General features: G+C 33.9%; 42 protein-coding genes (1 of these 42 cut by a window edge). 19 read left to right on the top strand and 23 right to left on the bottom strand.

What is annotated here, in order from left to right:
• Window positions 1-161 precede the first annotated feature (161 nt).
• Entirely contained in the window at window positions 162-536 is a 375-nt protein-coding gene (locus tag IPZ78_RS05365) for a hypothetical protein (protein ID WP_225551965.1), read from the bottom strand.
• A gap of 162 nt (window positions 537-698) precedes the next feature.
• Here IPZ78_RS05365 and IPZ78_RS05360 point away from each other — a divergent pair, with 162 nt between their 5' ends.
• Both IPZ78_RS05360 and IPZ78_RS05355 read left to right on the top strand, forming a co-directional pair.
• Complete coding sequence (locus IPZ78_RS05360) at window positions 699-1,679, top strand: deoxyhypusine synthase family protein (protein ID WP_225551964.1); 981 nt, start codon at window positions 699-701, stop codon at window positions 1,677-1,679.
• Window positions 1,680-1,763: 84 nt separating this feature from the next.
• On the top strand, window positions 1,764-2,297 hold the full coding sequence (locus IPZ78_RS05355) for a hypothetical protein (RefSeq protein ID WP_225551963.1): 534 nt from the start codon (window positions 1,764-1,766) through the stop codon (window positions 2,295-2,297).
• Here the strand turns inward: IPZ78_RS05355 and IPZ78_RS05350 are convergent.
• Window positions 2,294-2,974 carry a hypothetical protein gene (locus IPZ78_RS05350; protein ID WP_225551962.1) on the bottom strand — a complete coding sequence of 227 codons (681 nt, stop codon included), beginning with the start codon at window positions 2,972-2,974 and terminating at the stop codon, window positions 2,294-2,296. The genes IPZ78_RS05355 and IPZ78_RS05350 overlap by 4 nt on opposite strands.
• A gap of 85 nt (window positions 2,975-3,059) precedes the next feature.
• On the opposite strand from IPZ78_RS05350, the gene IPZ78_RS05345 reads away from it, so the two are divergent.
• Window positions 3,060-3,635, top strand: coding sequence for a non-canonical purine NTP diphosphatase (locus tag IPZ78_RS05345; RefSeq protein WP_225551961.1), 576 nt, complete (start codon window positions 3,060-3,062; stop codon window positions 3,633-3,635).
• Between the two features lie 52 nt (window positions 3,636-3,687).
• On the opposite strand, the gene IPZ78_RS05340 is transcribed toward IPZ78_RS05345, so the two are convergent.
• Window positions 3,688-5,961: an OstA-like protein gene (locus IPZ78_RS05340; RefSeq protein ID WP_225551960.1), complete on the bottom strand. Its 2,274-nt coding sequence runs from the start codon at window positions 5,959-5,961 to the stop codon at window positions 3,688-3,690.
• A gap of 93 nt (window positions 5,962-6,054) precedes the next feature.
• On the opposite strand from IPZ78_RS05340, the gene tilS reads away from it, so the two are divergent.
• The 6 genes from tilS to IPZ78_RS05310 all read left to right on the top strand — a co-directional run bounded on the left by tilS (window position 6,055) and on the right by IPZ78_RS05310 (window position 10,680).
• Window positions 6,055-7,392 (top strand): tRNA lysidine(34) synthetase TilS, encoded by a 1,338-nt coding sequence (gene tilS / locus IPZ78_RS05335; RefSeq protein ID WP_225551959.1) that lies wholly within the window; start codon window positions 6,055-6,057, stop codon window positions 7,390-7,392.
• Window positions 7,389-7,868, top strand: a complete 480-nt coding sequence (locus tag IPZ78_RS05330) for a hypothetical protein (protein WP_225551958.1) — start codon at window positions 7,389-7,391, stop codon at window positions 7,866-7,868. The genes tilS and IPZ78_RS05330 overlap by 4 nt, the downstream gene beginning before the upstream one ends.
• A gap of 85 nt (window positions 7,869-7,953) precedes the next feature.
• Window positions 7,954-8,268: a DUF4834 family protein gene (locus tag IPZ78_RS05325; RefSeq protein ID WP_225551957.1), complete on the top strand. Its 315-nt coding sequence runs from the start codon at window positions 7,954-7,956 to the stop codon at window positions 8,266-8,268.
• Window positions 8,269-8,364: 96 nt separating this feature from the next.
• The gene (gene recF / locus IPZ78_RS05320) at window positions 8,365-9,471 is read left to right on the top strand and encodes a DNA replication/repair protein RecF (protein ID WP_225551956.1); all 1,107 of its coding nucleotides are present in this window, start codon (window positions 8,365-8,367) and stop codon (window positions 9,469-9,471) included.
• The gene (locus IPZ78_RS05315; protein ID WP_225551955.1) at window positions 9,461-9,778 is read left to right on the top strand and encodes a DUF721 domain-containing protein; all 318 of its coding nucleotides are present in this window, start codon (window positions 9,461-9,463) and stop codon (window positions 9,776-9,778) included. The genes recF and IPZ78_RS05315 overlap by 11 nt, the downstream gene beginning before the upstream one ends.
• Before the next feature lie 14 nt (window positions 9,779-9,792).
• On the top strand, window positions 9,793-10,680 hold the full coding sequence (locus IPZ78_RS05310; protein WP_225551954.1) for an EamA family transporter: 888 nt from the start codon (window positions 9,793-9,795) through the stop codon (window positions 10,678-10,680).
• Window positions 10,681-10,708: 28 nt separating this feature from the next.
• Here IPZ78_RS05310 and IPZ78_RS05305 read toward each other — a convergent pair whose 3' ends face one another.
• On the bottom strand, window positions 10,709-12,598 hold the full coding sequence (locus tag IPZ78_RS05305) for a hypothetical protein (protein ID WP_225551953.1): 1,890 nt from the start codon (window positions 12,596-12,598) through the stop codon (window positions 10,709-10,711).
• A 67-nt stretch (window positions 12,599-12,665) separates the two neighbouring features.
• On the bottom strand, window positions 12,666-12,833 hold the full coding sequence (locus IPZ78_RS05300) for a hypothetical protein (protein WP_225551952.1): 168 nt from the start codon (window positions 12,831-12,833) through the stop codon (window positions 12,666-12,668).
• Window positions 12,834-13,119: 286 nt separating this feature from the next.
• Here IPZ78_RS05300 and IPZ78_RS05295 point away from each other — a divergent pair, with 286 nt between their 5' ends.
• Window positions 13,120-14,241 carry a lipid II:glycine glycyltransferase FemX gene (locus IPZ78_RS05295; RefSeq protein ID WP_225551951.1) on the top strand — a complete coding sequence of 374 codons (1,122 nt, stop codon included), beginning with the start codon at window positions 13,120-13,122 and terminating at the stop codon, window positions 14,239-14,241.
• 36 nt (window positions 14,242-14,277) lie between these two features.
• Here the strand turns inward: IPZ78_RS05295 and IPZ78_RS05290 are convergent, their stop codons facing one another.
• From IPZ78_RS05290 to IPZ78_RS05275, 4 genes are all read right to left on the bottom strand, one after another.
• Entirely contained in the window at window positions 14,278-14,898 is a 621-nt protein-coding gene (locus tag IPZ78_RS05290; RefSeq protein ID WP_225551950.1) for an L-threonylcarbamoyladenylate synthase, read from the bottom strand.
• A gap of 97 nt (window positions 14,899-14,995) precedes the next feature.
• Window positions 14,996-16,441, bottom strand: a complete 1,446-nt coding sequence (asnS, locus tag IPZ78_RS05285; RefSeq protein ID WP_225551949.1) for an asparagine--tRNA ligase — start codon at window positions 16,439-16,441, stop codon at window positions 14,996-14,998.
• Window positions 16,442-16,709: 268 nt separating this feature from the next.
• Window positions 16,710-18,506, bottom strand: a complete 1,797-nt coding sequence (locus tag IPZ78_RS05280; RefSeq protein WP_225551948.1) for a hypothetical protein — start codon at window positions 18,504-18,506, stop codon at window positions 16,710-16,712.
• Between the two features lie 15 nt (window positions 18,507-18,521).
• Window positions 18,522-18,722 (bottom strand): hypothetical protein, encoded by a 201-nt coding sequence (locus IPZ78_RS05275; RefSeq protein WP_225551947.1) that lies wholly within the window; start codon window positions 18,720-18,722, stop codon window positions 18,522-18,524.
• Between the two features lie 492 nt (window positions 18,723-19,214).
• On the opposite strand from IPZ78_RS05275, the gene IPZ78_RS05270 reads away from it, so the two are divergent.
• Entirely contained in the window at window positions 19,215-19,997 is a 783-nt protein-coding gene (locus IPZ78_RS05270) for an endonuclease/exonuclease/phosphatase family protein (protein WP_225551946.1), read from the top strand.
• Between the two features lie 375 nt (window positions 19,998-20,372).
• On the opposite strand, the gene trpA is transcribed toward IPZ78_RS05270, so the two are convergent.
• The 12 genes from trpA to IPZ78_RS05210 form a co-directional block, all read right to left on the bottom strand.
• Window positions 20,373-21,128: a tryptophan synthase subunit alpha gene (gene trpA, locus IPZ78_RS05265; protein ID WP_225551945.1), complete on the bottom strand. Its 756-nt coding sequence runs from the start codon at window positions 21,126-21,128 to the stop codon at window positions 20,373-20,375.
• Between the two features lie 71 nt (window positions 21,129-21,199).
• A complete protein-coding gene (gene trpB, locus IPZ78_RS05260) occupies window positions 21,200-22,384 on the bottom strand; it encodes a tryptophan synthase subunit beta (RefSeq protein ID WP_225551944.1) in 1,185 nt (394 codons plus the stop codon).
• On the bottom strand, window positions 22,381-23,004 hold the full coding sequence (locus tag IPZ78_RS05255) for a phosphoribosylanthranilate isomerase (RefSeq protein WP_225551943.1): 624 nt from the start codon (window positions 23,002-23,004) through the stop codon (window positions 22,381-22,383). Before IPZ78_RS05255 ends, trpB begins: the two co-directional genes overlap by 4 nt.
• 255 nt (window positions 23,005-23,259) lie before the next feature.
• Window positions 23,260-23,418 carry a GIY-YIG nuclease family protein gene (locus IPZ78_RS05250; protein WP_225551942.1) on the bottom strand — a complete coding sequence of 53 codons (159 nt, stop codon included), beginning with the start codon at window positions 23,416-23,418 and terminating at the stop codon, window positions 23,260-23,262.
• A gap of 89 nt (window positions 23,419-23,507) precedes the next feature.
• Window positions 23,508-24,497, bottom strand: coding sequence for an anthranilate phosphoribosyltransferase (trpD, locus tag IPZ78_RS05245; RefSeq protein WP_225551941.1), 990 nt, complete (start codon window positions 24,495-24,497; stop codon window positions 23,508-23,510).
• A gap of 252 nt (window positions 24,498-24,749) precedes the next feature.
• Complete coding sequence (locus IPZ78_RS05240; protein ID WP_225551940.1) at window positions 24,750-26,213, bottom strand: FAD-binding oxidoreductase; 1,464 nt, start codon at window positions 26,211-26,213, stop codon at window positions 24,750-24,752.
• Between the two features lie 70 nt (window positions 26,214-26,283).
• On the bottom strand, window positions 26,284-26,865 hold the full coding sequence (locus IPZ78_RS05235) for a Crp/Fnr family transcriptional regulator (protein WP_225551939.1): 582 nt from the start codon (window positions 26,863-26,865) through the stop codon (window positions 26,284-26,286).
• 28 nt (window positions 26,866-26,893) lie between these two features.
• The gene (locus IPZ78_RS05230; RefSeq protein ID WP_225551938.1) at window positions 26,894-27,346 is read right to left on the bottom strand and encodes a hypothetical protein; all 453 of its coding nucleotides are present in this window, start codon (window positions 27,344-27,346) and stop codon (window positions 26,894-26,896) included.
• A gap of 65 nt (window positions 27,347-27,411) precedes the next feature.
• The gene (locus IPZ78_RS05225) at window positions 27,412-28,344 is read right to left on the bottom strand and encodes a hypothetical protein (protein ID WP_225551937.1); all 933 of its coding nucleotides are present in this window, start codon (window positions 28,342-28,344) and stop codon (window positions 27,412-27,414) included.
• 116 nt (window positions 28,345-28,460) lie between these two features.
• On the bottom strand, window positions 28,461-28,682 hold the full coding sequence (locus IPZ78_RS05220) for a DUF2795 domain-containing protein (RefSeq protein WP_002996718.1): 222 nt from the start codon (window positions 28,680-28,682) through the stop codon (window positions 28,461-28,463).
• Window positions 28,683-28,792: 110 nt separating this feature from the next.
• The gene (locus IPZ78_RS05215) at window positions 28,793-29,542 is read right to left on the bottom strand and encodes a lysophospholipid acyltransferase family protein (protein WP_225551936.1); all 750 of its coding nucleotides are present in this window, start codon (window positions 29,540-29,542) and stop codon (window positions 28,793-28,795) included.
• 93 nt (window positions 29,543-29,635) lie between these two features.
• Entirely contained in the window at window positions 29,636-31,006 is a 1,371-nt protein-coding gene (locus IPZ78_RS05210) for a dipeptidase (protein WP_225551935.1), read from the bottom strand.
• Window positions 31,007-31,297: 291 nt separating this feature from the next.
• Between IPZ78_RS05210 and IPZ78_RS05205 the strand changes: the two genes are divergently transcribed.
• Both IPZ78_RS05205 and IPZ78_RS05200 read left to right on the top strand, forming a co-directional pair.
• Complete coding sequence (locus tag IPZ78_RS05205; RefSeq protein WP_225551934.1) at window positions 31,298-34,003, top strand: outer membrane beta-barrel protein; 2,706 nt, start codon at window positions 31,298-31,300, stop codon at window positions 34,001-34,003.
• Between the two features lie 14 nt (window positions 34,004-34,017).
• The gene (locus tag IPZ78_RS05200) at window positions 34,018-34,806 is read left to right on the top strand and encodes a GLPGLI family protein (RefSeq protein ID WP_225551933.1); all 789 of its coding nucleotides are present in this window, start codon (window positions 34,018-34,020) and stop codon (window positions 34,804-34,806) included.
• Between the two features lie 74 nt (window positions 34,807-34,880).
• On the opposite strand, the gene IPZ78_RS05195 is transcribed toward IPZ78_RS05200, so the two are convergent.
• Together IPZ78_RS05195 and IPZ78_RS05190 are read right to left on the bottom strand one after the other, a co-directional pair.
• On the bottom strand, window positions 34,881-35,060 hold the full coding sequence (locus IPZ78_RS05195; RefSeq protein WP_225551932.1) for a histone H1: 180 nt from the start codon (window positions 35,058-35,060) through the stop codon (window positions 34,881-34,883).
• Window positions 35,061-35,183: 123 nt separating this feature from the next.
• Window positions 35,184-37,328: a S46 family peptidase gene (locus IPZ78_RS05190; protein ID WP_225551931.1), complete on the bottom strand. Its 2,145-nt coding sequence runs from the start codon at window positions 37,326-37,328 to the stop codon at window positions 35,184-35,186.
• Window positions 37,329-37,455: 127 nt separating this feature from the next.
• Between IPZ78_RS05190 and IPZ78_RS05185 the strand changes: the two genes are divergently transcribed.
• The 6 genes from IPZ78_RS05185 to IPZ78_RS05155 form a co-directional block, all read left to right on the top strand.
• Complete coding sequence (locus tag IPZ78_RS05185) at window positions 37,456-38,820, top strand: DEAD/DEAH box helicase (protein WP_225551930.1); 1,365 nt, start codon at window positions 37,456-37,458, stop codon at window positions 38,818-38,820.
• Window positions 38,821-38,822: 2 nt separating this feature from the next.
• Complete coding sequence (locus tag IPZ78_RS05180; RefSeq protein WP_225551929.1) at window positions 38,823-39,062, top strand: hypothetical protein; 240 nt, start codon at window positions 38,823-38,825, stop codon at window positions 39,060-39,062.
• Window positions 39,063-39,413, top strand: a complete 351-nt coding sequence (gene gldC / locus IPZ78_RS05175; RefSeq protein ID WP_225551928.1) for a gliding motility protein GldC — start codon at window positions 39,063-39,065, stop codon at window positions 39,411-39,413. It begins immediately after the preceding gene.
• Between the two features lie 20 nt (window positions 39,414-39,433).
• A complete protein-coding gene (locus IPZ78_RS05170; protein ID WP_225551927.1) occupies window positions 39,434-39,841 on the top strand; it encodes an EVE domain-containing protein in 408 nt (135 codons plus the stop codon).
• A 156-nt stretch (window positions 39,842-39,997) separates the two neighbouring features.
• Complete coding sequence (locus tag IPZ78_RS17300) at window positions 39,998-40,738, top strand: LytR/AlgR family response regulator transcription factor (protein ID WP_317197568.1); 741 nt, start codon at window positions 39,998-40,000, stop codon at window positions 40,736-40,738.
• Between the two features lie 13 nt (window positions 40,739-40,751).
• Window positions 40,752-43,317, top strand: the 5' portion of a protein-coding gene (locus tag IPZ78_RS05155; protein ID WP_225551926.1) for a sensor histidine kinase. Its footprint extends 605 nt past the window's final position; 2,566 of the gene's 3,171 nt are visible here — the first part of the coding sequence; it begins with the start codon at window positions 40,752-40,754; its stop codon lies off the right edge, out of view.

Here is a 43,317-nt window from a genome sequence, read left to right as displayed (position 1 = left end):
AACTCTTTGTCGTTTAATAATGATTCTCTGTCAATCATAATAATAAAGTTATGTAAATAAAAATGTGGAATCCAATTATTTATGAACTCCACATTTTATTATTTACACACTTTATAAGACAGTGTCTCTAAACTTTTGAAAAGAAAATAGAAATACTTTTTTTAGTCGATTAGATAAGCTTGTTCGATGCTTTTAATTAGTTTTATATCAGTGAAGTAATTCAATTTGGTGTCTTGAAATGCAATTTCTTTCGCTTTTTGCTCAGCATTCAACACAAATTCCTGAAATATTTTATAATGCTCTTTTCTTTGATCAATATCTTTTGATTTATATTGTTGTAACTCATCAACTAATTTTTGATTGATTTTAATCTCAACGTTAAAGTTGTTTGAAATTTGTTGAAAGACTAACAGCGGTTCATTTGATTTATCCAAATAAACAGCAAAGGCTTCTAAATTATTTTCATCAATTGTTATATAAGCTTCAAATTCAACTTGTCCAATTTGTATGGAATCTATTAATTTGGATTTTATCATTCTATAATTTGGTTAGTAACTTAACAGTACAAAAATATATTTAATTTTCATCTTTTTTACATTTGTTAAAAAAACACAAATACAATGATGCATTGTGAACTCCAAAAGTTTAAAATTAATTAATTTCAGTACCTTTGTCATACTTATTAAAATCGAAAAAAGATGAGTACACAAAAAGGTCCAATTAGTCAATTTATTGAGCACAATTACCGTCACTTTAATGCAGCAGCATTAGTTGATGCAGCAAAGGGATATGAGCAACACCTATTAGAAGGGGGTAAAATGTTGATCTCATTAGGTGGTGCTATGTCAACAGCTGAATTAGGTGTTTCTTTAGCGGAAATGATCCGTCAAGATAAAGTTCATATTATCTCGTGTACAGGTGCAAACTTGGAAGAAGATGTAATGAATTTAGTAGCACATTCGCACTACAAACGTATTCCAAATTGGAGAGATTTGACGCCAGAGCAAGAGCGTGAATTATTAGATACACATTTCAACCGTGTCACAGACACATGTATTCCTGAAGAAGAGGCTTTCCGTCGTCTTCAAGAGCATTTAGAAGATGTATGGCATGCAGCAGAAGCTAAAGGTGAACGCTATTTACCACACGAATTCTTGTACCAAGTGGTGAATTCTGGTGTACTTGAGCAGTATTACGAAATTGATCCTAAAGATTCTTGGATTGTTGCTGCGGCAGAGAAAAATTTACCTATCGTATGTCCAGGATGGGAAGATTCAACTACAGGTAATATCTTCGCGTCTAACGTAATCAAAGGTAAATTAAAGGCATCAACTGTAAAATCAGGTATCGAATACATGATTTACTTAACAGAATGGTACCGTGCTAATTCTGGTGGTAAAGGTGTTGGTTTCTTCCAAATCGCTGGTGGTATCTCTGGAGACTTCCCAATTTGTGTTGTGCCAATGATGTACCAAGATTTAGAATGGACTGATGTTCCTTTCTGGTCATACTTCTGTCAGATTTCTGACTCTACAACTTCGTATGGTTCTTATTCAGGAGCGGTTCCTAATGAGAAAATCACTTGGGGTAAATTAGATATCGATACACCTAAGTTCATGATCGAATCGGATGCTACGATTGTAGCTCCATTGGTATTCGCTTGGATTTTGGGACAATAGTTTTATAGATATTAGACATTAGATGTGAGACGAGAGAATTGAATCTCCAGTCTCACGTCTATTATCTGTTAATCTAAATAAAGAATGAATAATCTTCTTACAGACAATCCAATTGCGTTGCAAGCTTTAATGAATGAAACCTTGTTTTCAACGGGATTTGCTATAGATGAAAGTCAATCAAATTCTTTCAAAGAGGATTCTGTTATAAATTGGGATTCTTCCGCAGAGGAATTTGTTTATAAAGGGGATAAAAGCACTGGGGTATTATTCATTTTACGTTACCCTTCATTTCCATATTTTTCGCCAGCGGCTGAAGAGGCTTTTATCAAAACAATAGGGGCATTGCAACTCACACCTCAAAATGTGGCAATTGTTAATTTGGCCAATCCGCAAAACCCAAATGACTTTAAGCGTATCATGACTTTCTTTGAACCTAAGAAAATCACTTTACTAGGTGTAGAGCCAGCATCTTTAAAACTTCCTGAAATCGCCCATAACTCGTATATGAAAGGCCGTGTAGCAACCGTGTTTAATACCTTCTCCTTCGAAGAGATGTTTGCAGATGTCAATAAAAAGAAACTTTTCTGGGGAGAGTTTAAGACATTAATAGGGGCTTAAGATTGAATTTCTTCTCTTTTCTTAATAATTGCTTTGTATCTTAACCATCGATCTATATCAGACTTATCCATAGGGTAAATTTTGCTAAGGTTATAGAGATGATTTTTAGCGTTTGAATCCCCTGTCAAAGATGCCAGAAATAATTCATCAATTATATTTTTATAATCTTCAATAATCGGAAGTTTTTCCAATTCTAAATGTTTAGCTAATGCTATTTTGTTGTTTATAGAGTCGATAAATTTACTGCTTAATTGAATTGGAAGATTAGGTTTCGTGCATGTAATGTTGATTTCGTCTTTTCCCCAAAATTTCGAACCACTGTTTATAGTATATTCCACAGTTAGAACTGGAATTTCAATTTTGCTATTGTTAAAAAATAAACTATCTTTTTCTGTCAAAATCAATTTTTCAGTGCTTCTTAAATCGAATGTACCGTTTTTATGAAAATGTGAAAAAAATGGTATTTCTTCATTTTCATTTTTTACGATCGTAATTTTCTTGTAAATTCTATCGGTTAATTCGCTACAAATAAAATGAAGTTTCTCTTGATTTACATAGAAACTAATACTATTTGCGTCTTGATGCCCCCCTGATCTCCTGGATTTACCTAATATAGAATCACAACTTTGAAATAATAAACTCACTGAAATGAATAAGGTATAATAATGTTTATTCATGGTTAGATTTTTATTGAAGATAATAAATTTAATGTAAATGCTTTTGAATTTTAAATATTCAAATTTTCCTTTTTACATTTACTCCATGTTAGAATTAGTATTTGCGACGAATAATGCACATAAGCTTGAAGAGGTGCAAGCTATGGTAGGTGATAAGTTTGTGTTGAAATCTTTGAATGATATTGATTGTCAAGATGATATTCCGGAGACAGGAGTCACTTTTGAAGAGAATGCGCAGCAGAAAACAGATTACTTGGTCAATAAATATGGTTTGTATTGTTTTGGGGATGATTCAGGTTTGGAAATTGATGCGTTGAATGGTGAGCCAGGCGTATATTCAGCACGGTATTCCGGATCTCGTGATATGGAGAAGAATATTGATTTGGTATTGGAAAAATTAGGTGATAACTCAAATCGTACAGCTCGGTTTAAAACTGTTATCTCTTTATACCTAAATGAGCAACAGCATTTTTTTGAAGGCACAATTGAAGGTCAAATTATCAAAGAAAGAAAAGGAGAGAAAGGCTTTGGTTATGATCCTATTTTTATTCCAAATGGTTATGATAAGACTTTTGCAGAAATGACTTCTGAAGAAAAAAATACAATCAGCCATCGAGCTATAGCAGTAAGTAAATTAGCCGAATTTTTGAAAAAATATTAGAGATTTAAAATAGTGCAAAATAAAAAACGCTCATCATTTGATGAGCGTTTTTCTATTTCTTAATTTCTTCTTGTATTTCAGCTGTTTCTTTTTTCCTTTCAATAGGTTTTCCTTTGATTTCTTCTTCTTCTGAATCTTCTTTTTTACCTTTTTTTGGAGTTTCATCCGTTTCTTTAGGTACTTCTCTTTTACGATTTAAGAGGTCTTCCTTAGATTTTGGACGGTCTTGAGGCCTCCATGTGAATCCAGGTAAAATTTCATTTTCTTGAGTTACCAACGCAAAAGGATAAACTTTTTGATCAACTTTTTTAATCGTGATATAATCTATTATTTTTCGATCCTCCATTCTTACTTTGATGCGCCCTCCACGATCATGAAACATCTCAGTGATTATTTTTGTCTTCTCATTTTCAGAGAAAACTAAATTCTCGGCATTACCATCGACAAAAAGACGTTCAATATTGTTATTTGCAAAGAACGTCGTGATCTTACGTCCTTTTAATTGATTAAATTTAGTGGAGTCAGATAGCGCATTTACCATAAAAGCATTTTCTTTTAATAAGGCATTATCCATTTTTTGATTTATAATCTGCATATAAATGGTATCCGCTGATATTTGTGAATCTTGAGCCCATATCATAGGTCTTCCCATAAATCTAAACATAGAGTCTTGCATGCCATAGTATACAGAATCCGCGACAGCTTGCAAATCAGATTTGAATAGACGTACATTATAATGTGCCTTGACAATTCGAGTTCTTGCGGTATCAGATATTGCCGTATTTGCAGAGTCTTTAGTTGAGCTTATAGCATCAGCCTGTTGTGCGATTTTTAATGCTTTGTTAATTACACTGTCAGCATGTCCTTCGAGAGGTACAACTGCCTTTTGACGTAAAACGGAATCCGCTTTAATGGTGTTTGCGATTTGACTCCTGTTTTCACCATGATTATTTAATGTAGGTTTTACAGTTTTTTTAGGCGCAGTGGATGTTACTTTTTTATCCTCTTTTACTTTAGGTATTAAATTTTCATTGACTTCTTTTACTTTTGATAATTCATCATTTATGATTTCCTGTGTAGAATCTGATGTTTCTTCATCACCAAAATTTACCTCTACTTCCTCTATCATTTGGCCTCCACTACGATCTAATTTCAGATCTAAAGCTTTATATTCTTTTGCCAAAATCATTCGTGAGTAAAGGGTGTCAGCAGTCATGTAGACGGAATCTACTTTAGCACTGGAGTTTGCATCTGATAGCGGTGGATTTTTATCCGAAATTATAGCTTCTGATTTTTTATTATTTTTTAGTTCTGCTACTTTGATATCCTTTTCTTTAGCTTCTCTCTTAGCTGTCTTCTTGTCTAATTTGTTTTGTATTAATGGTGGTTCAACTTTTAAAGAATCTGTTTGAGTAGAGTCTGATTCATTCTTAACGACAGTGATAATATACGGCTTATTGGTCATTAGGATGGATTCCTCTCCCTGATGATATTCACCTTTGCCGCCGTATGCATAAAATTTATCTAGGGTGTCGACAAAAACCACATTTCTAAAAGCCTTTCCAATACCTGATTCACGCTCATAATGAAGACTATCACCTTTTAAAAAACGACTACCTTCTGTATATAGATTTTTCTTGTTAAAATTTGCGATACCAGTTGCGGTGTTATAAATACCTCGTTCTGTATATAAATTTTCTTTATTGTTGCCTTTAATATTAGTTGGGCCAAAGAAATGAGTATTTTTAGTGAGGCTGTTATAACGCATAGTATCGGTATACACTTTTACCGACGGATTACGAACTATTACTTTATACCTAAAATATGCATCTCCTGAACCTTCAAAATAATATGCATTTTTAGAAGTTATTGTATCAGTTTGTGTAACTATTCTCCCGCCGCCAGTATACGTACCTATTTTTGAACGCATATTGTAAGTAAGGTAGTTTGTCGTTAATACCGAATTTCGATCAACCATTTTTACATTATTTGTAAGCTTAGCTAATTGTGCTGTCGCATCATAGTGTAAATAGTCTGAGTAAATGACGGTACCTGAAGGTTGGGTTATGACAACATTTCCAAAAGCTTCAAAATATTGTTGCTTAATCTCATTTTCATAAATATAACCACTGTCCGCTGATAAAGTGTTCCCTTTATGTTCATAAACAGGATTGTAGAATGTCATATGTCCCGTTTTAGAATTGATGCGACCCGAACTTGATGAAACCAAATTCATTCTGTTTGCATCACTAATTTGCGCAGGATCTTGTCCGAACAAAAGTTGTACGGATAAGATAAGAAAGACGAAAGATAAATACTTCTTCACGAGGGCAAAAATAGATAATTAAATAGCAAAAAAATGTTAACGGATAAAAATTCATGCGAAATAAAATCAATTTTTAATGATTACTTTTGATTTATGAATATCCTGGCTCGTTTTGAACGATATGTTGTAGATAATAAGCTGTTTAACAAATCAGATAAAATCTTAGTTGCAGTGAGTGGTGGACGAGATTCTATGCTGTTGTTGTGGTTGCTTAATCGGTGCAATTATTGTTTCGAAATAGCACATTGCAATTTTGAGCTTCGCGGAGCAGAGTCTGACGGTGATGAGCAATTGGTTGTTGATTTTGCTAATGAGCTTGGTGTGCCTGTTTATGTGAAGCGTTTTGATACAACAGCCTATGCTGAATCAAACAAGATTTCTATTCAGATGGCTGCTCGTGAATTACGTTATAAATGGTTTGAAGAATTGAGAATTCAACAGGATTGTGCCGTAATTGCTGTGGCACAGCATATGAATGATGCTGTTGAAACAGTATTATTCAATTTATCACGTGGAACCGGTTTACAAGGTATACAAGGTATTTTACCTAAGAGAGATGATTCAAAGGTAGTTCGTCCTCTTTTGTTTTTGCAAAGTAAGGAAATTACCGAACTAGTCAAGGAATATGGTATTCCATATCGCGATGATTCATCTAATTTTTCTACTAAATATGCACGTAATAAAATCCGTCTGGACATTATTCCAGAATTTGAAAAATTGAATGCTGATTTTGTACCAATTATGAACGATAATATTCATAGGTTCAGGGATAGTCAAGAGGTTCTAGTTTCATATTTGAATAATCTACGTCGGGAGTTGTTCATGGAAAGGGGAAAGGACTCGTGGTGTATTGATAAAAAATCTGTACAGAAATTATCATTGAATGAATGTTATTTTTTGTTTGAGCCTTTTGGTTTTACTAAAAAAGTTTTACAGGATTTATTAGATAGTCTAAACAAGGAATCTGGACGTCAATTTGCAGCAACTAATTATCTATTAGTATTAGATAGGGAAACAATCATTCTTTCAAAGAATATTGTCCGAGAAGATGATGTTGTATTAAATGAATCAGATAAGTTTGTTAGGTGGCTAGACGTTGAATTCTCTATAGAAATTTCTGAAGATACTTCTATACAACGTGAAAAGAATATCGCAAAGTTGAATTATGAAGATTTAATCTTTCCACTAACTATTCGTTCATGGAAAGAGGGAGATGTGTTTCAACCTCTTGGAATGAGGGGAAAGAAAAAAATAAGTGATTATTTCATTCAACAAAAGATTAATATTTTGGACAAGAATCGAATTCCGATTGTGGTGAATGGTGATGGGAGAATTATTTGGGTAGTGAATTATCATTTGGATGATAGATTTAAGATTAGGGATAATACACAAAAAGTGCTTAAATTAGTTTGCAATTTACAAGCGATATGAGTCAAGAGAAACTTTTTGTCGAAAGACAATTTTTGGGAAGGGATATGACGTGGATAAGCGTTCGTATGACTTTAGCCTTATTTTGTTTTATAGTTTACTATCTTAATGTTGACCATTTACCATCGAGACAACTATTCTTTATTGTTGGTAGTTGTATCATTGTCGTGTCAATCGTTATGATGTATTTGGTACATTATAAAACAGATGTAGTCAATAATAATGTCGTGCTGAGTGGTTTGTGGTCGACTAGATTGGTAAAGATTGATTTATCTTCTATCGTAAATGTAGAGAAAAAGCCATATAGTACATATGTCTTTAATAACCCGGTGTATAACTTACATAAAAATGGCAAAATACGCTTTTATTCAGGAGGTAAAGATGCAGTTTGGTTAACAGATAGAGATGGTTTAGTATATATTATAGGTACACATCGTCAAGAAGAATTATATAATGCTATTCAAAAAGCTAAATCTTAAATAATGTTAAGCCTTTTGAGTCTGACATTTTTCTGACTGAATTTTTTAACAGTTTTGATATATTTGGATAAATAGATAATACAGAATGACAGCTTTATATTTTATTTTATTTGTAATTGCAGCATATTACGCTTTTAAATTTTCAATGCGTTTGTTACTTCCTTACGCTATGAAAAAGCTAGCAGAGCGTATGATGAAAAAGGCACAACAGGGGCAGGGGGGATTCACATATACGTATACATCAGGTAATCCTTTCGGTCCACAGTCTAATTATCAGGATGTTAATAATCATGGTAATTCTAATGGTAAGATTCAGGTTGATTATGTGCCACCGCGTGAAGAGAAACGTAAAGTAGCTCCAAATGCTGGGGAATTTATTGATTTTGAGGAAGTAAAATAGATTTTCATATTTGCTAATAATATGTAGGTTGATTAGTTTCGAAAACTAATCAACCTATTTTTTTGACTTGTTCTTTTTTAGTTTTTACTTTGTAACATGTGGTTGAAGCAACTTTCCGTTTTAAATTTTAAGAATTATACAGATTCTAATTTGTCCTTTTTGCCCGAAGTAAATGCATTTACTGGTTCAAATGGGGCAGGAAAGACCAATCTCTTGGATGCTATACACTATTTGTCGTTGTGCAAGTCTTATTTTAATCCTATAGATTCTCAACATATTAAAAGAGGTGAGGAGTATTTTATGGTGCAGGGCGAATTTGAGCGTGATGAACGCCCTGATATAATTTCCTGTAGTCTTAAAAAGAATCAGAAAAAGCAATTCAAGCGTAATAAAAAAGATTATCCTCGACTAGCGGACCATATTGGACAATTTCCTTTGGTGATGATTTCACCAAATGATACATTGATTATTCTTGACGGATCAGAAGAGCGTCGCAAATTTGTGGATAACGTGATTTCACAGACCGATAATCGCTATCTAGATACCTTGATAGCATACAATAGGATTTTGTTGCAGCGTAATACGTTACTTAAAAATATTAAAGAGAAGGGTGTTTTTGATATAGGATTGCTTGAAGTGTTGAATATGCAATTGGTGGAAGTTGGGAAAGTTATTTATGCGAAGCGACAGAATTTTATGGAGCAATTTACGCCATCTTTTCAGCGCCATTACCAATATCTTTCTGAAAGTGCGGAGGAGGTAACTTTGGTTTATGATTCACAGCTGCAAAAAAATGATTTTATGGAGTTGTTAGCATTATCTTTGGACAAAGACAGAATCCTTGAACGTACCACACAAGGAATCCACAAAGATGATTTGTTATTTACTATTCATGGTGAGATGCCATTAAAAAAGTTTGGTTCTCAAGGTCAGCAAAAGTCTTTCTTGATAGCTCTAAAATTGGCCCAATACACTTACCTACACGACCAAAATAAATTTAAGCCTTTGCTTTTATTGGATGATATCTTTGATAAATTGGACGATAAGCGTACCAAGAAGTTGATGCAGATGGTATCAAATGATGAATTCGGGCAAATTTTTATCACAGATACAAATGCAAATCGTGTTCAAAAGATTTTCGACGAAATCCAACAGCCTATCCGTATATTTGATATCAAAGGAGGGCAGACACATGCTATATAAGAAGAAGGTAGACGAAATACCTACGCGTGATGATATCAGCATGAAGCAAGCTGTAGAGAAGTGGTTAGAGGTTTACAGATTGCGTCGCAAATATGAAGAATCGTCTGTTGTTAGTTTTTGGGAAGAGATTATTGGCCCTTACATCGCAAAAAGAACCCAGCATATCTACATAAAAGACAAAAAACTCTATGTAAAAGTGGATTCGGCTGTTGTCAAACATGAATTAGCTATTAATCGACGTCAAATCATAGGTCGGGTAAATGAACATGTGGGACATGTGATAGTCGAAGAGTTTGTAATTTTGTAAAATAGTTTTATTTCATGCAATTTAAATATTATGCTGGTGCATTATTCTCATTTGTTATTTGGGGATGTTTTGCTTTGGTATTGCGTCCGTTGAGTACATATGCTGCTTTAGATATTTTGACGTATCGGGTTGCTTTTTCTGCCATAATAATTTCACTCATAAGTTTATTATTTCGTTTTAAAATCACAAAAGAGAATATTTTATATATTAAATCTCTAGCAGCAAAGAATCGTATAAAAATCATTATAGCAACATTTGTTAGCGCATTAATGCTTGCGCTGAATTGGTATTTATACATCTATGTGATGAATGCTGTGAGTGTCAATGCAACATCCCTGGCCTATTTGATCTGTCCAATTCTTACGACTATGTTGGCTTCATTCTTTTTGAAAGAAAAACTCAATTTGGGGCAATGGCTAGCAATAGGATTGAGCGTTGTAAGTTGTTTGATGCTGTCGTATGGCCATTTTATGGATATGCTATACAGCGTAATTATTGCCCTGTCGTATGCTATTTATTTAGTGTTGCAAAAAGCGAATACCCAATTGGATAAGTTTTTTACATTAACACTTCATATACTTATTAGCTCATTATTCTTGGTTCCCTTGGGTATGAATGCCAATATATCAGTTGCACATTCTGACTTATTTTATCAATACGTTTTAATTATAGCCGTATTGTTTACAATTATCCCCTTATTCTTGAATATGTATGCGTTGAAAGGACTTGATTCTTCAGTAGTTGGTGTGTTACTGTATATCAATCCGATTATTTCTTTCTTGTTAGCTATTTTTTATTTTGAAGAGGATATTAACCTTTTGCAAGGTTTAGCCTATGGGCTTATTTTTCTAGCGGTTATTATTTTTAATGTTAGTTATTTTCAAAAAAGAGATAGCCGCTAAGTGCTGTTTAACGGCTGGTATAATGATGTTACAAACGAAGGCCACCCGTATTTATCCCGAAGAATTCAGAACGCATATAAGCCCAAGCCATCATATTAGCGAATAAGATAGAGTTTGCTACTTCCCTGTGATTTGCAACAATGCCGAGACCATATGCTTTTCTGATAGGAAAGTTATTGTTGTTCGTCGCGAATGGTTGAGTAAGAAGCGAGGGAGTCAAAGTGTTGGGATATGTTCCTGATGCAAATTCATTTGCTAAAAAACCAGCATCACCAATCCAAATAAAATTTTTTGTACGATCTCTAAAAAATGTTGTTGCAGTAGGTGTACCTGTTTCACCGACTCTAATATCTCCGCTGTAAGAATAAATACTTGTTTCAGGTATTCCTGAGGCTTCCCAGGTTATAGAACTGTCTTCTCCCCAAAATGCCTCGAAAAATGTTTGCGGACCAATAGTTCTTGTATATTTCCCGTTACCAAATGGTCCATTTAATATCATGTCATCAATATCATTCAATTTGTATATTGAACCAGGACCATATCCTGTTGTTCCCATTGTAACGCTACTGCTATACATTAGTCGTAGGAAATCAAGATGTTTACCAGTAACTGCAGTTCCGTCATCATCAGTCATAAGAATAAGTACTCCTCCTTTATCCACATAGCTTTTTAATAAGTTGATCTCAGTATTGTTAGCAGCTAAAAAATAATAGTAGTAGCCAATTATTATTATATCAGGTTGATCTATATTAGGAATACTACTTCCGATGTACGTGTTTAAAGCATTTGTTCCACTTGTTGCGATACTGTTTACATGTGTATATGGGCTTGCAATTTTTACTAAGCTGTTAGTGTTATTTCCAAAATTACGTGTATCAGTTATCATATTCCTTGCTGCCTTTGCTTCAGCACCATAACCATAAACTGTACTGATTGCTAAATGTAAAATTTTCTTTTGACCTATTAAATGATGTAATTTTAAATTTCCTATATGTGATTTCCCAATTTGAGGAGTAAATGTTTCGAAAGTAGCTTCTCGTGGAGTTGCTGGTACAATGAGGTTTGCCGTACTTCCATTTACATATTGTACACTCAAGCTTTTGATTGTTACTTTGTAAGAGTTTATCAAACTAGGAGAGGATGTGTAGTACTTTGCTTGGATGATATGCGTACTGTCAGGGTGGGGATGTGGGGTAAAATTGAGTGCGCCAACTGACACTACTGTGGCTCCTCCGGATGTAATCCCGCTTAAAATTGAGAAGCTCGAGGAGGCCGTGTAATTTTGACTAAATTCGGCATCTATATCTGTTATATTTCCGTATAATGATTTCGTATTTATTTTTACATATATCTGTGCCAATTTGTGCGTAAAGGTAATCGGTAAACTTACTCCTGTGGAATTTGAAACTACACCAGCAGGTCCTGATGTTGCCCAAAGTAAATCCTTATCTATAGGTGTAGTGATAGTCGGATTAGTGGGGTCAGGTTGTGAAATGTCCTCATTATTATTGTAGGAGTATGCATACCATATATATTCTCTACCCTGTTGCACAGAGATTTCAAATGGTGTCCCAGCTACACATTGAAATGATTTAGCAAACTGGTTATTGTCTTTATAATACAGAATTATCCGATATGTTATGCCATTTGACATAGTTTCTGTCGCTGATAATTTGGTTTTTGAAGCCACATTTGAACTTAATTCTTCACCTATATTTCCCTCAGTTGCATATTCATTGAGGTAGACCTTTGATGTTAATTGGGTTTCTTGATTTGAAAGTCCGGTATTTTTACTTTTAAATTGAGTTTGAGTATTTTTTCCTAAATCTGTATCATAATTTTTTATTCCTATTACATTGAAAATTATCTTGGAATTTTCTTCACTTGATATTTTTTTCTCTTTTGTACAAGAGGACATTATTACTAAAAGAATAAAAATTATACTGTAATTTTTATTTGATTGGAGCATCGTGTTTTTCATAAGGTCAAAAGGTGATTTGGTCGTTTTTAACTTCTTCAATCCATGTTTCTACTTCTGGGTTATTATTATTTCCACCAGACATAAAGCTAGCAGTAGATGTGGAGGAGATACAATATTCAGTCACCAATTGAACTAAATGTATCTTCGGAGAAAGATATTTGCTCTGTTTCATAAGTTTAGTAGGTGTAGAGTGGTTGGTAAACCATTTAAAGTTAATCTATTTTTCTGTTAAAGCATATTTTTTATAAAAAAAAAGTGATGCAAATTACTTTTTCCTGTATTGAATAGGTTTTTTATGTTTTTATTGATTATCGGAAAGTTTGTTGGTGTAATTTCTAAATTTTTACGAGAATATTTGTTGCGGGATTATGACAATGTGGACTGTTTTAATATTAACTAAATGGCTAAGTTTGTGCTTTTTGGACTTTTAATAAATTATTGAAAATAAGTGATTTATCATGATTGCTAATTTGGAACAAAAGGATAATAGCCACCTTTATAAAACAGGAATTATTCAACAGACAGCTTATTGGTCTACTGTAAAAAAGCTTCAAGGAATTCATTCTGTCTCTTATAATTTCAGCAGTAAGGCTGCGGATTTGTATTGCTTGACTAAGGAAGAAACATATATTATAGGTGATTTCTTGATAATGCTACAGAACTTGGATGCTGAACACTGTATTGCATATGTGCCTTATGGTCCTGAGATTGAACCTTCGGAGGAGCAACAAGGTTACTTTTTGGAGCAGCTTTCGGAAGCATTGCGTCAATATTTGCCGGCAAGTTGTATCATGATTCGCTATGATCTGTCTTGGCAATCACAATGGGCCAATGAGGATGATTGTTACGATCTGCATGGTAATTGGATTGGACTACCATCAAAACGTATACAAGAAATGCGTGTCAACTTTAATACAGAATTTGGTAATTTACGTAAAGCTAATACGGATATACTTCCTTCTAATACAATCTTTATAAACCTGAAAAATGAGGATGACATTTTATTAGGTAATATGAAGCCTAAAACTTGCTATAATATCAACTTGGCGAAGAGAAAAGGTGTTACTATTGAATCATTGGGATTAGAGAGTTTAGAAATATGGTACGAGTTATATAGACAGACAGCTAAGCGCAATAATTTCTTTTTACATGATATTAACTATTTCAGAATAGTTTTATCTGCTCGAGCGAATAATTCGGATTCTCCTGCTGATGTATATATGTTGGTGGCTCGTGTTGATGAAGAACCTTTAGCGGCTATGTTTTTGGTTATTTCTGCGAATCGTGCGACATATTTATATGGAGCTTCCTCAACAGAAAATAGAAATTTTATGGGAACCTATGCCCTGCAATGGAGAGCGATGCAAATGGCAAGAGATAAGGGCTGTACAGAATATGATTTCTTTGGAATATCTCCAGATGCAGATCCTGCGCATCCTATGTATGGATTGTATAGATTTAAATCAGGCTTTGGTGGTGATATTTTTCATCGTATGGGCTGTTGGGATTATCCTTTGGATAAGCGTAAATATGAATACTACGCAGCCATGGAGTTTCAAAATCAGCGTTATCATATATAAAAAGAATAGGCTTGCAAATTTGCAAGCCTATTCTTTTTATAAGTATTGATCCAAATCTCCTTTTCCCTCACGTATGATTTCGAAATCATCATTAGTGACATCTACTACAGTTGAAGCAATGTTGTCACCATAACCGCCATCAATAACTAAGTCTACACTATCTTGATATTTTTCATAAATCAATTCAGGGTCAGTCGAATATTCGATAATTTCGTCTTCGTCATGGATAGATGCTGTTACAATTGGATTTCCTAATTGCTTGACAATCTCACGAACGATGTCGTTGTCAGGAATACGGATACCTACTGTTTTCTTTTTAGAGCTTAATAATTTTGGTACTTGATTACTCGCATTAAAGATAAAGGTAAATGGTCCAGGTAATGCTTTTTTTAATACACGGAAAACAGCAGTGTCAAATGGTTTGGTATATTGTGAAATGTCTGTCAAATCATAGCAAATGAAAGATAAATTCGCTTTTTCGGGTCTTAAGCCACGTATTTGACAAACTTTCTCGATTGCTTTTTGGTTAGTGATATCACATCCAATACCGTAAACAGTATCCGTAGGATAGATAATTACACCACCTTTTTTCAATATATCCACAGCTTGATCAATCGCTTTTGGATTGGGATTATTATTGTAAATTTTTAAAAGCATAGATATAAATAAAAACTTATAAAATATAAAACAGTACTGTTCAAAAGAAAAGAGAGCTGTTATTGAAATAACAACTCTCTTCGTTTATTGTTTAATATTAAAACTCTGCATTCTTCGGCGTGCGTGGGAAAGGAATTACGTCACGGATATTTGTCATACCTGTGGTGAATAACACCAAACGTTCAAAACCAACACCAAAACCTGAATGTGGAACTGAACCAAAACGGCGCGTATCTAAGAACCATTCAATTTCTTCCGGCTCAATACCCACTTCTGCCATACGTGCTAAAAGTTTCTCTAAGTTTTCTTCACGTTGTGAACCGCCTACCATTTCTCCGATACCCGGGAAAAGGATATCCATCGCACGAACAGTGTGACGACCTTCTGAGTCCACTTCGTTTTGTTTCATATAGAAAGACTTGATTTCTCGAGGGTAATCCGTCAAGATAACTGGTTTTTTGAAATGTTTTTCTACCAAATATCTTTCGTGTTCCGATTGCAAGTCTGCGCCCCAACCTTCGATCAAATACTTAAATTGTTTCTTTTGGTTTGGTTTGGAAGCTTTCAAAATATTAACAGCTTCTGTATATGTCAATCGTTCAAAGTTGTTTTCTAAAACAAAGTTTAATTTCTCTACTAAATTCAATTCCGAACGTTCCGCTTGAGGTTTTGATTTCTCTTCTTCTAGCAAACGATTCTTTAAGAATTCTATTTCCTCAGGACAAGATTCTAAAGCATATTTGATTACATATTTCAATAAATCTTCAGCCAAGTCCATGTTGTCTTCCAATTCGTAGAAAGCCATTTCAGGCTCAATCATCCAGAATTCTGCCAAATGACGAGTCGTGTTAGAATTCTCTGCACGGAATGTAGGACCGAATGTATAGATATTACCAAAAGCTAAAGCCGCCAATTCACCTTCCAACTGACCAGATACTGTCAAGTTTGTCGATTTTCCGAAGAAATCTTCTTTGAAATCTACTTTACCATCTTCTGTCAACGGTGGGTTAATCGGGTCTAAAGTAGTTACTCTAAACATTTCACCAGCGCCTTCGGCATCTGAACCTGTAATAATAGGCGAGTGGAAATATACGAAATCGTGTTCTTGGAAAAATTTGTGAATAGCAAATGACAAGGCGTTACGCACTTTGAATATTGCATTGAAAGTTCCTGTGCGAACACGTAAATGTGCAATCTCACGCAAGAATTCTAAACTGTGTTTTTTGGGTTGCAATGGGTATTTTTCAGGATCCGAATCCCCAATTACCGATACATCTGTAGCTTGAATTTCTACACGCTGACCTTTGCCTTGTGATTCTGTCAATAGACCTTTTACACGAACAGCTGAACCCGTAGTGATTCTTTTCAAGATTTCTTCTGGAGTGTTTTCGAAATCGACTACAGCTTGGATATTATTAATTGAAGAACCATCATTAATCGCTATAAATTGATTATTACGAAAAGTTCTAACCCAACCTTTTACAACGATTTCTTTTCCAAATTCTTCGGAGTTTAATAATTCTTTGATTCGTGTATGTTCCATTTTGTATGTAAGGAATTTATTATGCTTAAATTAAGAAGACAAAAATACGCTATTAAATTGTGTTATAAAAATTCAAATTCATAGATTTTGACGGTGGTAAGATTATTTGGAAATTCCATTCTAATGTTTTGTTTAAGACCAATAGTTTAGAATAACTAGTAACAGATGAAGCCGAAGGTTAGATTTCCTGTTTCGCAGGGTTGGCATAATGTAAAATCTCTAATTCAAAAATTACAAGTAGAAGTAAAGAAGCTCCTGTAAATTGAATCTATTGATAGTTTGCAACGGGATTATACGAAGGATTATTGATCAGCGTTGTCCAATCTGGGTTTCTAACACAACGTACGTTTAAGAGCGGAGACCGGATAACATTTAAGCTTCCTAACAATCCAATATTTAATATATTGGCGGTTGACATTCCTTTAGCAAATGTTCCAACTATGCTGGGAGGATTAAAGGACAATATCGATGTCTTTCGCATACCAAGATATCCCCAAGCCCCTATTTGGACGAGACCTAATAGATTAGTGCCTTGTTCATTTGTCCAAAATGTTGCCGCTCGACCATAATTTCCTAACTGTAATGTGACAAGTCCATTATTGTCTAAACCTTCTAGAACCGCTATGTCGGCATGTAGGCCATTGAAATAAAAACGTAAAGTTCTGGATGTTATAGGATAAATATCTGATGATACTGGATTTGGCGTGTATTCTATGTATAATGATGCATTAGGGCTAATTGCTCCTTGAGTTGGATCAGAAATTACACCATCTGTTATAGTAGATAAAATATTGGTAAGAGCCCCCCCCTCATGTGATAATTTACTTTGTGATATTCCTATGTTTGATGCAGAAGGTTGCATCCATCTATATGCCGGGAATATTAATGCACAAGGATCTTTTTGTTCGCTAGGCTCACTTGAAGCGAATTTTCTCGGTATATGCCCTCGGAAGGAAAAGTAGCTTATAGGGTCATTCGTTTGTTTATTATTATGATAAAATCGGTATGGATTTCTTCCACTCTCTTTTCTGTATAAATTTGCTCGAGCCCATTGTACGCCTGCGTATGTAAGTGCCGATTCAATTAAATATACTTTGGCTTTTGCTCGAGCTCCCACTGCCAATTGGGAGTTTTGTGAGAAGGAAATTGCAGTTTCAGGATATGTTCTTGATAATCCATCATCAAGTTTTATTTTCAAACTTTTTAGTGTAAATGTTGGATTAGAGATAGTTCCGGTAGCCACCGTATGTAGGGCTGCGCCTTTTCGGTCTGTGAAACTTTCTTCAATATTATAAAAGTTTTCATTGGTTAATGTAATAGTGCTGGTATTAGTTAGTGCACCAGAAATGTTGTTTTCTTTTAGATTGAAGTTGGCTGTTTTTAATAATGTTGCTGGTAGTTCAATGTTTAGATCTTCTATTTCATCTGTAAATATTCCTCTTGCATCAAAATCGAGTTCTATTTGAGAAGTTTTTCTTTCGAAAGTAATATTGATGACATGATGGCCGGATTCTGTTAGGGTAAATTCTCCTTGGTCATATAGGAAATCTTTGTTTTCTCCCATAGGGACAATTGGATTATTTAAATCGTTTTCAGATATATTTGGTAAATCTGCGGTATTATTATAAGAGTAGGTATACCATTTGTACGTAATTCCTCGTACAATATCTATAGTTACAGTTTCACCTGTCGAAACGTTTGATATTAAATCTAGTTTATTGACAAACAATTCTGTTTCTCCTTGAACTTTGTATATTAATACTCTATATTTAATATTTGGGGGAAGTTTAGAAACGGCTGCAAATCTTTTAGAATAATTTATTTTCTCATTATTAGGTTCATCAGCAGAAATTATTGTCAGTATATCAAAATTTTCTGCACTCACATAATTACTAAATCTTTCTTGTTTAGTTATCTTGGTAGTGCCTAATTTTTCAATTGTGTTGTTAACACCATTCAATTTGATTTCAATTGTAGCAGTTTCAAGTTTTGTTTCTGACTTTCTACATGAGAAAAGTGTTATAGAAATTAGAAAAATTATTGTTTTGTATACTGAGGTGGTCATAGGTAAGTGGTTTTATTATAGGTCATTATACGTTGTGTTTGGGGGAGCTTGGTCAGTCCAGTCTATTACATCTGGCTGATATGTTAAATTGGCATTACCAATCGACGCCGTAGACGATGAATTGGCAATAGTAGTTTCTATAGATATAGCTAAAGCATATACTATTGGAGCTTTATATATTGTTTTTTCGGGTTTATTTGAAATGATTAAATCCATAAATAGTAGTAGATGTATTTCAAAACAAAGTATAGTATAATTTGTTTTGTTAAATAGTTATCTAAATATAAATAATCTTCTAGTTAATTATTATAATTTTAGAAAAAAAATAAAAAAAAATAATCTTGCATTTAATTAGGATTTGATTTTATAGTAAGAAAATTGTATGGTTGATATAACTTTAAAGAAATTACAATTAACATGAGCATAATCTTAATTTTTACTTCAATACTTTTTATCTTACATATACTCCCGTTCTTTAAGAATCAACATTGGGTCTTTCGAGTACCAGATTTTATACGACCACAATTGTTGTTTCTACAATTATTGACATTAGTTTTTACGATTATTTATTGGAATAAAATTGAATATTCGTGGGCTATTCTACTCATGTTACTTTTGTGCATAGCCTATAATTTTTATGTGTTTGCGCGATTCACTAAATTTTGGAGGGACAATAAGTTTAAACCATCGGAACAGCATTCCCAACATGTGAAGATTATTTCCGTCAATGTTTATCAATTTAATAGCGAATACGAACGTTTTGTGCAAATGATTCGTAAAGAGCAACCTGATATTTTTCTGACGATGGAAAGTAATCAAGAGTGGGAAAATGCCTTTCAGGAATTGAAGGACGATTATCCGAATTTTAAGGAAATAGCGTTAGAAAATACCTACGGGATGCATTTCTATTCTAAGCTTAACATTCGAAATATGAAGGTTCATTATTTCGTAGCAGATGATTTGCCAAGTATAGAAGCAGAATTGGAAACAGAAGATGGTTATCGATTTGTGTTCTTTGGGGTACATCCACCACCACCAAGTCCTACCGAAGAAGAGACCTCCAAAGAACGAGATGGCGATTTATTGAGTTTAGCAAAGCAAGCTAAGAAACAGAATCTACCAGTAGTGATCACAGGAGATTTTAATACGGTCGCTTGGTCTAGTGTTTCCATCTTATTTAAGAAAGCGAGTGGTTTGATCGATGCGAGATATGGTCGAGGATATTTAGCCACATTCCATGCTAAATATTGGTTTTTCCGTATTCCGTTGGATTTATTGTACCACAGTCCAGATGTTTTTGTAGATGATTTGAAGATTCTGCCGTCAATAGGCTCGGACCATTTTCCGATGTGTTGTACTTTTTATATTGATAAAAGGAATGAAGAACAAGAAAAGGATGTGAAGACTTTGGATGCAGAAGAGAAGGAAGAAGTAGAAGAATTGATAGAAGAAGGAAAGGATGAGGAAAGTGATAATAGAAGTGATGAATAAAAGACAGGCAATCTTATTGCCATAGTGGTTTTGTTATTCTTTAACGCTTTTAATAATTATTTATGTAAAAACCAACTGCAATAAGTGATCCTGCAATTAATAGAAGAATAGGTTTTAAGATTTTATACAATCCATCCGATGTCTTATTCTTTAACAAGAACGTCAAGTTCATAAAAACGATTGAAAGTATGGATATGTTTTTCCCATAATAAAAAACCAAAAAACTAATTACAATTAATGCGATAAATAAAATATCTGTTTTGTTAAATTTTAATGTCATAATAATTGGTTGGTATATGAGATTTAAATATATAAATTAAATCCTATATTATAAAACAACAAAGAAGCCGAGATGTTCTCGACTTCTTTGTTGTTTTACCCCTTAATACTCTTTATAAAAGCAGGAATTTTTTCTAAGTAATTTTCTTCAGCTAGAAGCTTGACAAAAGCTGTTCCGACAATTGCTCCATTGGCGTAATTTGTCGCTTTTTGGAAAGTCTCTTGATTAGAAATACCAAAACCAATAATAAATGGATTTTTCAAGTGCATTTCTTTGATACGTTTGAAGTATGCTTCAGCTTGGTCTTTTACTTCTAAATTTTTACCAGTAGTGGCATTCGATGAAAGTAAATAAATGAAGTTGGTAGACAAATCATCGATTTTGCGAATGCGTTGTTCTGAAGTTTGTGGTGTTACCAAGAAGATATTGCTTATTCCATTTTCTTCGAAAATAGTTTGGTACAATTCTTCATATTCATACATCGGCAAATCTGGAATGATTGTTCCGTTTACACCAACTTCTTTACAAGATTTGCAGAAATTTTCTACCCCATATTGCAATACTGGATTTACATAGCCCATTAGGTATACTGGAATGCTAACATGTTTGCGTAAATCTTTTAATTGCTCAAAAAGAATTTTTAGCGTCATGCCATTTTTCAAGGCTTCCTCCGAAGCATGTTGAATAGTTGGACCATCGGCTACAGGATCAGAATATGGAAAACCGATTTCTAAGAAATCAGCTCCAGCTTCTTCCAATGTTTTGGCAATCAGTACGGTACTATCCAAAGTTGGATAACCCGCTGTAAAATATATGGACAACAATCCGTTTGAATGTTTTGTTACTTGCATTTTCTAAAAGCATTATGCTTTAGGCTTTAAGCTCTAAGCGGATGGCTTATAACCTATTGCCTATGGCAATATTATAAATTGAAATACTTCATATAATTATCTAAATCCTTGTCTCCACGACCTGAAAGACAAATCACGACGGTTTCATCACCTTTGAAATTCATTTTTTCCAAATGTGCCAACGCGTGTGAACTTTCAATTGCTGGGATAATACCTTCCAATTTCGTTAGGCGTAATCCAGCTTGCATCGCTTCATCATCCGTTGCAGAAACATATTCACCACGACCTGATTTAAATAACCAAGCGTGTTGTGGGCCAATGCCTGGATAATCCAAACCAGCCGAAATAGAATAGGGCTCGATAACTTGACCGTCTTCGGTCTGCATCAAAATCTGACGTGAACCATGTAATACACCTTCTTTGCCTAAAGCTGTGGTGGCAGCAGATTCACCAGAATCAACTCCATGTCCAGCTGCTTCAACGGCTACAATTTTTACATTCTCCTCATCCAAGAAATGATAAAACATACCAGCAGCATTCGAGCCGCCACCTACACAAGCCATCACAATATCAGGCGTTTCTTTTCCAGTTTTTTCTAGCAGTTGTTTTCTCGTTTCGAAGGAAATAATAGATTGAAAACGTGCCACCATATCTGGATAAGGATGCGGTCCTACGACCGAACCAATAATATAATGTGTATCGACTGGATTGTTAATCCAATCACGTAACGCTTCGTTTGTTGCATCTTTCAATGTTTTACTACCAGAAGTCGCAGGAACTACCGTCGCACCCATCATTTTCATACGGGCGACGTTTGGTGCTTGACGTTGGATGTCAACTTCGCCCATATAGACCACACATTCCAAACCTTTCAACGCACAAACTGTAGCCGTAGCCACACCATGTTGTCCAGCACCTGTTTCGGCAATAATACGTTTCTTGCCTAATTTTTCTGCTAACAAAATTTGACCAATTGTATTGTTGATTTTGTGTGCGCCGGTATGGTTCAAATCCTCTCTTTTTAAAAAGATATTTGCACCATAACGTTCCGACAAACGCTTAGCATGATACAATGGAGAAGGTCTTCCAACGTAATCTTTCAGTAATTGCTCAAATTCTTCCTTGAACGAAGGATCATCCATGATTTGCAAATATTGATTTTGCAATTCTTCCACATTGGGATACAACATTTCGGGGATGTAAGCGCCGCCAAATGGTCCGTAATATCCTTTGCTATCTACTTGATATTTACTCATTTTAGTATAGAGAATGCTTGTGTTAACGAATCTGTATTTTTTAATGCTGGTTCGAGTTCAAATTTTGAATTTAAATCCAAACCGTATAATTTGTTGTCTTTATAATTTGCAGCTTCTTCGATATTTTCTAACGAAATTCCCCCGCTTAACCAATATGGTGTATCGTAAGGATAATCTTTCAATTTCTCCCAATCAAATGTTTGTCCAGTTCCACCGTATTGTTTGCTTTTGGTATCAAAAAGGAAATAATCAACTTTTCCCTCGTATGCCGAGATACTTTCCCAATTGAAGTCATCATCAATGCCAAAAGCCTTAAAAGTTTCAATACTCAGATCCTTTATTTCTTGGCAGAATTCTGGCGATTCATCCCCATGCATTTGGACTACCTGCAAATCAAATTCTTTGATTTTTGTAATAATTTCCTCTTTCGATGCATTTACAAAGACACCAACTTTTTTTATTGTTGAAGGAAAAGAAATTGCAAGTCTTTCAGTGACAAAACGAGCTGACTTTGAATAGAAAATAAAACCAATATAATCTACAGGAAGCTTCAAAAGCTGCTGGATATTTTCCACATCTCGCATCCCACAAACTTTTATTTTTAATTCTTTATTCATCATTTATTTTCTTGTCATTCCGAGCTTTGCGAGGAATCTCTAAATTAGTCAAAAGATATTTCGCTTTGCTCAATATGGCAGTTTGTAATTGTCATTCCGACGGAAGGAGGAATCTCTAAATCATACCTCATCATTAAGAAATCTCCATGACGGATTAAGTGAGTTTATTAAATCTTCTTTTTTACTTCTACACCATCCTTTTAATTCTTTTTCTCTTTCTATGGCATTATTTATATTGTCATATCTTTCCCAATAAATTCAATAGTAAACATTATACTTTCCTGTAAAATGACGTTTAGTCTTTTGAGAATCAGTGTAATGTTCTTGTAATCTTGTAGGTAAATCATTAGTAACACCTATATACAAAACTGTTCTATTTACATTAGTAAGTATATAAACAAAATAGTTATGTATCATAATATTTTATTACTGTTAATTATATTTTTAGATATTTCGCTTCGCTCAATATGACATTTAGTGATTCCTCCTATTGTCGAAATAAAACGTTAATTTCCTGTCAATTTCTTCAAACTATTCAATGCTTTTAATCCCAATAACGATTCTTCAGCTTCGTAATAACAATCACCAAAAGTTTTTTCGGGATGGAATGTCTTGATGGCAAAAGCAGCGTTCGTTAATACCACATTATTTTGAACGGTATTACCATTTCCTTCAATAATTTCTCGGAATATTTTAGCGGCTTCTTCTACATTATCCCCACCAGCTAATTCTTCCGCTTTTACGGTGTCAAGGCCTAATTCATCTACAGTGTAATAATTTTCACCAGTATTGTTGATAACTTTAAAATCTCCCGTCAACGATATTTCATCATAACCATCCAACGCGTGGATAATACTGTATTGTTTGTCTGTGTTTTGATACAAATAACCATACAAACGAGCTAATTCTAACGAAAAAACACCAACGGATTGGAATTTTGGATTTGCTGGATTCGTCAATGGTCCAAGCATATTAAAGAAAGTTTTAATTCCCAAAGCACGACGAATTGGTGCTACCGTCTTCATCGCTGGATGAAATAACGGAGCATGTAAGAAGCAAATATTCGCTTCGTCTAATTGCTTCTGCAAAGTATCCTTGTCGTTGGTGAATTGATACCCCAAATATTCCATCACATTCGAAGAGCCACAGCCTGATGAAACTCCAACATTGCCATGTTTAGCGACTTTATAACCTGCTCCGGCCACAACAAAAGATGCTAATGTAGATATGTTAAATGTATTTTTTCCATCACCACCTGTACCGCACATATCTATCAGGTCGTAACCCTGAAAGTTCATTTTAAGACATAAATCATACATTGCATCACGGAATCCACCCAATTCTTCCACACGAATACTACGCATGCCATAGGCAGTCATAAAGGCCGCAATTTGGTGTGTGTCGTATTTCCCCGTGGCAATATTGGTCAAGATTTCATACGCTTCTTGACGTGTGAAAGATTTGTACTCGAATAAATGCCTTAATATTTCTTTCATTTTGAATGTATAATTAAAAGTTTGGTTTCTAGGTTATTGCCAAATAAAAAGGCTCACCATGTTGGCAAGCCTATTATATTTTGATTGTATACAAATTTATGCAATAGGAGAATGCCACAACGTTAATTGTTGTGCCACCACCATGCGTTATTTGATACAAATTGATTCATTTCTAAATTCTTCTTAACAAATATCAACTATCTTTTTAAGAATGTCAAGAGTTTTTAGAAAAAATTATTGAGATTGAAAATATCATTTGTAATGTACATAAAACTTGTTTTTAAACAATTCTGTTGGATCATATTTCTTTTTTAACTCGAAGAAACTTTCTGCTTGTGGATAAGATTTGTGCAATAGTGCTTTGTCATTGTGTAATCTGTATGGTAAATAAAACGTTCCTTCATTTTTGATAGCAATGTTAGTAAGTTTTTGTGTCAATTGTTTCATCTCTAATTCTGCTTTATCTGTTTTTGGCTGATTAAATAAAAAGACAAATCCAAACATATGTTCACGTGCATATCGCATATAACTTATAGTATCTTCTGTTACATCGCGGATAGTTATATTAAGCAAATCAATACTTTGGTGAGGCAATACTTTTTGAATTTCTTTGATGAATTTGTTGAAGTTTCTATCTGGTATGAAATATTCATGAAGAATATCGACTGATAGTGAGTCTTTGTTTTCAATCAGCTCTACTCTTTCATTTAGCAATTCATTACGACTATAAATTTGACTTTCCCCAAATTTATAAGCATAATTTTCGAGACCTGCTCTTAATTCCTTTCCATATTCGCTATTAACCGTGCCTCTAAAAATTAATCTTTTTAATTCTGTGGGTATGCTGTTGTAACTTGAGTTAGGCTTATCATTTGTTTTTGAAAATACATTTAGTGTTGCATTCTTTAGAAAATTGTCTTTTGAAATATCTAATCTTCCGTACACTAACTCTGCTTTTTGATTTTTGGTGACATGTTTTGCAAAATAATTCAAGTATTCTTCTGCAGGAAAAGTCATTCTTGAATATTTAAGAGGAGAGTTTTGGGAAATTTCCAATTCGGCTTCCAAAATAATAGCAAAAAGACCATATCCGCCAATTACTAGTCTAAATAGCTCTTCATTGTTATTAAATGAACAGTTTATTACTTGACCGTCGGCAGTCATCACTTTCAAGGATTTTATACTGCTAGAAATGGGAGGAGAGCTTGGTTGCCAGCCATGACCATTGACACTTATGGAGCCTCCAATACTAAATGAGCTAAAAGCTTGCATCACTTTTACTGTGCGATTAAATTTATCTAATTGCGCTATAGCTTCACTCCAAGTAGCTCCTGCGCCAATTTTCATAGTGCTATCTAGCGTGTCGATGCTGATTTTGTTATACGGAAGCATATTAATTACAATTCCATTGGTATACATCGTATGACCACCCATAGAGTATTTCCCTCCTGCTATAGAAATAGGTAATCTTCTTTCTTTTGCTAATTTAAGTAGAGATTGAAGTTGCAGAATGAATTTATCTTCATCTTGTTGTACCTCAATAATACTATCAATTTTTGTTAGGTTTAAATGACTAGCATCGTTTGTAAAACCTCTAGGTGTTGTTATACTATCCATATTTTCATGCCATTTTGTTTTTAATAGATGAAATGATGGTTTTGCTACTAATAGTATTGTTAGTAAGATGAAAGTCGCTAGTATATATTTCAATTTCATATTCTTTGGTGTCTTTAGAATATAAAATTACAATGGATTTGAAATTCTAAATTTGCCATAAGGCAAAAAATTAGACTTTCGAACGAATTCGGCTTAAGGTGTGTTGCGTGATACCGAGATAGGATGCAATATAACCAAGAGAGGCGCGTTTTATTATTTCGGGATAGCGTTCTATCAGTTGTTGGTAACGCTCTTTGGCGGATAGCATGCGCAGTGAATTGGCTTTTTCTTCACTTCGGATATAATATTGTTCTGTAAGTATCCTTCCGATATAGTTGAATTCTGGAAATTCGAGGTATAATTGCTGAAGCTTTTTAAAACTCAAACGTAGGAGTACGCAATCTTCCAAAGTTTCTACAGCCTCAAAAGATGGTTTTTGTGTAAAAAAGCTATAAACAGATATGGCAAGTTCATTTTCAAATAGAAACCATGAGGTATTATCTTTTCCTTCCTGATCGAGGTAATAGGAACGAAGGGAACCGTTGTATATAAAGTAAATGTATTTACTCGTTTCGCCAATATTTAGAAGTACATCTTTCTTTTTGATGTGAATTACATCAGAACCCTCGAAAATCTTTTCTTTTAGATTTTCTGATAATGGATGTATTCTCTCGAATATGTTGATAACTAGTTTTACTACTTCATCTTTCATTATAGAATTTAAGAAATAATTTCAATTCTTAATACAATACAAAATGAGCTTTATTATTGCCTTTGGAAACTAGAGTAAAGGATGCTAATTTTTCTTGTTCTAAATACACGGCCAAGAGTTGACGATTTTTATAGTTCAAAAAGTATATTCTATTGCTATTTAAGTCTTCGAGATCTATATCGCGTACATCTTTGCGCGGCATTTGTGCATAAGGTATATATTGGATATCTTCAATTTTCTTACTCAGAAGATTGATGCGTATTTCATCTAGACTTACTTCCAAATAGTCGTATAATTCATCGGTGGGATTTTCAACAATGACGTACTTACTTAAAATTACGTCAGACCGAATTTCATTTTTAGCTAAATCATTGATGAAATTTTGAATGATTTTAATGTCGTTATTTTTACTAGGGATTGTGTCTTGAGCAAAAGTAAATATCGATTGAACAAAAAATATTAAAATTAAAAGTATGCGCATTTTTTATTTTTTAAGGGTTTGACTGCCTATTTAGATAAAGGATTAAATATGTCGCGAGACTATTTCTAAAAGGCTAGGCTGTGACGTAAATTCAAAAATATACTATGTTTTGTCTCATTAGCTTCATTCAATCTCGTTTTTAAAACACCATCTTCCTTATGGTAAAGATAATCTCTTCCATTGTTGATGTTAAAATGGTTCAAATTGTATTGAATACCGATACTAGTGCTTAGTCCAAGATTGTAAGCAACACCTAAATTGGTGCTTATTTTTTTGCCATTTCCTTTATGTTCGTAGCTGATTGGTTTTTCAAAAGCCTCAATTAGATTCCAATTCCCATAAGCGTAATACTTTGATAGGTAGCCTTCGATTCCAAAATCTGCTGTTATTTTTTTACTTAAATCATGGTAAACTTGTATGCCAATTCCATAGCTGGGGAATTTATAGTTGTAGTACGAATTTAAGCCACTAATGTAGTTTCTATCATTAGTCCTCCAATCTTTGTCATTTAGCAAATATAAAGTTCGACTGGAGTGATCAAAACTAGCATAAGTGATAAGCTTAAGATTATCTTGTTTGCTCCAGTTGTATCCAGGTTGTATTTTGAAATTCAGTCCAGAGCCTTTGTGGTTACTTAAATAAAGCTGTGTGTATGGCAATGTACGGTTGTCTCCATCATAATCAAAATCTGTAACATTTCCAGAAATCGTATTATTCAAAAGGATGCTAGTATTCAGTATAAATTTATCGTGTGAAAATTTTAAATCTAAACCATATTCTATAGCATTGGTAGGATCCCAAATTAATTCGGAAAGGATATTGGGATTTTTACCTAATTCGTTGCCCGAAATATTAAAAGTTGTTTTAGAAACAGAATATCCAATTTTTGGTTGAATAGAAATGGTAGAAGTTTTGGGTTCATTGTCTTTTACGTAAAGCTGTGCTTGGACAAGGTTTACGAATAAAATAAATATGAAAATTAGTGTAGATTTTTGCATACCAATCTTTTGTATTGAGACAAAGGTAATTTAAAATCGTTTAAGAAAAATAAGAATAATTTGTGTTTAGTCTAAAAATAAAAATCGCACTTATAAAGTGCGATTTTTATACTTGATTAATACTCGTCTTCATTGAAAAAGAAGTCATCTTTTGTTGGATAATCCGGCCAAATCTCTTCGATATTCTCGTAAGGCTCGCCATCATCTTCCAATGCTTGAAGATTTTCTATTACTTCCACAGGAGCACCAGAACGAATTGCATAGTCGATTAATTCATCTTTTGTTGCAGGCCATGGTGCATCTTCCAAGTGTGATGCTAATTCTAGAGTCCAATACATAGTCTTACAATTTAAATTTCACTTTTCGCAAAAATAGTATAATATTTAATAAAAGCAAGTTAAATGTTTCCGAATTTGCAATTTAATGTTTAGGCTGTTATTACATTGAATTATATTGTATTGGAATGTTTCCAATGAAAATTCATTTTATGATATACATAATCTTGTAATTCATCAAATTCCTCTTGGGTAATAGTTTCTGTATCAATAGGTTTTAATATCTTAATATGCACTGTCCCCGGTCTAGAACCGAATTTCATCCCATCATCCCATAATATCTTCCAAGCGTCTTGAATGACAACAGGTAGTATTTGAACTTTATTGTCAATGGCTAGGCGAAAAGATCCGGATTTAAATTCATGTAGTCTCGGAGGAAACTCATCATCAATTTTTCCTTCAGGGAATATTACTATTGATTTTCCATTTTTCAACGTTTCATCTGCTTTTTTAAAAGCTTTGAAAGAAGAAATTTTACTTTTTCGATCTACCGCGATATCAATACTTTTAAAAAACATCTTAGTCACTGGATTATTTAGTAATTCAATTTTTCCCATAAAAGAGAATGGTTGTCTACATAGATAGGTAAGTGCTGTGATATCTAAAATGGAAGTGTGATTAGGGCAAATAACGTACGGTTGAGACCAATCAATACTAGTTTTGTCTTCGTATTCTATTTTAAATCGAATTCCAACAACTATTGTAGCCAAAATGCTAATCCATTTTCGACAGAATACAATTTGTTTATAATATTTTTTAGGATTTCTAGTTAAGAAATAAAGAAACGGATAAAAAGGAATAAAAACTAACATTACTGCGCCTAGATACAGGTAAGTGTGTGTCTTCCTTAAAAATCTTATCATATTAGAATTAACTTATAGTTGATATTGATCAGGACGAAGATATAAAAAAATAGGTCTGAAAATTTCCAGACCTATTTTTTTATTAGAATATAACTATTTGCTTAATTCAGCATAGTATTTGTGAAACAAAGGAATAGTTTCAATACCTTTTAGGTAGTTTTCAATGCCGTATTTCTCATTTGGTGAGTGTAAGTTATCACTATCCAAACCAAAACCCATCAAAACTGTCTTGATGCCTAATTCTTTTTCAAATAAGGCAACGATTGGAATAGAACCACCGCCACGTGTAGGAATTGGTTTTTTCCCAAAAGCCGTTTCTAACGCTTTTTCAGCTGCTTTGTAAGCAATACTGTCTGTCGGTGTTACCACAGGTTCACCACCATGATGCGGTTTTACTTCAACTTTTACTGATTTTGGTGCAATACCTTCGAAGTGGTTTTTGAAAAGTTGTGTAATGCGTTCTGAATTTTGATTTGGAACAAGACGCATTGATATTTTAGCGAATGCTTTTGATGGTAATACTGTTTTAGCACCCTCGCCTATATATCCACCCCAAATGCCATTCACTTCTAATGTAGGACGAATACCAGTACGCTCGATAGAAGAATAACCTTCTTCACCCCATACATCCGCTACGCCTAAATCTGTTTTGTATTCTTCAATATCAAAAGGTGCTTCGTTTAAAGCTTTTCTTTCTTCTGGAGTCAATTCTATTACATCATCATAGAAACCAGGTATAGTGATATGATTGTTTTCATCATGTAATGAAGCAATCAATTGCGCTAAAATAGTAGCAGGGTTTGCTACAGCACCACCGTATACACCAGAGTGTAAATCACGATTAGGACCAGTAACCTCTACTTCTACGTAAGACAAACCACGAAGACCAGTTTCTAATGAAGGGTTTTCTAAGCTGATCATTGATGTATCCGAAATGACGATTACATCAGCTTTCAAACGTTCTTTATTAGCAGCTACGAAAATACCTAAGTTTTCAGAACCTACTTCTTCTTCACCTTCGATCATGAATTTTACGTTACAAGCCAATTGATTTTCACGCACCATATATTCAAATGCTTTCACGTGCATGTAGAATTGACCTTTGTCGTCTGCTGCACCGCGTGCATAGATTTTACCATCGCGAACCGTTGGTTCGAATGGAGGAGTATGCCACAATTCTAACGGATCTGCTGGTTGAACATCATAGTGACCGTAAATTAATACGGTAGGCAATGAAGCATCAAAAATTTTCTCGCCATAAACAATTGGATAACCTGCTGTAGCGCAAATTTCCACATTGTCCGCACCTGCATCTTTTAATTTTTGAGCGACAAACTCAGCTGTATTTAGTACGCCTTCTTTATATTGAGGGTCTGCACTTACTGATGGAAAGCGCAATAGTTCAAATAATTCTTCTAAGAAACGATCTTTGTTCGCTTCTACATATTCTTTGATATTTTGCATTATAAAAACGTTTTTACAAAAGTAGGGAATATTTTACGTAATTATGCTTTTCTAATACTTACAAATGTTTTATGGAATTATGTTTTCTGTATCATCATTATATATAGAACAAAGTGATTTTTTATTCATGATTTTATGAATTTACCGATAATTTATGGCGTTTTACCGATGATAACAATTAATTAACAATATTTCATTAGAGAAAATCAAATAAGAGTTTTTTCTTTGTAACTAATATGCAAAATCACCAATTTCAAATTGTATAAATTTATTATTCTAACTTAAATACTTATGAAGGGTTCATTCCTCTTACTAATGACTTTTTTGGGTTTCATATGCAATAGTTTTGCACAAACGAAAATTTCAGGAAGGGTTTTAGATATTACAGACAAAGTAAAATTGAAAAATACCTCAATAATGCTTTTGCAGTCAAAAGACTCCCTTTTGGTTGACTACACTCGTGCAGATGAGAATGGGTATTTTGAGTTTAAGAAACCTGCAAAGGGTGATCATTTGGTCGTCGTTTCTTATCCAAAGTACGCTGACTTTTATCAGGAAGTGAAAGCATCATCTAATCATAATGATTTAGGTGAAATTTTATTGTCAAGTGTTGCACATTTGATTGAAGAAGTTGTTGTCAAAAGAAGATCAGCGATTACCATCAAAGGAGATACCACAGAGTATGATGCTTCTCAATTTGTTGTCGAAAAAAATGCAAAAGTTGAAGATTTACTTAAAGTGTTACCAGGTATAACCGTTGATGCTTCTGGTAAAATTACTGCTCAAGGTAAAACAGTGCAGAAAGTATTAGTGGACGGAGAAGAGTTTTTTGGGGACGATCCGACATTAGTAACGCGAAATTTGCGTTCGGATATGGTTGATAAAGTTCAAGTGTATGAGAAGAAATCTGATCAAGCACAACGTACGGGTGTAGATGATGGTGTTCGCGAGCAAACGATCAATGTACAACTAAAAGAAGATGCCAAAAATGGTATGTTTGGTAAAGCATTGTTAGGCGCAGGAACGGACGAATATTACATGGGGCAATTGATGTTGAATAAATTCAAAGGCTCACAAAAGATTTCTGCTTATGGTTTATTCGGTAATAACGGGACGACTTCCTTGAATTGGCAAGATGCACAAAAATTTGGTGTAGATGTAGATGCATCATTTGAAGGTGGTCAAATGGTGGTAAATGATCCCTTCTCAGGTCAAGGTGTAGTCGGTATTCCTCGAGTGATTAATTCAGGAGTAAATTTTAATGATCGTTGGAAAAAAGATAAGTACCAATTGAACTTGAGTTATAAATACGGTAAGTTACAGGCAGATGGTAAGGAAGAGACGATAATGTCAGGTGTAATTAATAGCACAACTGATAAGTTTGTAGATACGGATAACGATCAACATCGTATTAATTTCAAATTGGACACGAAGATTGACTCATTGAATCAGTTATTGGTTACAGCACGAGCTTCCAAAAAAGTATTATGGAGTAATGATGTTATTAATTCACAAAATTTTCTTGCGAATCAAAATCCTGTGTCAAGCAATTCAAGTGAAGAAGAAAAGGATCACAAAATAGACGATGTAGGTGTTTCGGTATTGTATACTAAAAAATTCATGAAGAAGGGACGATCATTATCATTAAATTTTGGGGCTAATAATGAAGAGACTACAGGAGATGGTTACTTGTATTCTACATTAGTATCAGGCACTGTTAAGGATACAACAGATCAGCGTAAAGAAACGGATCAGCAGTTGAGCGCTATACAAGCAGGAGTTACCTATACAGAGCCATTGTCCAAAGTGTTCAATATGGCTATTGGCTATGATATCAATCGTGTATCGAATGCATCATTGATAGAATCTTTTAATAAGGGTATTTCAAATCAATATAATGACCTAGATACGAAATTTAGTAGTAATTATGATTACAATAGAGTAAGTAATAATTACAAGCTTGCGTTGATTTATAATACAGAAAAATTGACGGCCAATTTGACTAATAATTTCAATGATGATCGCTTAAATCAAGTTAATAATTATTCGAATAAATCCTTAAAAAGAAACTTTTTCACTTATAACCCAAGATTGGAGACAAACTTCAAAATATCAAATTCTAAGAGTTTGCGTATGACTTATAGTGGAAAGAATCAATTACCATCTTTGAACCAAATTCAGCCTATCCTGAATAATTCGGATCGTCTGAATCAATATCTAGGTAACGAAAATTTGAATCCTGCATTTGTAAATATAATAGAAGGTTTTTATCATAGTTTTAACATATTATCCAATCAATTCAAATATTTGGGAAGTACTTTTACAATGACAAAAGATCCTATAGTTCAGAATATCACTACTGATAGTGTGAATACTTACAGATGGGATAATATTGAGGGCAAGAACAATTTTGATTGGAGTGTATATTCAGGTTATTATTTTAGATTAAACAAGGAATTAGTTTTAGATAACTCTATTTCGCCAGTTTTTTCAATTTCGAGAAATCACAACTTTGTAAACGGAGATGCTAATGTCGTAAATACGCAAAGTTATTCTTTGACTTACGAAATCAAAAGAGAAACAAAGACAGGGTTTAATTTCTCGACTAAATTCACACCGCAATATCGTCAAATGAAATCAAACCTAAGACCTGAACATGATAATAGCGGATTTGTGTTTACTTCAGGTGGTAGTTTGGAATATTTCATTTCAAAGACGTTTAAAGTATATACAAACTATGATTATTCATACGAAGCACCTACTGCAGCTTTGGATCAGAAATTAGAACGTTTCTTGATACATCCAGGGGTAAGCAAAAAATTCTTGAAAAATGAGTCCTTGGTATTAGACTTTGTTGTTAATGATGTATTGAATCAAAATATAGGTTACTCAAGAAGTCAAAGGAACTCTATATTTGAACAACGTAGATTTGACACAATTCGTCGTTACTATATGCTGAAACTGTCTTGGGATTTTAATAAAATGTTTGTTAAATAATAAAAAAGAGAGCAATGAAATATTTATATATTCTTACCTTATTCTTAATTGGGATATCATTTTCAGCTAAAGCACAATATGCAATGTTTGCTGAAGAAGGAACCGTCTATTATGATAAAACAATGTATACGAAGAACATTCTTCGCAAGCAATTCATAGAGAAATCTCCAGAGGCACAGAAGGGATTTATGCAAAATATGCTACCCAATACACCTGAAAATGTTGTTTTGAAAAAATCGATGAAATTTAAAGGGAAGGAAACTTTATTTGAATCGCTAAAGCAAGAACTTGATCCTAATATTAAGCAAATCATACAAATGTTAGCCTTGGATTTTGAAGCAACAACTTATTCCAATTTGGCAACGAACGAGTATAAGCGTTTCAATGATTTGATCGGCCAAAAAGTAATTATTCAAGATACCCTTAAAAAAGTAAAATGGACGATTACAGACGAGTATCGTGATATTGCGGGATTCAATTGTCGACGCGCAAATGGAATAACTGAGGATTCGACGTATGTTATTGGTTTTTATGCAAATGAAATCCCTATTGATGGAGGACCTGAATCGATCAATGGCCTGCCAGGATTGATTTTGGGGTTAATTGTACCTAGTCAACATGTTTCATTTTTTGCAACGAAAGTGGAAATAGCTAATAATGTTATATTAGATAAAAAGGCTGTCGAAAACCCTAAAGTCAAAACGATGAGCCGATCAGAAATAGCTAAAATGATGAATGATGCATTTAGTAATTTCTTAAATAAAGCTACGGTAGATTATGTAATCAAATTGGCTCTAATGTAGCCGTATATTCATGTATAATAAGAAAAGGCTCACTTTTAAGTGAGCCTTTTCTATTTAAAAACTGTATCCGAAGATTATTTACCAGTGTTTTTCTTACTAGTTACTTCGTTACGGATTTCTTGTGCTAAAGTTTTGATGTCTTGTAAACCTTTACGTACACGAGTACCTGCAGCTGAGTTACCGTTGTTGAAGAATTTTTCAGCATCAGCTTCGATAGAAGCTACTAGATCTTTTAATTTAGTGTAGTTTTCCATTTTTATTAAATATAATTTAGTTTCTATTTTATATTACTAAGATGTAATAAATATACAAAACAAAAAAACATAAAAACAACAAAATCACACTTTTTAGCAAAAAAAAGGTGATTTTGTGGCGATTTAATTGCGAATTGTTAGTTCGTTTATGATATTTTGAGCTCCAGCGAACTTATCGATGATAAATAATACGTAGCGAATATCTACCGAAATAGTACGTTGTAATTTCGGATCGAAGATCACATCACCAGCCATTGCTTCAATATTACCATCAAATGCAATACCGATTAATTCACCATTGCCATTCAATACTGGTGAGCCAGAGTTACCTCCTGTGATGTCTTGATCTGATAAGAAGTTAACAGGCATATAACCAGCTTTGTCATCATATCTTCCGAAATCTTTCTTCTCATTCAATTCCATCAACCTTTTAGGTAAGTCAAACTCTTCATCATTCGGCTTATACTTAGCTATAGTGCCGTCTAAAGTGGTGTAATTGTTGATTTTAGCATCATTACGCTTATCTTTAGGTAACGCACGGATAGTGCCATAAGTAAGTCTCAATGTACTATTTGCATCTGGATAATATTTAGCTTTTGGGTTTTGTGCTAAGAATCCTGCTATATATTTACGATGAGCAGCTTGGAAATTGTCTTCAGCAAGTTGTTGTGCATCTGATTTTTCACGATACTTATCTGCTATTGAAGAAGATATTTTATATAGTGGATCATTTTGTAAAACTGCAGTATTGGGATTGCTTATGAAAGCCTTTAGTTTTTCTTTTGAACCAAAAATACTATTGTCAAAAGCTGATTTTACGGCACCTGCCAACTGGTTGTTATTTTGTTTTGCTAATTCAGCGATATATGGTGCAATATTGTTGCCAGCTTTTGTAACATATAAATTCAATTCATCCGTTAAAACATCAATTTCTAAAGGCATGTGAACTTTTTCATAGTTGTCTGCAATATAAGCTTCTAGACGAGGAGCAATTTCCTTACGTTTTGCTTCATTGGCATCTGCATATTGTAATAGACCATTACCTAATGAATAAGGAAGCATAGCAAATGTAGATGAGCGAAGCATTCCTGTTAGGTAATTGTCATGTCTAGCTTTAAGATTTGTAGCTTCGTAATAGTCATTGATTGTTTTGATGACATCACCATATTGCGCTTTATTAGCCGCTTGATTTGCCCATTTATTGAATTTTTTCTCCGCTTTATTTTTTGTAGTAGATGTTTTGTGTTTAGTCAACGCATCAATCATACCTTGACGGTTTTTCCAATAGTTAGCTACTCCAGAATATTTAGATGCGTAATTGATATTTACAGTTTGGTCTTTATCCATGTGACGTTTCATGGCATCCATACCTACTTTTGATGCTTCAACCCAAGCAGGATAAGCGAATTTTACATTTTGATCAATTCCAGCTGCAGGCATCCAACGATTTGTACGGCCAGGATAACCTAAGATCATAGAGAAATCACCTTCTTGGATTCCTTTTAGGCTGATTGGTAAATGGTATTTTGGTTTCAAAGGCACATTCTCCTTTGCATACTGAGCCGGATTTCCTGCTTTATCACCGTATACACGGAATATTGCAAAGTCACCAGTATGACGAGGCCATTCCCAGTTGTCTGTATCACCACCAAATTTACCAATGCTATTCGGAGGAGTTCCTACAAGACGAACATCGTGATAATCTTGATAAACGAAATAATAGAATTCATTTCCATTATAGAAAGAACGTACATTAACGACGTATTTTCCATTTTCAGAATTCTCTTTTTCGATTTTAGCTATTTCTTGTTGAATGATAGTGTTACGTTCTTTTTCAGACATTTTATCATTTACTAAACCCAATATGCGTTTAGAAACATCGTCCATACGTACAAAGAATCTCACAAAAAGTGATTTTGGCTTCAATTCTTCTGCATAGTTTTTAGCCCAAAAACCATTAGTTAAATAGTCATGTTCTTTTGTTGATAATTCAGCAATAGCGCCATAGCCACAGTGGTGATTCGTAAAAACCAATCCTGTTGCAGAAACGATCTCTGCAGTACAACCCCCATTGAATTGTACAATAGCATCTTTCAAACTAGAGTTGTTGATACTATAAATTTCTTCTGCGGTCAATTTAAGACCTTTCTTCTGCATATCAGCCTCATTAAGACGCTTCAAATGCATCAAGAACCACATGCCCTCGTCTGCCATAGTGGCTAGACTAGAAGCACATAGTACAACTAACATTATTAATTTCTTCATCATATATTTTATTTATGTTAACAAAATTGCCTTTATTCATTCGTAAATCAAAATTTGATGTTTGTGAAACTTTACTTTTCTGGGATTTTCTTTAATTAAGATACTCGGAGCTTTTACCTATCTTTGTAAAATGCAAGCATCATTCGAAGATTTCAAATTCAACAAACAAATACAAACTGCAATAGCCGAAGCTGGGTATGAAGTGCCTACTGAAATTCAACAAAAGGCTATCACCCCAATTTTAGCTGGTCAGGATGTGATGGGAATCGCTCAGACAGGAACAGGTAAAACAGCAGCTTTTGTATTACCCATATTAATGAGTTTGAAATACGCGCAAGGAAATGATCCTCGTGCTTTGATTATTACTCCAACACGAGAACTTGCTATGCAAATTAATGAGAACATCAAAGAGTTCTCTACATATTTGGATTTGCGTACTGTACTACTTTTTGGTGGATTAGGTCCAAAAACCCAAAAGGAGCAGTTAGAAAAAGGTTGTGATATCATCGTAGCCACGCCTGGGCGTTTCTTAGAGTTGTACTTGGAAGGATATATCAAGACCAAATCATTGAAGTTTTTGGTAATGGATGAAGCCGACAAGATGATGGATATGGGATTTATTTCCAAGATTCATCGTATTCTGGAAGTGGTACCGCGCAAACGTCAAAATTTACTTTTCTCTGCAACGATGAGTGAATTGGTTCGTAAGATTGCGGGTGATTTTTTGGCTTTCCCAACTGTTATTGAGGTTTCGGAACAGGCGACGCCAGCGAGTACAGTAACTCAAGTGCTTTATCATGTACCGAATCTGAAAACAAAAATTAATTTATTGCAACATTTGTTCAAAAATGATGAAGTGTTTCACCGTGTTATTATTTTTTGTAAGACAAAGGAAGTTGCCGATAATGTATTCGCTTTTGTAGAAAGAAAGTATGGTGAAGATAATGTGCGTGTTATTCATGCGAATAAGGGTCAAAATACACGAATCAATTCGATTAATGCATTTAAATCTGGCGAAATTAGATTTTTAGTTGCGACGGATGTAGCAGCTCGAGGATTGGATGTTTCTAATGTAAGTCATGTGATTAATTTTGACGTTCCTATTATTATAGAGGATTATGTACACCGTATTGGTCGTACAGGACGTGCCTTTAGTAAAGGGGATGCTATTACTTTTGCAAATGAGAGTGAGCTTTATTATGTTACCAAGATTGAAAAATTAATCAGGCAAAGTATTCCTGCTGCTGAATTGCCGGCAGATGTTTTTGTTGAAAAAACACCTTATGAAGAACGTCAAGCAATTGCTCGTGAGATTGATAACCAAAAGAAAAAGGATAATCCGGATTATCAAGGTGCGTTTCATGAGAAAAAGCATGCTGCTAAAATAGAAGAAACTAGACGTATCAATGCGAAGAAGAAGGCTGGTAAAATGAAGAAAACACCAGTTAACAAAGCTGGCGTAAAGAAAAAAGGAAAGAAATTTAAAAACACATAATAGTGAAACTTACACCATTAAATATCACTTTAGCGGTTATCTTGGTTTGGGTCATTTCAGAGTGGCAAACAGATCAAGATCTAGTTTTTTCATTGGGATGGTTGGTTTTGTGGTTGGTGGTGATTGGTTTGGTGGATTTAGCTTTTCGAATAATTTTTAAGGATTTAAAAAAAATATGGTTTCTACAAATCGCCTTTATACTGATTGTAGGAATGTTGATGATTATATTGAAATTACAGTAAATGAAAACAGCGGAAATAAAATTAAACATAGCATTGGATGAAAACAATGTTCCAGATACAATAAATTGGTCATCTACAGACGGTCAGAATGAAGAAAGTTTACCAGCAAAGGCTATGTTTTTAGCATTGTGGGATGCACAATATAAAAATTCCATGCGTATAGATTTGTGGACAAAAGATATGCCTTATGATGAGATGAAGCGTTTCTTTTATGAAACTTTACAAACGATGGGAGATTCATTTTTGAGAGCTTCAGGAGGAGATCCTATGGCTGAGAAAGTAATTGGTGACTTGCGTGATTACTGTGCACATTTCGCAGAGAAAATGGAAGTTTTAGAACAACAAGGGTAATCATCTAAATCTAATTACAAATGAATTATTTTTTGGTTAAATCTGAGCCATTTAAATACAGTTGGGAGCAGTTTAATGCTGATGGACAGACTTTTTGGGATGGCGTACGCAATTATCAAGCAAGAAATAATATGAAAGCGATGAAAGAGGGTGACCTCGTGCTTTTCTATCATAGCAATGAAGGTAAAGAAGTAGTAGGAATCGCTAAAGTCGTAAAGGAATATTATCAAGATCCAACCACCGACGACACGAAATGGGTTGTCGTAGATTTAGCTCCTGTTGAAACATTCAAAAAGCCAGTTACCTTAGAAGTCATTAAAGCAGATGATTTTTTACAAAATGTAGCTTTAGTAAAACAAGGACGCTTATCAGTCATGCCACTCAAACCTGAAGAATTCGATAGAATTGTAGAATTGGGAAATTCATAACAAAAACGCCTCTATATATATATTGAGGCGTTTTTGTTTACTATTTAGTTTCTATGATTCACACACGTAAATAAGCTCTTCGCTAATTGTTTTTGAATATTTATTATTTTAATATTAGATTTATATTTGAATCAATGAGCTAAAAATTAACCAATTATGATAAGAGCTGTCATACTAGATGATGAGACCAAAGGGAGCTCTTTACTTGAACACAAAATCAATGCGCTTGAAGATGATATACAGGTCGTCAAGATATTCAACAGTCCACAGTTTGCTTTGGATGAAATCAAGGACATTAATCCAGATGTACTCTTTCTGGATGTGGAAATGCCAAAAATAAATGGGTTTCAATTTTTGGAACAGCTTGGTAATTTTGATTTTGAAGTTATTTTCGTGACAGCATATAACGAATATGCGTTAGAAGCATTGCGTGCTAATGCTTTAGACTATTTACTGAAGCCAGTCAGTCCTGATGAATTATACGTAGCTGTGCAGAAATTAAAGAAAAGAATTGGTTTACAGCATAGTGCTATGCAGAATCTAGACAAATCGTCTGCTACTGCTGTTGCATCGCGATTGGCCTTGCCAACGGCTGAAGGTATTTATTTCGTCAAAAAAATGGATATTTTGAAGGTAGAGGCGATGAGTAATTATTCTGTTTTTCATATTGCAAATACGAAATCAAAAATTATTGTTTCACGTACACTTAAAGAGTACGAAACAACACTGTCAGATGGAGATTTTATGCGCGTTAACAGAAGCTCAATCATCAATTTGAATTATGTAGTGCGGTATAAAAAGGGTGATGGTGGGACTATCGAATTACTTGATGGATCGGAGATTGAAGTGTCACCTGCTAAAAAGAGTGCTTTAATTGAAAAACTTTTCAATTATTAAACGATATTCTACTATGCAGATATTGCTTAGATCAATTATACTCCTCCTTGTTGTGATAGGATTTGAAAAATCTTATGGACAAGAAATGTTGTACAATTTTCGGCATTATAGCAAAAAAGAAGGCCTTTTGGCTCAGAAAATTCGCGATGTAGTAGAGGACTCACGTGGAATATTATGGATGGCTACAGACAAAGGCTTAGTCAATTTTGATGGAATACGTTTTCATAATATCCCTTTTCATCGCACATATAGTCATTTGACAAACGATTTAAGCTCCATTAGTTTAGATCCAAAGAGTTCGAAAATATGGATGACATCCTATAATCAAGGATTAATCTGCTACGATACGCATCTTCCAATTTCTTCCAGCGTTCGAACTTTCAACCCTACTATCGGTCATAATAAAATTGTGAAAAATGAACTTTACACCGTCTTCGTGGCAAGTTCAGGGATTGTATATTTCGGAGGTCAGGAAACTGGATTACAGTATTATGATCCGAAAACAGATGATGTAAGCTATATAAAGTTATCAAATTCTAAGGATTTGGAAACAATATTTAGTATAAGAGAAGATGGTAATGGTATTATTTGGATAGGTACACGATATGGTGGAATTTATATTTATAATCCGAAGAGCAATGATATTGATAATATTAACTTGAATAATAAGGGAGAGAATGGAGGAAGACACTTTACTTTTGTTGGTGATTCGGTGTATTTGAACTATTATGATTATAATCTTTCTAATCTTGGAATATATGATAAGAAAATAGAGCATACAAACCTTCTTGGTATAGGTAAGAATAAAGATTATTATGACAATGAGTTAACGGATATATGTTATTTACCACAACAAGAAAAGCTTTTATTGGCGCATATAGTGCATGGACTTTATCTATACGATATTCGTACTAAAACGAATAAACACATCAGTTGGAAGGAAATATATCCCGAAATAGACATTGAGACTAGAATAAATAGTCTTACTTCTACGTCTAATGGTATATACATAGCAACAAACCAAGGTCTTTTTTTATATTCTGATGAGCTCAATATTGTAGACGATTTAATTCCTCTTAATTTTTCAATCAAAGAACTTTTTAAAGTCGGCAATGATACATGGTTTATAAGCGCGACATCCGTTGGAAAGTTATCCGCAGATTATAAAAATATTCTCCTACAAATTCCAACTAACGAACTGAAAGTAAGCCAAGTCAATGTCGTGAATAACCAGATTTATTTATCGACATATGGTAATGGTGTTCATCTTGTTCATACATCAACTAAGTCTATACAACCGTTGCCAATAAATGGAAAAGATTTTAATTTTCGTGAAGCAGACTGCAATACTGTACTGGGAGATGTAATAAATAGCCAAGATTATCTGTGGATTGGTTCTTGGAATTCAGGACTTTATAAATATAATTTAATTTCAAGAGAAATCACGCTTTTTAACAAGCAAACTGGATTAATTGACAATAAAATTATTACTGTTGGAAAGGATCGGAATAATTCTATTTGGTTAGGAATGGATGGCTTCGGAGCTGTGCGAGTAGTGGATAAGGTAAAAGGAAAGTTTTTTAGTTATTTTCATCATCCTGCTGATAGTTTGAGTTTAAATGCAAATTCCGTATTTTCTTTTTTATTGGATAGGTATAATGAACTATGGTATGGAAGCAGTACAAGTGGCATTGGTAAGATCCACTTTGCAAGTAAACCAGAATTTATACATTACAATGATCCACATCCTTTCAAGAAACTCTATACTCGAAAAATGGCTATGGATCATTTGGATCGAATTTGGATGCAGACTTCGGATGGCGTGATGATCTTTGATAAGATATCAAAGCGATTTTTACATTTGGAACAAGGTGATGGGGTATATCCTTCAGTACTGAATAGCCCAACTGACTTCTATTTGAATAATAATGATATTATTTGGATAACTAATAAGGGGCTTATTAAGGGGGAAATTAGTAAAGTGAAAGTGTTTGAACCAGATGATTATACTTCTATTATTAGCCAATTTAGAATACTCAATGAGGACCATAGTTACAAATTGCAGTCTTCTACTATAACTTTGCAACCTTCTGAAAATTCCTTTGCATTTTACCTTGCATGTCCTCAATTGGTTAAGAATTCCAATATAAGATTTTCTTATCAATTGGATGGTATTCACAAGGAGTGGATTGAGACAGATGAATCGCATCAAGCTATATTCACGAATGTAGATCCAGGAAGATATACTTTTAGTGTGCGTGTGGGAGATATGGAAGGAAATTGGTCTAAAAATATTACGAAATACAATATTGTAGTCAAAAGTGTATGGTATGAGTCTACACTTTTTAGAGTTTTGTTTGCTTTGATACTTGCAACACTTGCTTTTGGTTTTTTGTTCTACCGTATTAATCAGCAGAAGGCTGTTAATAAATTGCATTCGGATTTTAATGAAAAGCTCAAAAAGGAATTGATTGAGAATGAGAAAAAGATCATCGAACAACAGGAAAATTTGGAAGTACAGCGACAAGAGAAGATAGAATCTGATTTTCGAAAGAAGCTGTATGAAAGTGAATTGAAAG

Origin of the sequence: Sphingobacterium bovistauri, assembly GCF_020295405.1 — a bacterium.
Lineage (GTDB): Bacteria > Bacteroidota > Bacteroidia > Sphingobacteriales > Sphingobacteriaceae > Sphingobacterium > Sphingobacterium bovistauri.
Note: the sequence above shows the minus strand (reverse complement) of the source record. Positions and strands in the feature narration are given on the sequence as shown.

Coding starts and splice junctions, on each gene's coding strand:
- IPZ78_RS05365 (WP_225551965.1), bottom strand. CDS start 536: ATGATAAAATCCAAATTAATAGATTCCATACAAATTGGACAAGTTGAA.
- IPZ78_RS05355 (WP_225551963.1), top strand. CDS start 1,764: ATGAATAATCTTCTTACAGACAATCCAATTGCGTTGCAAGCTTTAATG.
- IPZ78_RS05315 (WP_225551955.1), top strand. CDS start 9,461: ATGCTATATAAGAAGAAGGTAGACGAAATACCTACGCGTGATGATATC.
- IPZ78_RS05250 (WP_225551942.1), bottom strand. CDS start 23,418: ATGATACATAACTATTTTGTTTATATACTTACTAATGTAAATAGAACA.
- IPZ78_RS05290 (WP_225551950.1), bottom strand. CDS start 14,898: ATGCTTTTAAAAATTTACAATAATAATCCCAATCCAAAAGCGATTGAT.
- IPZ78_RS05205 (WP_225551934.1), top strand. CDS start 31,298: ATGAAGGGTTCATTCCTCTTACTAATGACTTTTTTGGGTTTCATATGC.
- IPZ78_RS05190 (WP_225551931.1), bottom strand. CDS start 37,328: ATGATGAAGAAATTAATAATGTTAGTTGTACTATGTGCTTCTAGTCTA.
- IPZ78_RS05345 (WP_225551961.1), top strand. CDS start 3,060: ATGTTAGAATTAGTATTTGCGACGAATAATGCACATAAGCTTGAAGAG.
- IPZ78_RS05170 (WP_225551927.1), top strand. CDS start 39,434: ATGAATTATTTTTTGGTTAAATCTGAGCCATTTAAATACAGTTGGGAG.
- IPZ78_RS05195 (WP_225551932.1), bottom strand. CDS start 35,060: ATGGAAAACTACACTAAATTAAAAGATCTAGTAGCTTCTATCGAAGCT.
- IPZ78_RS05360 (WP_225551964.1), top strand. CDS start 699: ATGAGTACACAAAAAGGTCCAATTAGTCAATTTATTGAGCACAATTAC.
- IPZ78_RS05295 (WP_225551951.1), top strand. CDS start 13,120: ATGATTGCTAATTTGGAACAAAAGGATAATAGCCACCTTTATAAAACA.
- IPZ78_RS05330 (WP_225551958.1), top strand. CDS start 7,389: ATGAGTCAAGAGAAACTTTTTGTCGAAAGACAATTTTTGGGAAGGGAT.
- recF (WP_225551956.1), top strand. CDS start 8,365: ATGTGGTTGAAGCAACTTTCCGTTTTAAATTTTAAGAATTATACAGAT.
- IPZ78_RS05235 (WP_225551939.1), bottom strand. CDS start 26,865: ATGAAAGATGAAGTAGTAAAACTAGTTATCAACATATTCGAGAGAATA.
- IPZ78_RS05275 (WP_225551947.1), bottom strand. CDS start 18,722: ATGGATTTAATCATTTCAAATAAACCCGAAAAAACAATATATAAAGCT.
- IPZ78_RS05350 (WP_225551962.1), bottom strand. CDS start 2,974: ATGAATAAACATTATTATACCTTATTCATTTCAGTGAGTTTATTATTT.
- trpB (WP_225551944.1), bottom strand. CDS start 22,384: ATGAGTAAATATCAAGTAGATAGCAAAGGATATTACGGACCATTTGGC.
- IPZ78_RS05200 (WP_225551933.1), top strand. CDS start 34,018: ATGAAATATTTATATATTCTTACCTTATTCTTAATTGGGATATCATTT.
- trpA (WP_225551945.1), bottom strand. CDS start 21,128: ATGCAAGTAACAAAACATTCAAACGGATTGTTGTCCATATATTTTACA.
- IPZ78_RS05255 (WP_225551943.1), bottom strand. CDS start 23,004: ATGATGAATAAAGAATTAAAAATAAAAGTTTGTGGGATGCGAGATGTG.
- IPZ78_RS05310 (WP_225551954.1), top strand. CDS start 9,793: ATGCAATTTAAATATTATGCTGGTGCATTATTCTCATTTGTTATTTGG.
- IPZ78_RS05300 (WP_225551952.1), bottom strand. CDS start 12,833: ATGAAACAGAGCAAATATCTTTCTCCGAAGATACATTTAGTTCAATTG.
- IPZ78_RS17300 (WP_317197568.1), top strand. CDS start 39,998: ATGATAAGAGCTGTCATACTAGATGATGAGACCAAAGGGAGCTCTTTA.
- IPZ78_RS05220 (WP_002996718.1), bottom strand. CDS start 28,682: ATGTATTGGACTCTAGAATTAGCATCACACTTGGAAGATGCACCATGG.
- gldC (WP_225551928.1), top strand. CDS start 39,063: ATGAAAACAGCGGAAATAAAATTAAACATAGCATTGGATGAAAACAAT.
- IPZ78_RS05225 (WP_225551937.1), bottom strand. CDS start 28,344: ATGCAAAAATCTACACTAATTTTCATATTTATTTTATTCGTAAACCTT.
- IPZ78_RS05305 (WP_225551953.1), bottom strand. CDS start 12,598: ATGTCCTCTTGTACAAAAGAGAAAAAAATATCAAGTGAAGAAAATTCC.
- asnS (WP_225551949.1), bottom strand. CDS start 16,441: ATGGAACATACACGAATCAAAGAATTATTAAACTCCGAAGAATTTGGA.
- IPZ78_RS05215 (WP_225551936.1), bottom strand. CDS start 29,542: ATGATAAGATTTTTAAGGAAGACACACACTTACCTGTATCTAGGCGCA.
- IPZ78_RS05280 (WP_225551948.1), bottom strand. CDS start 18,506: ATGACCACCTCAGTATACAAAACAATAATTTTTCTAATTTCTATAACA.
- tilS (WP_225551959.1), top strand. CDS start 6,055: ATGAATATCCTGGCTCGTTTTGAACGATATGTTGTAGATAATAAGCTG.
- IPZ78_RS05185 (WP_225551930.1), top strand. CDS start 37,456: ATGCAAGCATCATTCGAAGATTTCAAATTCAACAAACAAATACAAACT.
- IPZ78_RS05210 (WP_225551935.1), bottom strand. CDS start 31,006: ATGCAAAATATCAAAGAATATGTAGAAGCGAACAAAGATCGTTTCTTA.
- IPZ78_RS05240 (WP_225551940.1), bottom strand. CDS start 26,213: ATGAAATTGAAATATATACTAGCGACTTTCATCTTACTAACAATACTA.
- trpD (WP_225551941.1), bottom strand. CDS start 24,497: ATGAAAGAAATATTAAGGCATTTATTCGAGTACAAATCTTTCACACGT.
- IPZ78_RS05325 (WP_225551957.1), top strand. CDS start 7,954: ATGACAGCTTTATATTTTATTTTATTTGTAATTGCAGCATATTACGCT.
- IPZ78_RS05230 (WP_225551938.1), bottom strand. CDS start 27,346: ATGCGCATACTTTTAATTTTAATATTTTTTGTTCAATCGATATTTACT.